At 70.9% G+C, this 55,943-nt stretch carries 54 protein-coding genes (1 of these 54 running past the window's edge); 24 read left to right on the top strand and 30 right to left on the bottom strand.

Going from position 1 to position 55,943, the window contains the following annotated elements:
• The 3 genes from ACWEVP_RS46435 to ACWEVP_RS46425 all read right to left on the bottom strand — a co-directional run.
• Positions 1-2,166: the 5' portion of a beta-L-arabinofuranosidase domain-containing protein gene (locus tag ACWEVP_RS46435; RefSeq protein ID WP_452069008.1), read on the bottom strand. 147 nt of this gene lie to the left of the window's left edge; only the first 2,166 of its 2,313 coding nucleotides appear in the window; its start codon is at positions 2,164-2,166; its stop codon lies beyond the left edge, outside the window.
• Positions 2,167-3,152: 986 nt separating this feature from the next.
• Positions 3,153-4,127 (bottom strand): alpha/beta hydrolase fold domain-containing protein, encoded by a 975-nt coding sequence (locus tag ACWEVP_RS46430; protein WP_452069007.1) that lies wholly within the window; start codon positions 4,125-4,127, stop codon positions 3,153-3,155.
• On the bottom strand, positions 4,124-5,005 hold the full coding sequence (locus ACWEVP_RS46425) for an SDR family oxidoreductase (protein WP_452069006.1): 882 nt from the start codon (positions 5,003-5,005) through the stop codon (positions 4,124-4,126). Before ACWEVP_RS46425 ends, ACWEVP_RS46430 begins: the two co-directional genes overlap by 4 nt.
• A gap of 83 nt (positions 5,006-5,088) precedes the next feature.
• On the opposite strand from ACWEVP_RS46425, the gene ACWEVP_RS46420 reads away from it, so the two are divergent.
• Entirely contained in the window at positions 5,089-5,667 is a 579-nt protein-coding gene (locus ACWEVP_RS46420) for a TetR/AcrR family transcriptional regulator (RefSeq protein WP_452069005.1), read from the top strand.
• Positions 5,668-5,679: 12 nt separating this feature from the next.
• Here the strand turns inward: ACWEVP_RS46420 and ACWEVP_RS46415 are convergent, their stop codons facing one another.
• From ACWEVP_RS46415 to ACWEVP_RS46375, 9 genes are all read right to left on the bottom strand, one after another.
• Positions 5,680-6,615: a LysR family transcriptional regulator gene (locus ACWEVP_RS46415; protein ID WP_452069004.1), complete on the bottom strand. Its 936-nt coding sequence runs from the start codon at positions 6,613-6,615 to the stop codon at positions 5,680-5,682.
• Between the two features lie 39 nt (positions 6,616-6,654).
• Positions 6,655-8,184, bottom strand: coding sequence for an AMP-binding protein (locus ACWEVP_RS46410; RefSeq protein WP_452069003.1), 1,530 nt, complete (start codon positions 8,182-8,184; stop codon positions 6,655-6,657).
• On the bottom strand, positions 8,148-9,035 hold the full coding sequence (locus tag ACWEVP_RS46405) for an amidohydrolase family protein (RefSeq protein ID WP_452069002.1): 888 nt from the start codon (positions 9,033-9,035) through the stop codon (positions 8,148-8,150). The genes ACWEVP_RS46410 and ACWEVP_RS46405 overlap by 37 nt, the downstream gene beginning before the upstream one ends.
• Positions 9,032-9,562, bottom strand: coding sequence for a cupin domain-containing protein (locus ACWEVP_RS46400; RefSeq protein ID WP_452069001.1), 531 nt, complete (start codon positions 9,560-9,562; stop codon positions 9,032-9,034). Before ACWEVP_RS46400 ends, ACWEVP_RS46405 begins: the two co-directional genes overlap by 4 nt.
• Positions 9,559-10,509, bottom strand: coding sequence for a fumarylacetoacetate hydrolase family protein (locus ACWEVP_RS46395; RefSeq protein WP_452069000.1), 951 nt, complete (start codon positions 10,507-10,509; stop codon positions 9,559-9,561). The genes ACWEVP_RS46400 and ACWEVP_RS46395 overlap by 4 nt, the downstream gene beginning before the upstream one ends.
• Positions 10,506-11,855: an MFS transporter gene (locus tag ACWEVP_RS46390; protein ID WP_452068999.1), complete on the bottom strand. Its 1,350-nt coding sequence runs from the start codon at positions 11,853-11,855 to the stop codon at positions 10,506-10,508. Before ACWEVP_RS46390 ends, ACWEVP_RS46395 begins: the two co-directional genes overlap by 4 nt.
• A gap of 30 nt (positions 11,856-11,885) precedes the next feature.
• On the bottom strand, positions 11,886-13,256 hold the full coding sequence (locus ACWEVP_RS46385; RefSeq protein ID WP_452068998.1) for an amidohydrolase family protein: 1,371 nt from the start codon (positions 13,254-13,256) through the stop codon (positions 11,886-11,888).
• A complete protein-coding gene (locus ACWEVP_RS46380; RefSeq protein ID WP_452068997.1) occupies positions 13,253-14,182 on the bottom strand; it encodes an SDR family oxidoreductase in 930 nt (309 codons plus the stop codon). Before ACWEVP_RS46380 ends, ACWEVP_RS46385 begins: the two co-directional genes overlap by 4 nt.
• Before the next feature lie 171 nt (positions 14,183-14,353).
• Positions 14,354-15,175, bottom strand: coding sequence for a helix-turn-helix domain-containing protein (locus ACWEVP_RS46375; protein WP_452068996.1), 822 nt, complete (start codon positions 15,173-15,175; stop codon positions 14,354-14,356).
• 100 nt (positions 15,176-15,275) lie between these two features.
• Between ACWEVP_RS46375 and ACWEVP_RS46370 the strand changes: the two genes are divergently transcribed.
• Complete coding sequence (locus ACWEVP_RS46370; RefSeq protein WP_452068995.1) at positions 15,276-15,932, top strand: Atu4866 domain-containing protein; 657 nt, start codon at positions 15,276-15,278, stop codon at positions 15,930-15,932.
• On the top strand, positions 15,929-17,257 hold the full coding sequence (locus ACWEVP_RS46365; RefSeq protein ID WP_452068994.1) for an amidohydrolase family protein: 1,329 nt from the start codon (positions 15,929-15,931) through the stop codon (positions 17,255-17,257). The genes ACWEVP_RS46370 and ACWEVP_RS46365 overlap by 4 nt, the downstream gene beginning before the upstream one ends.
• A 404-nt stretch (positions 17,258-17,661) precedes the next feature.
• On the opposite strand, the gene ACWEVP_RS46360 is transcribed toward ACWEVP_RS46365, so the two are convergent.
• Both ACWEVP_RS46360 and ACWEVP_RS46355 read right to left on the bottom strand, forming a co-directional pair.
• Positions 17,662-18,483, bottom strand: a complete 822-nt coding sequence (locus ACWEVP_RS46360) for an oxidoreductase (RefSeq protein ID WP_452068993.1) — start codon at positions 18,481-18,483, stop codon at positions 17,662-17,664.
• Complete coding sequence (locus tag ACWEVP_RS46355) at positions 18,432-19,355, bottom strand: helix-turn-helix transcriptional regulator (RefSeq protein ID WP_452068992.1); 924 nt, start codon at positions 19,353-19,355, stop codon at positions 18,432-18,434. Before ACWEVP_RS46355 ends, ACWEVP_RS46360 begins: the two co-directional genes overlap by 52 nt.
• A 251-nt stretch (positions 19,356-19,606) precedes the next feature.
• Between ACWEVP_RS46355 and ACWEVP_RS46350 the strand changes: the two genes are divergently transcribed.
• The 6 genes from ACWEVP_RS46350 (at position 19,607) to ACWEVP_RS46325 (ending at position 23,125) form a co-directional block, all read left to right on the top strand.
• Positions 19,607-20,224 (top strand): RNA polymerase sigma factor, encoded by a 618-nt coding sequence (locus tag ACWEVP_RS46350; RefSeq protein WP_452068991.1) that lies wholly within the window; start codon positions 19,607-19,609, stop codon positions 20,222-20,224.
• On the top strand, positions 20,181-20,906 hold the full coding sequence (locus ACWEVP_RS46345) for an anti-sigma factor domain-containing protein (RefSeq protein WP_452068990.1): 726 nt from the start codon (positions 20,181-20,183) through the stop codon (positions 20,904-20,906). Before ACWEVP_RS46350 ends, ACWEVP_RS46345 begins: the two co-directional genes overlap by 44 nt.
• A gap of 99 nt (positions 20,907-21,005) precedes the next feature.
• Positions 21,006-21,566 carry a hypothetical protein gene (locus tag ACWEVP_RS46340; RefSeq protein ID WP_452068989.1) on the top strand — a complete coding sequence of 187 codons (561 nt, stop codon included), beginning with the start codon at positions 21,006-21,008 and terminating at the stop codon, positions 21,564-21,566.
• A 66-nt stretch (positions 21,567-21,632) separates the two neighbouring features.
• A complete protein-coding gene (locus tag ACWEVP_RS46335) occupies positions 21,633-22,043 on the top strand; it encodes a VOC family protein (RefSeq protein WP_452068988.1) in 411 nt (136 codons plus the stop codon).
• Between the two features lie 44 nt (positions 22,044-22,087).
• Positions 22,088-22,282: a hypothetical protein gene (locus tag ACWEVP_RS46330; protein ID WP_452068987.1), complete on the top strand. Its 195-nt coding sequence runs from the start codon at positions 22,088-22,090 to the stop codon at positions 22,280-22,282.
• Positions 22,283-22,306: 24 nt separating this feature from the next.
• Entirely contained in the window at positions 22,307-23,125 is an 819-nt protein-coding gene (locus tag ACWEVP_RS46325; protein WP_452068986.1) for a GAF and ANTAR domain-containing protein, read from the top strand.
• A 316-nt stretch (positions 23,126-23,441) separates the two neighbouring features.
• Here ACWEVP_RS46325 and ACWEVP_RS46320 read toward each other — a convergent pair whose 3' ends face one another.
• The 4 genes from ACWEVP_RS46320 to ACWEVP_RS46305 form a co-directional block, all read right to left on the bottom strand.
• On the bottom strand, positions 23,442-23,954 hold the full coding sequence (locus ACWEVP_RS46320) for a DinB family protein (protein ID WP_452068985.1): 513 nt from the start codon (positions 23,952-23,954) through the stop codon (positions 23,442-23,444).
• A gap of 75 nt (positions 23,955-24,029) precedes the next feature.
• Positions 24,030-24,194 (bottom strand): hypothetical protein, encoded by a 165-nt coding sequence (locus ACWEVP_RS46315; protein ID WP_452068984.1) that lies wholly within the window; start codon positions 24,192-24,194, stop codon positions 24,030-24,032.
• Between the two features lie 278 nt (positions 24,195-24,472).
• On the bottom strand, positions 24,473-24,865 hold the full coding sequence (locus tag ACWEVP_RS46310) for a hypothetical protein (protein ID WP_452068983.1): 393 nt from the start codon (positions 24,863-24,865) through the stop codon (positions 24,473-24,475).
• Positions 24,866-24,882: 17 nt separating this feature from the next.
• Entirely contained in the window at positions 24,883-28,533 is a 3,651-nt protein-coding gene (locus tag ACWEVP_RS46305) for a CHAT domain-containing protein (protein ID WP_452068982.1), read from the bottom strand.
• Positions 28,534-29,347: 814 nt separating this feature from the next.
• Between ACWEVP_RS46305 and ACWEVP_RS46300 the strand changes: the two genes are divergently transcribed.
• The gene (locus ACWEVP_RS46300; protein WP_452068981.1) at positions 29,348-30,514 is read left to right on the top strand and encodes a hypothetical protein; all 1,167 of its coding nucleotides are present in this window, start codon (positions 29,348-29,350) and stop codon (positions 30,512-30,514) included.
• A gap of 308 nt (positions 30,515-30,822) precedes the next feature.
• On the opposite strand, the gene ACWEVP_RS46295 is transcribed toward ACWEVP_RS46300, so the two are convergent.
• Together ACWEVP_RS46295 and ACWEVP_RS46290 are read right to left on the bottom strand one after the other, a co-directional pair.
• Positions 30,823-31,092, bottom strand: coding sequence for a SpoIIE family protein phosphatase (locus tag ACWEVP_RS46295; RefSeq protein WP_452068980.1), 270 nt, complete (start codon positions 31,090-31,092; stop codon positions 30,823-30,825).
• An 81-nt stretch (positions 31,093-31,173) separates the two neighbouring features.
• Positions 31,174-32,214, bottom strand: a complete 1,041-nt coding sequence (locus tag ACWEVP_RS46290) for an amidohydrolase family protein (protein WP_452068979.1) — start codon at positions 32,212-32,214, stop codon at positions 31,174-31,176.
• A gap of 60 nt (positions 32,215-32,274) precedes the next feature.
• Here ACWEVP_RS46290 and ACWEVP_RS46285 point away from each other — a divergent pair, with 60 nt between their 5' ends.
• Positions 32,275-32,868 (top strand): TetR/AcrR family transcriptional regulator C-terminal ligand-binding domain-containing protein, encoded by a 594-nt coding sequence (locus tag ACWEVP_RS46285; RefSeq protein ID WP_452068978.1) that lies wholly within the window; start codon positions 32,275-32,277, stop codon positions 32,866-32,868.
• Positions 32,869-33,072: 204 nt separating this feature from the next.
• Here the strand turns inward: ACWEVP_RS46285 and ACWEVP_RS46280 are convergent, their stop codons facing one another.
• Together ACWEVP_RS46280 and ACWEVP_RS46275 are read right to left on the bottom strand one after the other, a co-directional pair.
• A complete protein-coding gene (locus ACWEVP_RS46280; RefSeq protein ID WP_452068977.1) occupies positions 33,073-33,405 on the bottom strand; it encodes a hypothetical protein in 333 nt (110 codons plus the stop codon).
• 259 nt (positions 33,406-33,664) lie between these two features.
• Entirely contained in the window at positions 33,665-34,150 is a 486-nt protein-coding gene (locus tag ACWEVP_RS46275) for a hypothetical protein (protein WP_452068976.1), read from the bottom strand.
• A 154-nt stretch (positions 34,151-34,304) separates the two neighbouring features.
• Here ACWEVP_RS46275 and ACWEVP_RS46270 point away from each other — a divergent pair, with 154 nt between their 5' ends.
• From ACWEVP_RS46270 to ACWEVP_RS46255, 4 genes are all read left to right on the top strand, one after another.
• Complete coding sequence (locus ACWEVP_RS46270; protein ID WP_452068975.1) at positions 34,305-34,661, top strand: effector-associated constant component EACC1; 357 nt, start codon at positions 34,305-34,307, stop codon at positions 34,659-34,661.
• Complete coding sequence (locus tag ACWEVP_RS46265) at positions 34,642-35,847, top strand: caspase, EACC1-associated type (RefSeq protein ID WP_452068974.1); 1,206 nt, start codon at positions 34,642-34,644, stop codon at positions 35,845-35,847. Before ACWEVP_RS46270 ends, ACWEVP_RS46265 begins: the two co-directional genes overlap by 20 nt.
• Positions 35,844-36,695 carry a transporter substrate-binding domain-containing protein gene (locus ACWEVP_RS46260; protein ID WP_452068973.1) on the top strand — a complete coding sequence of 284 codons (852 nt, stop codon included), beginning with the start codon at positions 35,844-35,846 and terminating at the stop codon, positions 36,693-36,695. Before ACWEVP_RS46265 ends, ACWEVP_RS46260 begins: the two co-directional genes overlap by 4 nt.
• A gap of 392 nt (positions 36,696-37,087) precedes the next feature.
• Positions 37,088-37,372 carry a hypothetical protein gene (locus ACWEVP_RS46255; RefSeq protein ID WP_452068972.1) on the top strand — a complete coding sequence of 95 codons (285 nt, stop codon included), beginning with the start codon at positions 37,088-37,090 and terminating at the stop codon, positions 37,370-37,372.
• Here the strand turns inward: ACWEVP_RS46255 and ACWEVP_RS46250 are convergent.
• Complete coding sequence (locus ACWEVP_RS46250; RefSeq protein WP_452069040.1) at positions 37,353-37,931, bottom strand: hypothetical protein; 579 nt, start codon at positions 37,929-37,931, stop codon at positions 37,353-37,355. The genes ACWEVP_RS46255 and ACWEVP_RS46250 overlap by 20 nt on opposite strands.
• Positions 37,932-38,149: 218 nt before the next feature.
• On the opposite strand from ACWEVP_RS46250, the gene ACWEVP_RS46245 reads away from it, so the two are divergent.
• The gene (locus ACWEVP_RS46245) at positions 38,150-38,725 is read left to right on the top strand and encodes a dihydrofolate reductase family protein (protein WP_452068971.1); all 576 of its coding nucleotides are present in this window, start codon (positions 38,150-38,152) and stop codon (positions 38,723-38,725) included.
• 34 nt (positions 38,726-38,759) lie between these two features.
• The gene (locus ACWEVP_RS46240) at positions 38,760-39,386 is read left to right on the top strand and encodes an alpha-ketoglutarate-dependent dioxygenase AlkB (RefSeq protein ID WP_452068970.1); all 627 of its coding nucleotides are present in this window, start codon (positions 38,760-38,762) and stop codon (positions 39,384-39,386) included.
• 170 nt (positions 39,387-39,556) lie between these two features.
• Here ACWEVP_RS46240 and ACWEVP_RS46235 read toward each other — a convergent pair whose 3' ends face one another.
• The gene (locus tag ACWEVP_RS46235) at positions 39,557-40,834 is read right to left on the bottom strand and encodes a cytochrome P450 (RefSeq protein ID WP_452068969.1); all 1,278 of its coding nucleotides are present in this window, start codon (positions 40,832-40,834) and stop codon (positions 39,557-39,559) included.
• A 53-nt stretch (positions 40,835-40,887) separates the two neighbouring features.
• Complete coding sequence (locus tag ACWEVP_RS46230) at positions 40,888-42,549, bottom strand: peptide-N4-asparagine amidase (protein ID WP_452068968.1); 1,662 nt, start codon at positions 42,547-42,549, stop codon at positions 40,888-40,890.
• 133 nt (positions 42,550-42,682) lie between these two features.
• Between ACWEVP_RS46230 and ACWEVP_RS46225 the strand changes: the two genes are divergently transcribed.
• Positions 42,683-43,678 carry a LacI family DNA-binding transcriptional regulator gene (locus ACWEVP_RS46225; RefSeq protein ID WP_452068967.1) on the top strand — a complete coding sequence of 332 codons (996 nt, stop codon included), beginning with the start codon at positions 42,683-42,685 and terminating at the stop codon, positions 43,676-43,678.
• A gap of 3 nt (positions 43,679-43,681) precedes the next feature.
• Here the strand turns inward: ACWEVP_RS46225 and ACWEVP_RS46220 are convergent, their stop codons facing one another.
• Positions 43,682-44,545, bottom strand: a complete 864-nt coding sequence (locus ACWEVP_RS46220; RefSeq protein ID WP_452068966.1) for a 1-aminocyclopropane-1-carboxylate deaminase/D-cysteine desulfhydrase — start codon at positions 44,543-44,545, stop codon at positions 43,682-43,684.
• Positions 44,546-44,613: 68 nt separating this feature from the next.
• On the opposite strand from ACWEVP_RS46220, the gene ACWEVP_RS46215 reads away from it, so the two are divergent.
• Positions 44,614-45,825, top strand: a complete 1,212-nt coding sequence (locus ACWEVP_RS46215) for an MFS transporter (RefSeq protein ID WP_452068965.1) — start codon at positions 44,614-44,616, stop codon at positions 45,823-45,825.
• A gap of 47 nt (positions 45,826-45,872) precedes the next feature.
• Here the strand turns inward: ACWEVP_RS46215 and ACWEVP_RS46210 are convergent, their stop codons facing one another.
• Genes ACWEVP_RS46210 through ACWEVP_RS46200 form a run of 3 tightly spaced genes read right to left on the bottom strand, consistent with a single transcriptional unit; the run spans position 45,873 to position 51,006 of the window.
• Positions 45,873-46,763, bottom strand: a complete 891-nt coding sequence (locus tag ACWEVP_RS46210) for an ROK family protein (protein ID WP_452068964.1) — start codon at positions 46,761-46,763, stop codon at positions 45,873-45,875.
• A complete protein-coding gene (locus tag ACWEVP_RS46205; protein WP_452068963.1) occupies positions 46,760-49,579 on the bottom strand; it encodes a glycosyl hydrolase 2 galactose-binding domain-containing protein in 2,820 nt (939 codons plus the stop codon). Before ACWEVP_RS46205 ends, ACWEVP_RS46210 begins: the two co-directional genes overlap by 4 nt.
• Positions 49,576-51,006 (bottom strand): APC family permease, encoded by a 1,431-nt coding sequence (locus ACWEVP_RS46200; RefSeq protein ID WP_452068962.1) that lies wholly within the window; start codon positions 51,004-51,006, stop codon positions 49,576-49,578. Before ACWEVP_RS46200 ends, ACWEVP_RS46205 begins: the two co-directional genes overlap by 4 nt.
• Before the next feature lie 138 nt (positions 51,007-51,144).
• Here ACWEVP_RS46200 and ACWEVP_RS46195 point away from each other — a divergent pair, with 138 nt between their 5' ends.
• The gene (locus ACWEVP_RS46195; protein WP_452068961.1) at positions 51,145-52,314 is read left to right on the top strand and encodes an ROK family protein; all 1,170 of its coding nucleotides are present in this window, start codon (positions 51,145-51,147) and stop codon (positions 52,312-52,314) included.
• Between the two features lie 24 nt (positions 52,315-52,338).
• Here the strand turns inward: ACWEVP_RS46195 and ACWEVP_RS46190 are convergent, their stop codons facing one another.
• On the bottom strand, positions 52,339-52,569 hold the full coding sequence (locus ACWEVP_RS46190; RefSeq protein WP_452068960.1) for a hypothetical protein: 231 nt from the start codon (positions 52,567-52,569) through the stop codon (positions 52,339-52,341).
• Positions 52,570-52,794: 225 nt separating this feature from the next.
• Between ACWEVP_RS46190 and ACWEVP_RS46185 the strand changes: the two genes are divergently transcribed.
• The 4 genes from ACWEVP_RS46185 to ACWEVP_RS46170 all read left to right on the top strand — a co-directional run bounded on the left by ACWEVP_RS46185 (position 52,795) and on the right by ACWEVP_RS46170 (position 55,873).
• Entirely contained in the window at positions 52,795-53,058 is a 264-nt protein-coding gene (locus tag ACWEVP_RS46185; protein ID WP_452068959.1) for a hypothetical protein, read from the top strand.
• 71 nt (positions 53,059-53,129) lie between these two features.
• Entirely contained in the window at positions 53,130-54,623 is a 1,494-nt protein-coding gene (locus ACWEVP_RS46180) for an MFS transporter (RefSeq protein ID WP_452068958.1), read from the top strand.
• A 2-nt stretch (positions 54,624-54,625) separates the two neighbouring features.
• Entirely contained in the window at positions 54,626-55,198 is a 573-nt protein-coding gene (locus ACWEVP_RS46175) for a TetR/AcrR family transcriptional regulator (RefSeq protein WP_452068957.1), read from the top strand.
• A gap of 123 nt (positions 55,199-55,321) precedes the next feature.
• Positions 55,322-55,873: a snapalysin family zinc-dependent metalloprotease gene (locus tag ACWEVP_RS46170; protein ID WP_452068956.1), complete on the top strand. Its 552-nt coding sequence runs from the start codon at positions 55,322-55,324 to the stop codon at positions 55,871-55,873.
• Positions 55,874-55,943: the final 70 nt, after the last annotated feature.

Genomic DNA, 55,943 nt, shown 5'->3' with positions numbered 1-55,943 from the left:
CTGGTCGGCCACCGTCCACCGGTGGTCGGCCGTGCCGTTGTCCGACCACTGCAGGACCTGGGCATTGTCCACAGTGGACATATTTTGCACGCCGAGCACCTTGCCGCTGTTGGCGTTGCGGAACCGGACCGCCGTCCCGTCGGTGATCATCTCCCAGTTGTGGTCCGCGGTGCCGTTGTCGGTCCACTGCAGCGCGCGGCCGCCGTCGGCCGTCGACATGTTCTCGACACCCAGCAGCAGCCCGCTCCCCGCGTTGACCAAGTGGTACGCCGGCCCGCCGGTGTACCAGTACGCCGTGTAGGTGAAGCCCTGAGCGTCGTAGAACGGCACCAGGCCCACCGTCGCGCCGTTGGCCTTGGCGCTGAAGGACAACGTGCTGCTGCTGGTCCGCGTGATCGAGGCCGGGTCGAGCGTGGGCAGCCCGGTGAGCGTGCTGTTCCCGTAGTTGCCGGCCAGGACCACCGGCCCGTAGGTGACCGCCGCGACGTTCGCGTTGTCGTTGGCCGGCCGCAGGACGACCTTCATCGGCAGCCGGACGGTGACCGCGTCGCCGGTGGCCCACGCGCGGGTCACGGTGGCGTAGCTGCCGGGTGTGGTGGCGATGTTCTGGGCCACGCCGTTGACGGCGATGGTCGCCCCGCTCGTCCAGCCCGGGATGCGGATGCGCAGGTCCCACGTCCCGCCGACGTTCCCGGTGATCTGCAGGGTGGTCGTGTCGCCGGCCGGGAAGGACGTCGTCTGGGTGACCGTGATGCCGCGCTCGGTCCAGTTCAGCACCGAGGGCAGGAACTGGTTGACGATCAGCGTCGTGCCGGCGCGGAAGTAGATCGAGTCCGCCAGCTTGGTCTGGGTCTCGAGTCCGGTGCCCTGGCAGCACCAGAAGGAGCTGTAGTCGGTGCTCCACGTGCCGCCGCCCCATGCCGGGCCGAGGCCGCGGCGGCCGCCGGGGTTGAGCGAGCTGAAGTAGGTGACGTGCCCGTGGCTGTCGGCCGGGTTCTGCTGGCCGATCATCTGGTTGAGCAGCGCCCGCTCGTAGTAGTCGGCCAGGTCGGCGCGGTCCGGGTAGAGCGTGATCAGCTCCCGGGTCAGCTTGAGCATGTTGTAGGTGTTGCAGCTTTCGCACGTGTCCTGGTTCAGGTACGCGGCTATGGCGTTCGGCGCGCGGAAGTGCTCGGCCTGGCTGTTGCCGCCGATGGCGTAGGTGTGCGCCCCGACGGTGATGTTCCAGGCGTTGGTGGCGATGTCCCGGTAGCGGGTGGTGCCGGTGGCCTGGTACTCCCGTGCGGCGCCGATCCACTTCGGGACCTGGGTGTTGGCGTGCAGGCCGTTGAGCTGGTCGCTGCCGGCCGCCAGCGGGTCGAACACGGCGGCGTGGTCGAACCGCTGGGCGACGGCCAGCCACCGCGTGTCGCCGGTGGCCTGGGCGAGGTCGGTCAGCACGGCGTTCATCCCGCCGAACTCGGTGCCCAGCACCGACTGCATCTGGCTGTAGCCGAGCCGGCCGGTCCGCCGGTCGACCCACGCCGCCAGGTTCAGCAGTACGTCGCGGGCCTGGGTACTGCCGACGTACCGCCACACGTCGAGCAGGCCGGCCATGGTCTTGTGGACGCAGTAGTACGGCACGTTGCCGTTCGACAGGCGGCCTGCCTCGAGGTTGTCGAAGTCGGCTTCGGGAAAGCCGGACAGATACCCGGCGGTGAACCCGGCCGCGGTGTTGTTGGCCTGGCACTTGGCCAGCTCGGCGACCAGGTACGTGGCCTTGTCCCGGCAGGTGGTGTCGCCGGCGACCGCCCACAGCTGCGCCCACGCCGTCAGGAAGTGGCCCTGCACGTGGCTGCGGAACGGGAAGCTCGGCGCGTCCCAGCCGCCGTTGCTCGCAGCACCGTTGGTGGAGAGCCGGTGGTTGGCCCGGAAGACGTAGAGCAGCCGGTCGACGTCGACGAACCGCAGGTAGTTCTGCGTCCGGTTCTGGTTGTCCAGCCACCGGCTCGCGGTGAGCCGCACCTGGCCGAGGGCGAACGCGGACGCGGGCACCGCGACCGCCGAACGCATCGGATTCGGTGCCGCGTCGGCAAAGGCGCCGCCGAGGGCGGGTCCGGCGGTGGTGGCGACGGCGGTGGCGCCGACGGCTCGAAGCCATTGCCGCCGGGTGTAGGACGAGGTCATCGAGGTTCTCCGTTCGGTGGGGATGGCCGGAAGGGCACCCGATCGCCGGGGCGTTCTCGCGGAGCCGGGAGTCAGCTCCACGGAGTAGCCGTGAGCCGACTGGTGTCCTGGGCTCAGGAGCTGTCGGCCGGTCCGCCCCGGACGATCCCGGTGGCGTCGGCCTGGACCGCGTTTTCCGCTGCACCCGAGGGACAACCGGACGTCATGACACCCTCGTCGAAGCAGTGCCGGGGGTGATCACCCCGGCGAAGAGTCTGCACCGCAGGCACCATGAACTCCTTTGTTCATCGATACGGAACAGCGCGCCGCCCGGCCGTGTTCTCGGTGCGCCGAACAGCGCCGATGACCTCGCCGACGAGGTTCATCGAGGCGAATGTTAGCGCTAACAGTTTTTGGTGGTTCGTTCACGCTCGGGCGTTCGGATTGGGTTATCACTATCGACCACCGGCAGGCCGACGTCAAGACGTCGGTCCGGGTGACCGACGTGAGGCAAAGGGGTGGTCGAGCCACTATCCCTTGCCAGCGAACGAAGTCGGAGGCCGAGGACCAGCGCCGCGGCGGCCTGACCGGATCGACAACTGCTCCACAGCGGGCTAGATCCTGTCCGTCCTGCTTGTGCCCAGAACTTAGGACATCATTTCCCGAGCTGGCATGTTCTGCGGCCAGATAGGGCCTGACCTGCATCTTCGGGCTGGTTGAGGCTGACCAGGGCCGACCCGGACCGGACGTGTGACGGCCTGCAGACGGCCTGCTCTCGATCGGGTCCCTTGAGGAACGGCAGGGCCGCTTCCCGCAGGTCGTTGCGCCGCGGCACCGGCTCGAACAGCGTGCAGCCCAGCCGGTAGCGATCACCCGCGCGCGGCTGCCGGACGAGTGGGTCCGGCGGTTCCATCCGGGAAGCGCCGAGCGCGCTGGCGCGTGCCGCGTCGCGGCCTCGGCGCTCCCGGCGCCGGTACACCACTGATGCGGTGTACCGGCCGCTCCGCTCACCCGCCGTGCAGGTGCCGCGTGAGAAACGCGTGCCAGGTGCGTTCGAACGTCTTCGTGAGCCCGGCCTGCGGGGCGAACCTGTCCCACGCGTGGAAGGCATGGGGGTAGACGTGCAGCTCCACCGGGACGTCCGCCGCCAGCAGGCGGGACGCGAACGCGATGTTCTCGTCGCGGAACACGTCGTACTGAGCCGCGGCGACGAACGTCTCGGGCAGGCCGTGGAGAACCTCCGCGCGACCCGGCGCGGAGTAGGCGTCGACGTCGTCGGTACCTGCCCGTTCGCCCAGCACCGCGCTCCAGGCCAGCAGGTTCTCCCGGCGGTCCCAGACGCCGAGGCCGACGATCCGGTGGCTGGACGGCGTGTCGTTGCGGTCGTCCAGCATCGGGTAGCTCAGCGCCAGCAGACACGGCGTCACGCCGCCGCGGTCCCGGATCATCAGCGCGGTCGCCGCGGCGGGCGCTCCGCCACCGCTCGCGCCGGCAATGCCGATCCGGGCCGGGTCGATGCCGAGCTCGCCGGCGTGCTCCAGCAGGGACGTGTACGCGAGGTAGCCGTCGTCGGCAGCGCCGGGCGCCGGGGTGTCCGGCGCCAGCCGGTAGTCGACGGCCGCGACGACGCAGTTCAGCGCGAGAGCCAGCCTGGCGTGGTACTCGGCGTCCTCGTGCGCGGATCCGATGACCTGGCCGCCGGCGTGGAACCAGGCGAGCGCGGGCGCGGGCTCCGGCACGTCCCGCGGGCGGAACAGGACGACGTCGAGCTTGGTGCCGTCGGACCGGGTCACGACGTGTGTCGTCACGGCGACCCGCGGATCCGTTTCGGGGGCCGGAAGTTCCGCGGCGGCCGCGGCCAAGTTCTTGCGCAACGCCGGAATGTCGGTCAGATCCAGCAGGGAACCGTGGGCCTGCCGGGGAAGGGCGGCGAGGGCGGCGGCCAGTTCGGGATCGAGGTCGGCGGTCATGGGAACGTTCACGGCTGGATGTTCTCCAGGTCCTCGAGGAGGCTCGGACGGGTGGGCTGCCAGCCCAGGACTTCCCGGGTGCGGACGCTGGTAGCGGGCTGGTCCATGGCGAAGATCGGGCCGAACGGGCCGAAGTTCTGCTGCGGGACGGGTTCGACCGGCAAGCCGAGACGCTTGCCGACGACGGCCGCGATGTCACGGACCGCGTCGCCCTCGTCGGCCACGGCGTGCCAGGCCGTTCCGGCCGGTGCCGACTCCAGCGCCAGCCGGAACAAGACCGCCGCGTCGAGCGCGTGCACGGCCGGCCAGCGCTGGGTGCCGTCGCCGGGGTAGCCGGCCACGCCGGTCCGGCGCGCCTGCTCGGTCAGCAGCCCCGCGAACCCACCCTTGCCCTCGTTGTGGACCGTGCGCGGCATGCGGACCGCGGTGGCGCGCACGCCGCGTGAAGCCAGCGCCAGCAGCGCGTTGACCGAGCGGCCGCGGCCGCCCACCGGCCCGTCGGTCGGCAGCGGATCGGCCTCGGTGGCGGCACGGCCGGGGACCCACGGCGTGCCCGAGACGGTGACGATCGGGCGGTCGCTGCCGGCGAGTTCCTCCCCCAGCGCGGCCATGGCGGCGCTCTCTTCGGCGATCGACCGCGCGAGCGCTTCCTCGGTGCTGTAGTCGCTGCCGAACGCCAGGCTGATCACGCCGTCGGACTGCGCGGCGCCGGCCCACAGGACGTCGAGGTCGGCGAGCTGCCCACGGAGTACTTGGGCGCCCGCGCCGGTGAGGGCCTGCGCGGACGTGTCCGAGCGGGCCAGCGCGAGCACGGTGTGCCCGCCGGCGAGCAGCTCGGCGACGACCGCGGAGCCGATGGTGCCCGTACCGCCGGTGACGAAAACCTGCATGAGACTCTCCCGAAGTGATGAGACCTTTGTCCCGTTACCATACACAGTGACGGGACTCTTGTCCCGTCACCTATGATGAGTGCATGGCCCGATGGCAACCGGAGACGACTCAGCGGCTTGTCGTGGCGGCTGTCGACCTGTTCACCGAGCAGGGGTACGACGCCACCACCGTCGCGCAGATCGCCGAGCGTGCGGGCGTCACCAAGAGCACCTTCTTCCGGCACTTCTCCGACAAGCGCGAGCTGCTGGTCGCCGGCCAGGAGACGCTGAGCCGGCTGCTCACCGAGGGGATCGCCGAGGCGCCCGCGGACGCCGGCCCGCTGCAGGCGGTCGCGGCCGGCCTCGAACGCGCGTCCGGCGCCATGGGGCCGGCGAACCGCGAACTCGGCCCCCGCCTGAAAGCCGCGGTGGCGGCCAGCACCGAGCTGCAGGAACGGGACGCGCTCAAGAGCGTCGGCCTCGCGGCCGCCATGACCGCCGCGCTCGTCGCCCGCGGTGTCGCCGACCCGACCGCGCACCTCGCGGCCGAGTTGGGCGTCCTCGCCTTCAAACGGGGCTACACGCAATGGTCCGAAGCCGAGCGCGATGACGAAAAAGGGCTCGCGCACCACGCGCTGGCCGCACTACAGGATCTGCGGGCGGCCACCGCGTCGCTGGATTGAGATCGGAGCTCGCTACGGCGCCAACGCGCGACGATAGCCGGCTCCGCTCACCGACTTGCGGAGTTCGGCGAGCTCGTCGAGCCGGAGCCGGACCAGCTCGACGACGGCGCGCGTGACGGGCGAAGGCCGGCGTCCCGCGCGAGTCACCGCCACGAGCTGCCGCTCCAGCGCCGGCGCGAACGCCACCGCGGTGAGCACTCCCGCGTCCAGATCGTCCCGGACGAACGTGTACGGCAGGACCGAGCAGTACTCGCCCCGCGCCACGAGGTCCCGAACCAGGTGGATGGAGTCGGTCCGGGACCCGATGTCCTCCGGAAACTGCTCCGGCGGCAGGCTCGCGCGGAGCAGATCGCGGAACCCCGGGGTGAGGACCAGCCGAAGGGACGGCAGCGAGCTCGGGGTGACGTGGTCCCCGACGCCGGCGAGCGTGCCCGGCTTCGCGACCAGCAGCAGCTCGTCGGCGCCGACCACGGTGGCGGACAGGTTCGGACCCGGACTGTCCGATCGGGTGAAGACGCCGAGGTCCAGCCGTCCTTCTTCGACCCATTCCGCGAGGAACATCGGCAAGGCTTCGACGATCTCGATCCGCGCTTGCGGGTGCAGCACGGCGAACCTCTCCTGCAGGTAGCCCGCCAGTCCGGACACCAGCGACGGCGACAGGCCGAGCCGCACGGTCCCCACCAGCGACGCCGCCGCCTCGCGGACCGCCGACCTGATGTCGTCCACGTACCCGAGGAGGTGCTGCGCCATCTCCTCCAGACGGGCGCCCGCCGGCGTCGGGCGGACCCCGCCGGGCAGCCGGACCAGGAGCTCGACGCCCAGCTCGCGCTCGAGCGCCCGGATCTGCTTGCTCAGCGCCGGCTGCCCTAAGTGCAGCTTGCGGGCCGCGCGGCTGAAGCTCCCCTCGCGGACGATCGCCGAGAAGTACTCGATCTGCCGGATGTCCACCACCGCGACGGTAACAGACACAGTCCACAAAGGAATGGCTCACTTCAGCAGGAACCGCTGCACCTTCCCGCTCGGCGTCTTCGGCAGGGCGTCGACGAAGTGCACGGTCCGGGGGTAGGCGTGGCGCGAATACGTGTCCCGGACGAGGTCCTGCAGCTCCCGGGCCAGCGCGTCGCGCGCTTCGGCCGCGGCGGTCGTGACGACGAACGCCTCGACGACCTCGCCGCGGATGCCCTCCGGGTCGGGCCGGCCGACCACGGCGACGTCGGCGACCGCGGGGTGCCTGCTCAGCACGCTTTCGACGTCGAACGGGCCGATCCGGTAGCCCGAGGCCAGGATGACGTCGTCGTCGCGGGCGGTGAAGAAGAAGTAGCCGTCCTCGTCGACGCGGCCGGTGTCGCCGGTCAGGTACCACCGCCCGGCCCCGGTGAAGCGCTCGGCCGTCCGCTCCGGCGCGTCCAGGTAGCCGCCGAACCAGAACAGCGGGCTCGCCGACGTGTCGACGGCGAGCCGGCCGTCCACCACCCCGGCGGCGAAGCCGGGCAGCGGGTGCCCCATCGAGCCCGCCCGGATCGGCCGCGCGACGTCGTCGTGCCAGTGGTTGCCGATGACCATGCCCAGCTCGGTCTGGCCGTAGTGGTCCCCGATCGCGACGCCGAACGCCTCCTCGCCCCACGCCACCACGTCCGGGGTGAGCGGCTCGCCGGCGGATGACGCGCGGCGCAGCGGGATCGGCCCGGCCGCCGCCTTGCTCAGCGCCCGGTACATCGTCGGAGCACCGGCGAAGTTGGTGACGCCGAACCGCCGCAGCACCTCCGCGGTCGATTCCGGGGTGAACGGTCCCCGGGACAGCAGGCCGGCCCGCCCGGCCACCAGCGGCGCGACGACGGCGTAGTAGAGCCCGTAGGCCCACCCCGGATCCGCCGCGTTCCAGTAGACGTCCCCAGCTCGCACGTCGAGCCCGAAGTGCAGATAGCTGTGGAAGGCCGCGAGCGCCCGCACCGGCACGGCTACGCCTTTCGGTTTCCCGGTCGTGCCGCTGGTGTAGAGCTGCAGGAACGCCCCGTCCCCGCCGATGGCCGCGGACCGGGCCAGCGGGGCGCTGCCGGTGACGAGCCGGTCGAACTCCGCGCCGGTCTCGAGCACGTCGACGCCGTCGAGGGCGTCGAGTTTCGCCCGCTGCGCGGGCTCGGTGACGATCAACCGCACCCCCGCGCTCTCGACCCGCACGCGAATCGCGCCGTCGGCGAACGCGGTGAACAGCGGCACGTGCACCGCCCCCAGACGCCAGAGCGCCAGCAACGTGACGACCAATTCGGGGCGCTTCGACATGAGGACCGCCACCCGTTCCGCGCGTCCCACGCCGCGTTCCGCGAGCGCCGTCGCGAGGCGCCGGGAGCGATCGGCGAGTTCGCCGTAGGTCAGCACCGACCCCGACAGGTCTTCGTCGGCGAAGCGGAACGCGACGGCTTCCGGGTCGTGGCGATCGCACAAAAGGTTCGCGACGTTCGCTTCGGGCGAGGCGTACTCGCTCAGCCAGCGTTCGACGGTGTCGTCAATGTCCGACACGGGATCCTCCTCTGTTCGGGGTGCTCGGCGAGGCCGAGGAAAGCGAGGGCGTTGCGAGACGCGCCCGGCGGGGCATCGGCGGCCCGCACCGGCAGGAACGGGCTGTCGGTGCCGAGGAGCAGCCGGCCGGTCCCGAATCGGTGCTCGAGCAGGGGCAGCTGCGCGGGGTCGAGGACCAGGGTGTCGACGAACAGCCGCCGGACCAGGGCATCCCAGCGCTCGGCCGGCCCGTCGGCGGCCAGGCGCAGCCTCGGGTAGACCCACGGGAAGGCGCCGCCGCCGTGCGCGAGCAGGACGCGCAGGCCGGGGTGCCGGGCGAGGACCCCGCCGAACACGAGCGCCGTCGCCGCCACGGCCGTGTCCGCCGGCATGCCCAGCCCCACCTCCAGCTGCGGTCCCGACCGGCGCAGGACGCCGCGGCCGTGGTCGACGGGGTGGACGAAGACCGCCGCCCCGGCCTCCGCACACGCTGCCCAGACCCGGGCGAGCTCGGGAGCGTCCGGGCCGGCCCCGGCCATCCGGGTGCCGACCAGCACCCCGCGCAGACCGAGTTCCAGGCACCGGGCCAGTTCCGGCTCCGCGGCGGACCGCGGCAGGCACCCGAGCCCGATCAGCCGGCCGCCGGACTCCCGGCAGGCCCGCGCGATCGAGTCGTTCACCGCCCGGGCGCGGGCGGGCTCGGCCGTCCACGCCCGCGCCATGATCGCCGGGACCGGCGAAATCACCTGGTGGGACAGCCCGGCCGCATCCAGCTCGCGCAGCCGCTCCGGTACGTCCCGGAGCGCGGGTGGGAAAGCGCGTGACTCCGGCAGCTCCGGCCCCAGGAAGTGGGCGTGCGCGTCGACCGTCATTCCGGGCCGCCCGGCCGCGGCATCGGGGACACCGGTCCGCTCAGCCGGGACAGGTCCTCGCCGAGCACGAGGTCCCCGACGCGGGCGGGCAGCGCGTCGATCAGCACGAACAGCACGCGGACCGGCTCGTCGCCCCGGGGTACCCAGGCGTGCATGGTGCCGCGCTGGACCAGGATGTCGCCCGCGGTCAGCCGTTCGACGACCTCGCCGCTGTCGAGCACCATGTCGAGCCGGCCGGACAGCACCACGGCGACGTCCTGGGTCTCGGTGCGGTGCATGTTCGTGTGCTCGGCCGCCGCCGGGTCGAACTCGGCGACGCGGAAGAGCACCCGCGTTCCCGGCGGGCCGGGGACGCCGTCGTCGAACCGGTCTTCGTCGTTGCTCGCGGGGAACTGCCCGGTGCACCACACGACCCGCGCCTCGTAGCCGGGCAGGCGCGGGGCCGAGCCGACCACCTCGTCCGACCGGACGACCGCCTTGCCGTCCGCGGAGTGGCCGGTGACGACCCGCCGGAAGCGGAAGCTCATCGCGCTGGCCCTTCTCGCCGGGCCAGCGGGTGCACGTCGACGCCCCGCGTCACCGTCTGCCGGGTCTCCCCCAGCCCCGTCCCGCGCAGGCTCACCACGTCCCCCGGCCGCAGCCAGCGCTCGAAGTCACCGAGTCCGGGGGTGTCGACGTGTTCCAGCAGGCAGCCGCCGGGCACCGTGCCGGACCCGACCACCGCTCCGGGAGTGAGGTCGGTCCCGCGCGAGACGTAGGCGAGGAGCTCGCCGAAGGTCCAGTCCATCCGGTCGAGGGTTCCGCGGGTAAGCTCCACGCCGTTGACCGTCGCGGACAGCTCGACGTTCAGGCGCCCGTCCCGGCGGTACGGCTCCAGCTCGTCGACGGTGACCAGCGCCGGCCCCAGCGTGATGGCGCTGTCCTTGCTCTTGGCCATCCCCAGGCCCTGGGCCAGGTCCACGAGCTGGTGGTCCCGCGCGGTCCAGTCGTTGTAGAGGGTGAACCCGGCGATGTGCGCTTCGGCCCGGTCCGGGTGCAGGTCGCGGCCGCCGCGCCCGATCACGGCACCCAGTTCGAGCTCGAGGTCGAACATCGCCGACCCCGGCGAGACCGGGACGTCGTCGTACGGCCCGACGATCGCGTCCGCGTTGGCGAAGTAGAAGGCGGGACTGCGCGACCACACCTCGGCCAGCTCGGTGTCCCGGCCGAGCGCGCGGTAGCACCCGCGGAGGTGGTCGAGGAAGCACAGCCCGTCCCGCACCGACGGCGGCCGGCGGAGCGGGGCGAGCAGCCGGACGTCGGCCAGCCGGCGCACTTCCGCGGGCGCGCGCCGCGCGTCCTCGCCCGCCTCGGCGAGCGCACCGCTCGCCAGCAGGCCCTCCATGGTCGTGCCGGCGGCGAGGCCACGGACGGATTCGCCGTCGAGCACGCCGGTGCGGACGCCGTCGCCCGCCTCGTAGGTCACCCACTTCACGCCGAGCGCTCCTTCTCCCGTCGAGGGCTTTCCGCCGGGTGGTTGTCCCGGCCGAGGTAGGTGCGGATCCGCCGGACGGCGACCGCGGCGGCGACCGTGAGGCCGCACGCGGCCAGCACGACGTACATCGGCGCGCCGAGCCCGACGCTCGCCACGAGCCACACCAGGATCAGGTTGAGGAACCCGCCGAGCACCGCGATGACGACGTTGTACGGCAGCGAAAAGCCGGTCTGCCGGACCTCGGTCGGGAAGATCGCCGAAAGCAGGCCGGGGACGGCGGCGGGGATCCCGGCCGCCGCCAGCGCCGCCGGCAGCTGGATCCACACGGCGAGGCCGGAACCCCTCGGGAGCGTGGGAAGAACCACCAGCAGCAGCGTCGTGGTCACCGCGGTCGCCAGCCCCGCCCAGAGCAGCACCCGGCTCCAGCCGTACCGGTCGGCGACGTACCCCCAGCCGGGCATCGCCGCCATCGCGCCCGCGATCGAGATCAGGCTCGCGATCAGCGACGCCGCCGGTGAATAGCCGAGAACCGTCTGCAGGTACGTCGGCCAGTAATTGAAGTAGGTGACGTTCACCAGGGTCAGGGCGACCGCGAGGAGAACCGCGAACAGGACCGGACGGCGGTGGTGGGCGAGCACCTCGCGGACCGGCGCGGCCGGGCGCTTGCCCGCCGCTTCGGTGTCGCGCACGAAGGCAGGTGTCTCGTCGATCTTCCGTCGCAAGTAGAGGGACACGACGCCGAGCACCCCGCCGGCGAGGAACGGCAGCCGCCACGCCAGTGAGGGCACGCCGGGGGTCAGGTGGGTCGCCACCTGGCCGGCCGCGAAGGCCGCGCCCGCGCCGAAGAGGAACCCGCTGTAAGCGGTCAGCTGCTGGAACGCCCCGGCCCGCGCGACGCCGTCCGGGCGGGCGTGCTCGGTGACGAACACCGCGGCGGCGGGAACCTCCCCGCCCACCGCGCAGCCCTGGGCGATCCGCATCAGCACCAGCAGCACGGGCGCGGGCCAGCCGATGTCGGCGTAGGTCGGCAGCAGCCCGGTGACCAGCGTGGCGGTGGACATGACGACCACGGTGAGGATGAACAGCCTCTTGCGGCCCACGCGGTCGGCGACCCGGGCGATGAGGACACCGGCGACCGGCCGGATCAGCAGACCGGTCGAGTAGACCGACAGCGTCTGGACCAGCCGCACGGTCGGCGACGTGTCCGCGGGGAAGAAGGCCTGGCCGATCAGGGTGGCCACGTAGAGGTAGACCACGAAGTCGTAGTACTCGAGGGCGGCACCCAGCGAACCCAGCCGGATGTTGCGCCGCGCTCTGCGGGCGAGGTCGGGTGATGATTGCGTCATTGCAAAACATCCTTCGCGAGAGGGGGACGGCTAGTCGTCGAAGTCGACCGCGGCGTGCGGCCAGTCCACTTCGGACAGCAGGTGGTCGTGGCTTTCCCGCACCCGGCGGCGAACCCGGTCGAGGTCGGCGCCGAGCAGCCGGCCGTCCCACTTGACGACGCGGCCGTTCACCAGCACCGCGGCGACGGACTCGACCCCGGCGCCCTGGACGACCGACGCCAGGACGTTGTTGCGGGGAAACAAGTGCGGGGCGGAAGTGTCGACGAGGATGAGGTCGGCCTTCTTGCCCGGTGTCAGAGACCCGGTGAGGTCTCCGACGCCGCAGTTGTCCGCGCCCTTCTGCGTCGCGGACCGGAGAATCTCCCGCAGCGTCGCCGAAGTGCTTCCGGAACGGTGGTGGTCGATCCGCTGCACCAGGTGCAGCGCCCGCATCTCGGCGAACATGTCGATCGCGTAGGTCATCGGGTTGTCGTTGCTCAGCCCCGGCCGCAGTCCCTGCTCGACCCAGCGGAACTGGGTTTCGATCCGCGGGCAGACGTTCACCTGGGCGCCGTGGTCGATCACGATCCGCCGTTGCTCGGAGGAAAGGAAGTTCGCGTGGTTGATGGCCTCGCGCCCGTCGAAGGACCCGTCCGCGTACAACCGCGCGAGGTCCTGCTTTTCGATCCCGCTGTCGAAGGAGAACCACAGATCGAGGTCTTTCCGGACCGGCAGGAGATCCGTGAGGTCGTCGAACCCGGGCGCGTAGAGCCGCATCGAGCACAGGTCGCCGTCGCCGCGGAAGTACTCCTCGCGCAGCCGCCGGGCGTCCGCCGGGAAGGTGCCCGCCCAGTCACCCGCCCGGGGGCGCCCGATCGCGTGCACACCCCGCACCCCGGACTCCAGCAGCGCCTCGACCGCGGCGTCCGAGTGCTCGGGCGTGCGGGCGTTGTGCATGTTGTCGACGACCGTGGTGATCCCGCCGTTGAGCGCGGCCAGCAGGGTGTTCAAGGTTCCCGCGTGGATGTCCTCGGGCCGGCAAGCCGGGGCGAACGCCCGGTGGGCGGCGTACATGTAGCTGCGGCCCGAGACCGGTGCCCCGCCGATCGCGTCCTCAGTGGACTGCGGGATGTTCTCCGGGATGATCCGGCCGAGCGCGCCTTCCCAGCAGTGGATGTGCGGATCGCAGAAACCCGGCATGACGACGTGGTCCCGCGCGTCGACGACGACCGCGTCGGGTGCGGAGATCGAAGGCCCGACCTCGGCGATCCGGTCGCCGTCGATCAGCACGTCCCCGGCGGCGAAGTCGCCCACCCGCTCGTCCATCGACAGCACCGATCCCCCGCGCACGAGGATCCGCTCGGGACTGGGCTGCCGAGCGGCGTGCTGCGCGAGCAGCGCCGCCAGCCGCGGCTCGGTCATCCCCATTTGCCGCCGCCCGCGCCCGGCTCGAAGTAGTGCCCCTGAGCGAGGTCCTCGAGCAGTCCGGGTTCGCGCGGCGCCCAGCCCGTGAGCTCACGGGTGAGGGCGGCCGACGCCGGGCCGTCGAGGCGGAGGAACATCCCGAGGAACCCGAAGTGCTCGTCCGCCTCCTCCGCCGGGATCGACCGCACGGGGACGTCGAGGTGCCGTCCGATCGCTTCGGCGATGTCGCGCACCGCGATGCTCTCGTCGCCGACGGCGTGCAGCACCGAGCCCGCCGGCGCCTTCTCGATCGCCAGCCGGAGCAGGCGCGCGGCGTCCTTGCGGTGCACGGCGGTCCAGCGGGCCGCCCCGTCACCCGGGTAGGCGGAGAACCCGTGCTTGCGAGCGATTTCGACGAGCGTGGCCATGAACCCGCCGTCGCCTTCGCCGTAAACGGTCGGCGACAAGCGCACGACCGACGACCGCAGCCCACGTCCGGCGAGGGCGAGGGCGGCGTCGCTCGGCGGCCGCCGGGCTTCGCCCACCCCGCCGGGCGTGGCCCCGTCCCGTTCGGTGATGGGGCGTCCGCCCGGGCCGTGCCCGAGCATGCCGGCGGCGACGGTGATCGCCCCGCCGGACGGCAGGCCCGCACCCAGGGCCTCGATCGCCGCGACGTCGGACGCGACTGCCTCGGCGAAGCGCCCGTCGAAGGCGATGTCGTGCCGGAAGGCGAGGTGGACGACGGCGTCGGCGTTCGCGGCCGCGTCCCGCAGCACGCCGAGGTCCTCGACCGACCCGCGGACAACCCCAGCCCCCAGCGATCCGACGACCGCGGCCGAGGCATCCGACCGGGCGAGGCCGGTGACCTCGTGCCCCGCTCCGATGAGCTCGGGGACGACGGCGGAGCCGACCCACCCCGACGCGCCGGTGACGAACACGCGCATGAACGAACCTCCAGCAATGGCGATGGCACCCCCGGGAGAATTCGAATCGCACGAATTCGGGGCAACCTTTGTCGCAACGCTAACAGCACCGGAGACCGTCGGCGAAATATCCTTTTGACATGTCAGGTATTCCCGAAAGGAATATGTTGATTATGCTCGTCTGCCTTTCCGTCAAGATGAGCGGGCCGGTGCGAGCATGCCGAGCAGCCGGACAGCGTCCGCGTCGCGGCTGTTCGGCGCCGCCCGGTAGACGATCAGCTGCTGGCCCGACGCTCCGCGGACGTCGAAAGTCCGGTAGGCCAGCGTCAAATCCCCCACCGCGCTGTGCCGGAACCGTTTGGTCTCGTTCGTCTTGCCGCGTACGTCGTGCCGCGCCCACAACCGCCGGAAGTCATGGTCGGCGGCAGCCAGTTCTTCGGCCAGCGCGAGCGCGCGCGGGTCGTCCGGGCAGTACCCGATGGCCAGCCTCAGGTGCGCCACGCACGCCTCGGCCGCGCGGTCCCACTCGGCGAAAAAAGTACGGCCCGCCGGGTCGAGGAACGTCATGCGAGCCAGGTTGCCCGTCTCGGCGAAGTCGGCGTAGAGCGCGTCCGAGATCGGGTTGCGGGCGAGCAGGTCCAGGCGGCGGTTGACGATGACGGCGGGCAGGTGCGGCCACTCGGCGAGCAGTTGCCACAGATCGTCGTCGACCCGGTCGGCCACCGGGTCCCGCTCGCCGACCGGGACGTCGGCGAGGCGGAACAGGTGCTCGCGAGCCTCCGGGCCGAGATCGAGCGCACGGGCGATCCCGTCCAGCACCGAGGCGGACGGGCCGCGCTCCCGGCCCTGCTCGAGCCGGGTGTAGTAGTCGGCACTCACCCCGGCACGCACGGCGACCTCTTCCCGGCGCAGTCCGGCCACCCGGCGCCGACCGTGCGGGACAAGACCGACGTCATCGGGAGCCACCCGCGCGCGGCGGGCGGTGAGGAACTTGCCAAGGTCGCTCTGGGGCATGGGACCAGGATGAATCCAGGTCCTGCGGGGAACCAGGGTGCGCCGCACCCAGGAGAACCCCACACTGGCTGCGGCCGACCCCGGCATCGATGGTGGGTGCATGGCCTCACCGAAGATCGACAGAACCGCGCTGAACGACGCGGCCGGACCGCTGCTGTTCGTCAACGCGACGATCCACACCCTGGACCCCGTCATCGGAGACATCGAGAACGCCGACCTGATGCTGGCTGGCGACAAGATCGCCGGCGTCGGGCCCGGCTTGCACACCGCGGCCGGGGACGACGGCGCGACCGTGGTCGACTGCGGTGGGCTGAGCATCGTCCCGATCGCCGGGCTCAGCACCCTCGCGCCGGGAAGCCCGGCCACCTTCGCGGTGATCGACACCGACGGCCGCAACGCCTGGGAGCACGTCATCTGGCGCCCGGAGCACGCCGTGCTGGTGGTAATCGACGGGATTCCCCGGGCGACCGGGTCCTCGCCGGCCGTCCCGGCCGCCCGGCAGCGCCCGGCCGACAGCCCGTACGTCGGGATGTGGATCGACGAATCCGGCTTCCTGCACCAGGAACTCACTCCCGACGGCCGCTACGACGAGACCCGCGGTGGTCGCCCGCACGCCTACCAGGGGAAGTTCTGGATCGACGGGGACCGCATCGTCTACCTCGACGACCTGGGGTTCTGGGCGTACGGGGAGTTCCTCGACGGCGTGCTGCACCACGCCGGCTACACCCTTCACCGAGCCTCCGAGGAGCGGTCATGAGCATCCTGTTCACCGGCGGCGCCGTCGTCACCATGGACCCGGAGCTGGGCGACCTGGCACATGGTGACGTGCTGGTCAGCGGCGAGCACATCGTGGCGGTCGGGCCCGATCTGAGCGACCACCCCCAGGCCCGTGCCGCCGAAATCGTCGACACCACCGGCCGGATCGTGAGCCCCGGCTTCGTCGACACCCACCGGCACGCGTGGCAGGCCCAGCTGCGACGCAGCATCCCCGACGTGACCGACCTGGGCGCCTACGTCACCAGCACCCTCGCCCGGATCGCCCCGGCCTACACCGCACACGACGTCTACGTCGGCACCCGCCTCGCGGCCCTGTCGGCGCTGGACGCCGGCATCACCACGATGCTCGACTTCTCGCACAACTCGCGCAGCGCCGCACACTCCGACGCCGCGATCCGGGCACTGGTGGACACCGGAATCCGTGGCGTACACGCCTCGATGGCGCCGCACTTCGGCGACTGGGACAGGCAATGGCCACAGGACGTGCAGCGGCTGCACGCGGCACATTCCTCCGGACTGGTCACGGTCCGGCTCGCGGCGCTGGCGAGTGGCGATTTCGGCGGGCCGCTGCTCGAGTACGGGCCGCAGCTCGCGGCCGTCGCCCGGGAGCTGGGGATCGGGGTCAGCGTCGACGCCGTGTTCGGCACGTCGTCGTCCACGGCGATCCTGGGCTGGGCCCGCGCCGGGCTGCTCGGCCCGGACGTCACGCTGATCCACGCCACCGGGCTCACCGCAGAAGCCTGGCGGGCAATCGGCGACACCGGCACGACCATCTCGCTCGCGCCGACCTCCGACGCCCAGATCGGCCTCGAGACGGCGATACCGGCCGTCGACGAGGCGCTGGCGGCCGGGGTGCGCCCCGGCTTGAGCATCGACGTGGAGGTGGCGCTGGCCGGCGACATGTTCACCCAGATGCGCGCGTTGCACGCGATCCAGCGGATGCGGGCGGTCAACAGCGCGTACGGCACCGACGCCGTGCCGGACCGGATCACCACCCGCGACGTGCTCGATTTCGCCACACTGCAGGGCGCACGCACCAACGGGCTGGACTCGATCACCGGCTCGCTCACCCCCGGCAAGCAGGCGGACCTGCTGGTCGTCAACGCCACCGAGGTCAACACCATGCCGCTCAACGACGCCGTGGGCACGCTCGTGCTGGGCGCCGACCCGCGCAACATCGAGACGGTGCTGGTCGGGGGCGTGCTCCGCAAGTCCGGTGGCCGGCTGGTCGGTGTCGACGTGGCCCAGCTGCACGAGCAGGTCGTCGCGTCCCGGGACGCGATCCTCGCCGCGGCAGCCTCCTGACAACGGCCACCCGCGAGCCGACCGCACCACCCCGACCGGGTCGCCGGGGTGGTGCTGTCGGCCGGCCCAGCCAGCCCGAAGTGCCGGCCACCCTGGAGGCGACCGCATCCATTTCGGACGACGACGCGGAGTTCGCGCCGCCGAGGGCAACCGTCCACCGAGCGCGCAAATCTCCGGGCTGGACGAGCGGCTCGTCCCGGACACCATCGACGGCCGGACGACGCTGGTGCGCTGGCCGTGGTAGTCGGCCGGTTTGCCCCCTCTGACCGGAACGCAACGGTTGTGACGCCAGCATGTCGAAATGGGAGCCAATCAGGACCTGCAGCTTGAGTGAGCGCCGCGGCTCGCGAACCACCTAGGCGTCGGATCCCGCGTGGGCGTCCGCGCAAGGTGCCGTAGCGGACTCAGGTGCCGGCGAACCCGGTCGACAGCGCCAGCTCGCGCCACCGGGCGAGTTCGCCGTCGACCTCGGCGAGCTTGGCTTCGACGAGCTGCACGCAGTCCGCGCCCAGCGGCAGGCGCAGGGGCGGTTGCGCCGACGCCACCACTGCGCGGATCGCGGCCACGGCCTTGGCCGGGTCACCGGGCTGACGACCGTCACCGCGGGCGATCGCGGTCTGCAGAGCGCCGACGGTGCCGGCGTAGGCGGGAAGCGTCGCGGCGGTGCGGCGCCTGCTGGTTTCGGTGAGGAAGCCGGTGCGGAACGAACCGGGCTCCACGATCGTCACGCGGATCCCGTGCGGCGCCAGTTCGGCGCGCAGGGCCTCGCTGAGCCCTTCGACGGCGAACTTGGAGGCGCTGTAGAGCCCGCGGCCGGCGCCGGAGGCGAAGCCGGCGCTGGAGCTGACGTTGAGGACGTACCCCGACTGCCGGGCCCGCATGGCGGGCAACGCGGCGCGGGTGACGTTGAGCAAGCCGAAGACGTTGGTGTCGAACAACGCGCGCACGTCGGCGTCGGAGGCTTCTTCGACGGCGCCGAACAACCCGTACCCGGCGTTGTTGACCAGGACGTCGATCCGGCCGAACCGGTCGATCGCCGCGGTCACGGCTTTCTCGGCTTGCGCGGGATCGGTGACGTCGAGCCGCACGTCCAGCCGCGAACCGTCCCGGACGGCGCCATCCGGATTGCGGGTGGCCGCCACGACCTGGTCGCCTGCGGCGAGTGCGGCTTCGGTCAGTGCGCGCCCGAATCCTCGCGAGGCGCCGGTGATGAACCAAACAGACATGGGTGGACTCCGTGTTCGTGGGCGATGCCTCGGCGTGGCGGCTGCGGTTCGCCGACCGGCAGGCGGGCGTGCTCGGCCAGCAGCGCCAAGCCGCGTTCGGCCGCGCTGCCGGGTTCGGCGTGGTAGACGACGAGGTGCTGGCCCGGGGCGCTGGTGACCGTGAGGTTTTCGAACGCCAGCGCCAGTTCGCCGACGGCCTCGTGGCGGAAGTGCTTGACGGACGCGGTCTTGGCGCGCACGTCGTGCCGTCCCCACCAGCGGGTGAAGGCGGGGCTGCGGACGGCCAGCGACCCGACCAGGTCGGCCAGCCGCGGGTCGTCCGGGTCGGGGTTGGCCGCCCGCAACGCGGCGACGCACCCTTCGGCGATCCGGTCCCAGTCCCGGTAGAACACCCGCGCCTGCGGGTTGAGGAAGATGCCGCGGAGCAGGTTGGTTTCGCCCGCCAGCCAAGAGAACAACGCCTCCCCCAGCGCATTGGCCGCCAGCAGGTCGAAGTAACGGCCGTAGACCAGTGCAGGCGTGGCCGGCCAGGCGTTCAGCAACGACACCAGCCCGGCCGAAGCGCGTTCCGGCTTCGCCCGCCGAGGTTTCCGCGGCGCCGCCAGGCCGCGCAGGTAGGCGGCCGCCTCGTCGTCGAGCAGCAGGGCTTCGGCCAGCGCTTCGATCACCTGGGGCGAGGGGTGGGTGTCCCGGCCCTGTTCCAGCCGGACGTAGTAGTCCGTGCTCACCCCGGCCAGCATCGCGACCTCGTCCCGGCGCAGGCCGGGGGTGCGGCGTTCACCGGACGGCAGGCCGTGCGATTCGGGCCGGGCCAGTGCCCGGCGCGCCCGGAGGAACTCCCCCAGCCGCGGGGTTATCTGCCGACGTGCCACTTCCGCCACCTCCTGTTTCCCTCCGACGCGGTCGACACTAGGTCGGCACGCCCGGCACCGGGTAGCTCTGCCAGGTCCACCCACCATGGCCGGCATCGGCGGGTCCGGATCGGGCTCATCCCTCCGCGCGCATCCGCCGCACGAGCGCAGGACGTATCCCGATCGTGGGCCCATCGACCGCGGACCGGGGAACGACGATGCCGATGACCTGCGCTGTCGCCGCGCCGCGACCCGCGGCTATGGTGTCGTGCGTGTCCGACGATGCCGCCGCGGGCGGCACAGCCGACGACCTCGCGTGGCGCTTCGCCGCCGGCGAGCCCGAGACCTTGCGCGCGGTGTTCGACCGCCACGGCCCCGCCGTCCAGCGGCTGGCCCGGGCCAGCCTGCGCGACCCGGCCGACGTCGACGACGTCGTGCAAGCCACCTTCGTCTCCGCCTGGAACGGCCGACAGACCTACGATCCGGGCAAAGCCGGCCTGCTGGCCTGGCTGTTGGGCATCGCCCGGCGCCGCATCGTCGACCTGCTGCGCGCCCGCGGGCGTCAGCACCGCGACTCCGCGGCCGTCGCCGCCGTGACACCGGCGGAGGAGGCGGTGGTGGCCGAATCACCGGAACGCGTGCTGGACCGGCTGGTCATCGCCGACGAGCTGACCCGGTTGCCCGGCCCGCAACGGGAAGTCCTGCAGCTGGCCTTCTACGCTGACCTCACCCACGCCCAGATCGCCGAGCGCACCGGACTGCCCCTGGGCACGGTCAAGAGCCATCTCCGCCGCGGCATGCAGAGCCTGCGCGCCCAGCTCGACCGCACACCGGAGGAGGTGACCGATGACGCACCCCGATCCCGATCGGCTCGCGCTGCTCGCCCTTGACGAGCAGCCACCCGCCCCGGCCGAAGCCGCCCACCTCGACAGCTGCCCCGGCTGCCGCGACGAAGTCGAGTCCCTGCGCGCGGTCGTGGACCTGGGCCGCGAAAGCTGCGAGGAAACCTCCCTGCCGCCGGTGCCCGAGGCCGTGTGGGACCGCATCGCCGCCGACACCGGCCAGCCGAGCCGGACACCGTCCGACGACCACACTGCCCCGGTAGTGCCGCTGGCTCCGGCCATCGGCCGGCCGGCCCGGCGCCGGTTCGGCCGCGGCGCCCGCTACGCGGCCGTCGCCGCCGCCGCGGCCGCGATCGGGGTGGCCGCCACGGCGATCGTGGTCACCGCCGGCGAGAGCGAACGGGTCGTCGCCGAAGCGCAGCTGAACCGCCAGGCTCCCGCACCCGCCGGCGCGAGCGGCCGGGTCCGGATCGTCGACGCGGGCGAGGGCACGCTCCGGCTGAAGGTCCAGCTGACCGGTATGCCGGCTCCGGCCGGGCTGTACGAGATCTGGCTCTTCGACGGCAGCACCACGATGATCCCGCTCGGCGTCACCGCCGGCAGCGAAGCCGACGTCGCCGTGCCCGCCAACGTCACGTGGAACAGGTTCCCGGTCGTGGACATCTCCGCTCAGCAGCTCGGCCAGCAGGAACACGGCGTCAGCATGCTGCAGGGCACCTTCGGCACCTGAGACGTCCGGACTCCCGGAATTTCCGGCGCCGGCTGCATCCGGCCGTCCGCTTCCCGGCGTATCCCCTCGTGTCCAGGAAGCAACGAGAACGGAGTGATCATGCGCCTTCGCATGCTCGGGGTGTCCATCGCCGCCGCGGCGGCCCTGGCGGGCGTCGCCGCGGCACCGGCCCAGGCGGCCCAGCCGGCCCACGCGTCCTCCTACACCGTCTCGCACCACCACGGTTACCACTTCGGCAAGGGCCGCACCGACCTGACGCTCGACCCGGCCGCGGCGAGCGCGCTGACCTCGCTGGGCGTGAAGGTGTCGCCGGTGCTGGCCCAGGTCCGCCACGTCGGCGGCAAGACCGTGTTCGGCTTCACGATCGTCGGCAACCCGAAGGACGGGACGATCGAGCACGTCGGCGGCCTGCTCCTGCGCGCCGGCGGCAAGTGCCTGTACCTGACCAGCTACACCATCGACCTCAAGCGCGGCGTCCTGAGCGGAAAGATCAACTTCGGTACCAGAGCCGACCTGTTCACCATCGGCGCGGCGACCCCCGCCGGTGTCACGCTCGCCCTCACCGCCCCGGCGGCCGCGTTGCTGAACAAGACGTTCGGCGTCACCGCCTTCACCCCCGGGCTGGTCATCGGCTACGGCAACCCGATGATCCGCAAGTAACCCGCCCGACCAGCCGGCGGAGTGACCAGGAGATTTCCTGGTCACTCCGCCGGGACACGAACGGAGATGACTGTGCCACCGGCGAACCTGCACGCCTACCTCAGCTATCGCAACGCGCCCGCTGCCCTGGACTGGCTCACCGCGACCGGCTTCGAGGTCGTCTCCCGCCAGGACGGCGACGACGGCAGCGTCATCCACGCCGAAGTCCGGCTGGACACGGTCGTGCTCATGATCGCTTCGGCCGACGCCGACTACGACCAGCCCCGGGCGATCGGCCGCAGCACCGGCGACGGCCTCTACCTGTGGCTGGACACCGCCGAGCGAGTCGACGACTGGTTCGGCAAAGGCACCACGGCCGGCGCCACGCCCCTGATCGCCCCCGAAGACACCGAATGGGGGACCCGCCGCGCCCGGGTCCTCGACCCGGGCGGCAAGGAGTGGAGCGCGGGCACCTACCGGCCCGGCTCGACGTGGTGATCCAGCCGGCGGCCGGGCCCGTCACACCCGGTGCCGGATATCGGGTGAGTTTCGTGACCTTGGCTCCGGAACCCGGTTGGCGTAGCGTCACCGGACGGCGAAGTTCACCAAGCAGCTTCCCGACCCTTTCGGCGCTGCGGCTGCTCGGCGTGCCCGATACCGCATCCACCGCCGCCCTGCGCGAACCGTTCTGCGCGGACCGATCCAGCCAGTTCGTCATCGAAGTGCGAGGCTGGTGACCGGGCGATGAAGAGGAGACCGGATTGACCGACGTCGACACGCAGACCGACAGCCACTGGGAGGCGGACCGGGTTGCCTTCCGCGCGGAGCCGGGCACCGACTCGGACCGGTGTGCCGTCTCCTCCGACGGGCCGCTGGCCCAGCGGTTCAGCGCACTCGCCACCGTCCTGCTCGAAGCCGAATCCCTGCACGAGGCGATGGAACGAGTGGTGGCCGCTGCCCTGCGGATCGTTCCCGGCGCCGACCTGGTCAGTATCACCATGCGGTCGCCCGGCGGCGAGTTCCACACCCCGGTGTGGACAGATGAGACGGCCGAAGAACTGGACCGGATCCAGTACCGGACCGGGGAAGGACCGTGCCTGGAGGCCGCGCGGCACAACGGCCCCGGCCACTGCCTCACCGACGACCTCGCGAACTCGGCGGCATTCCCGCAGTTCGGACCGCGCGCAGCAGAACTCGGGTTCGGGTCGCTACTGGCCACGACACTGCTCCCCGACCGCAAGTCCGATCTCCCGCCGGGCGCGATCAACCTCTACAGCCACCGCACCGGCGCCTTCGCCGACGACGCCGTCGACCACGCGCTCGTCCTGTCCTCCCACGCCTCCCTGGCGCTGGCCGGGTCGGCCGCGCACACCGCGCAGGCACTCAAAGAGGAGCACCTGCGACGAGCCATCGACAGCCGGGACGTGATCGGCCAGGCCAAGGGGATCTTGATGCACCGCCGCGGCTTGACCGCGGACGAGGCGTTCGACATCCTGCGCCGCACGTCCCAGGAGCTCAACGTCAAACTGGTCGAACTCGCGCACACACTGACCCAACGCCACCACGAACTCGACCGCTGAACCACGCCGGAGGCGCGCTGGAGACCGGATTCAGGCTCCGCCGGTCCAACCACGGGCGGGCGGAGCCGCCCGTTCGTCGGCCGTACCGCCACGTTCTTCTGGCGGTGATCGACCAGCCAGAACGGGATATGTGCCTATCCAAACAGCAGCAGTGGAAGGGCGCCGGACCCGTCCACGCGATGAACTGTCTCCGCCGTCGCCGGCGTTTACCGAATGCGCAGAACCACCCGGGAAATCGGCTCTCCCGGCCGAGTCGAGAGCCTCCTGGCGGCTACCCGGCTCGTAGCCTCGACGATCCACCTTCTCACCGCTTCGCCTACCGGTTGTGGGTGAGCTGGCTCTCGTGGAAGGCGAAGTGCCGGGCCGGGTAGCGGTAGAGGTCGGCCAAGGTCATGTACTGCTCGAAGAACGGGTCCCAGCGGGTCGGGTAATGCATACCGCGCGTCAGTTCCGCGTCGCCGGCGCGATCGAGGCTCCGATGCAGCGACGCGACGATGCGGTCGAACCAGCGGGCCGCCCAGCGTGGCCCGGCCAGGCCGCCGCCACACGAGCCGAGGTAGTTGACCACGTGGAAGACCGGCGTCGTCGCGTTCAGCGTGGCGGCGAACGCGCGGCTCACCGGATCCGGGAGCCGGCCGAACACGCGCACCAGCACCAGCACCGCTCGCACGATCTGGTAGCCGAACACCAGGTGGAACAACAGCTGCCGGTTCGTCCACCGCGTGCCGTCCGACCGGCGGCGCAGGTCAGTGACCGTCGCACCGGCCACGAGTTCGCGAAAGGTGGCCAGATCGCGGTCCCACTGCTCGTGCACGGCCTGCCGGTCCATGTGCTGCGCCTCCCGGATGCGTCCAGTTCGGCCTGGACAGCTTCCCACCCGCGAGCTGATGCCCGTCTCAGCCGTTCAGCAGCAGTGCTCGCCGCGCCAGGCTTCCCGGCCTTCCTTCACCGCGACCGCGGCGAGCACGATGCCGACCGTCGAGTGCTCCGCCGCCTCCGCCCAGAACAGCGACCGCGCCGACTCGACCGTGACGTAGGCGGCCAGCGCGAAGAAGGACACGGCGATCATCTTCACTGAACCATTCCGCTACGGCGAGCTCCGCTGCCCCTAGAACCTTACGAATAGGAAGAGCCGATCCGGCTGCTCAGTTCTCGATGTGGAGAACCTCGGTCAGATGGGCGACCTCAGCGACGAGGCGAACCGCCAGTGAAGCACGCTCATCGTGATCTCGCCGGCCTCGCACGTGTCTGCTGCCTCGGCCAGGCCCCGCACGCCCGGAGAGCCGCCGCCGCGCTGCCCGCAGTGATCAGAGCTCAAACGAGGTTCCGACGATGAGTACGCCGAACCTACTCGTCGGGAAAGGTGAAGCGGATGCGATGGACCTGGCCGCCGTCCACCCGGTCGCCGATCTCCAGCTCCAGCCGCCGGGCGCCGTCCTGTCCGTCGCCGTGCAGGTCCACCATGGTTTCGGTGCTTCCGTCCTCGCCCAGCACCTCTACGCGAACCGTCGCCGATGAGAAGTCCTTGAGGTCGCGTTCCCGCCGTTTGCGCCAGGCCATCCACAACCCGGTGACACCGGTCGTTATCGCACCTGCCGCGACGTTCTCCGCCACCGCGATGAGCACCTCCACCACCGGGCCACGGTCGCCGGTCCCACGGGAGACCCGCTCGACCGGGCCAGGCAGCACTCCAGCCACGTCCGCCGGAGTCAGCCCGCTGTTCTCCACCTCGAAGTGCACAACACCTCCACGACAGATCACGCGTGCATCACCCACGAGCCGCCGTGCTCCCGGTCCGGTGCGGCCTCGTTCAGCATACGGACGAGGTCGAGAGCCGACCCGCGCCGCGCGCGGGCGCGGCGCGCCGCGGCCACGATCGGCGAGGCCCAGTCCACGTCGCGGATCGGGCGCAGCGGCGACACGACCAGCGCGGCCCCGGCGTCGAGGAACGCCGTCGCCAGCGGTGGCCCGGCGACCGCTCCCAACGACACGCCCAAGCCGCCGGCGCACACCGTCAGCACGACCACCATCCCCGGGCGGACGCGCAGCGCGGCAATTTCCGACGGCAGCACCCAACGGTCGCTCAACAACAGGGCAGGCGTTCCGCCGAGGTCGGCGAACGGTTTGCAGTGCGTGGACACCCACAGCAGGTCCGCTTCCGTCGCGGAGGCGCGCAGCGCCTGCCAGGTCGCCGCGTCCTGAACCAGTGGCGCCACGCCGAACACGTCTGCGACACCCCGCGCTTCTTCCAGCGCGCCCGGCAGCCCCAGTTCCGGTGTGCCGCCGCGCGGATCGCCCAGCACCCGGACCCGGCGGTGCGGCAACCGCGCGCCGGCCGCGCCGAACCGGGGTCGTTCGCTGTGCTTGCGCACCACCACGATGTCGTCGGACAGCGCACGGCCGGCAGTCCCTGGCACGTTCTCGACCGGGACGCCACCCCAGGGCTCTCGCAGCCGAAGCGACACCTCGGCCGCTTTCCCGGCTGCCACGCGCAAGGCGTCGGCCACCGGCACAACGTCCTCGGTACTCGCCGCCAGCCGGACACGGGCGGCCACCGACTGCGCCGGGGCACGCCCGATCGCCACATCGGTGACGTCCACCTCGTCACGCCGGCAGGTGATCAGGTGCGCCGAATCCGTGCCCTGCACGAGGTCCACCACCGCTTGGTGGCGCCGGGTGAACCAGCCGCTCACCTCGGCGCGGTTGCGCTCGGCGGCCGATGGCAGGACGTCCGTGGTGATCCGCATTCGTGAGTCCAGCAGCTGCTGGAGGCGGCGTGCGTCCGGTGTCCCCAGTTCGGCCACGTACTCGCGCTCCAGCGCGGCGATGTCCCGCACCGGACCGGCCGCGATGGCCATCCCCTTGCGCATCTCGATCATGCCCAACGACAGCTGCAGGTGTGCCGGCAGGCGCGCGACGCGCCGTTGGAATTCCTCGGTGCGGCGTGCGACCTTGGCACCGATGTCGTCGTGCTGCTGGTCGTCCACCAGCCGGAATGCGATGTGCCCGCCGTGGTCGGCGAGGAACCGGACCGCCCAGGCGCGCAGTTCGGCGGCATCGTCGGCGCCGCCGAAGTCCGCATTCCCCTCGGGTAGGAAGGTCACGGCCAGGAGCCGGTCGACCTTGGCTGCTACGTCGGCGAGGTCGACGGGCGGTACGTTCGAGGCGAATGGCACCGTGACCGGCGGCGGAGGCGAGGAGACGACCACCTCGAGGCTGATCTGTCGGCGCATGGCGGGTGTGGTTCGCCCGGCCAGGGCCCAGCCCGCTCCCGCCCACGGCGGGACGTGCCACAGCCGGTCGAGTGTGGGGAGCAGGCCGGTGGTGTAGACCTGCTCGAATACGCGGGCCTTGGCGTTGTCGACCGAGGTGTTGCCGAACATCATCGGCATCTCGTCGTCCACAGGCGCCCGCCTGCCCTCCACCACTTGCCGCAGAGTCACCGACCACTGGCCGATATCGCCCTTGGAGAAGCGCAGCAGGCTCTCCCACGTGTGCACGTCGTCCGCCGGCCCGGTGAGCAGCCGGGTCGCGGACCGCCACTGCACGACGTCCAAGTCATCCGACCGGGTTCCGGGGGCCCCGTTCACCGGTGCGCCGACAGGATCGCCGAGCAGCGCAGCGACGAGGTCTCGCTGCACGCGGACAGCCGGCGTGTCCTCGGCGGCCAGCGACGCGTCGTAGCGTCCCTTGGACACCGAAAGCGAGCCGTTGCGGTATGCCACGAACCCGATGTCCGCGTTGATGCCCGAGGTGTACAACGAGACGCGGTCGACGTGCGCCGCCGCCCATCGCGCCAGCGCGAAAGCCGGCAGAACGTCCGTGGAGGACGCCAGCCGGGCTGCCTGACGGGACAGCACTCCGCCCAGCTCGCGGCGACTGCCGCCGAGGATCGCCGCGCACGTCTCCAGGAATCCATGCCAGCGCACGACGTCCCGCCCGCCACCGAAACGCTGCACCAGTTCCGCCGCCTCGTGGTGCAACCAAGTCAGTAGCTCGTAATTCGTCGAAGGCACGACCGAGGCCAACTCACTGAGCGCCTTGTGGGTCGTCCACAGATCACCTTTGGACCGTGCCTGCTGGGCCAGTGTCAACAGCCGTTGCGGGGCCGCGCGCCAGCGCTCCGGGTCGTCGAACACCGAACCAGGCCGGAACGGGTTGGGATCGAACCGGTGCGCTCCGGGCGCGGGCCTGTGATCAGGATCGTCGGAGTACAACGACAGTCGGTCCCGCTGGTGGGCGATCTCTGCCAGCAGGTCGGAGCGATAGGGCTCCGTCGCGTCCTCCGCGGCCTCCTCCGCCTGCGCGTAGCGGCGCGACGACTCGTCGAACCGGCGCACGTCCCGAAAAGTGTTGGCCACATGCAGGTGGATCGTGGCCGACAACGACGGCTCGAGGGTCATACCGTCAAGCGTGAGCAGAAGCTCCAGCGATCGTTGGACGTCGCCGCGCTCCCTGGTGATCGACGCCGCGTAAACGCCGGCCCGAGCCCGAGCCTCCACATCTTCGAACTGCTCGACGAGCTCCCCGTAGTGGTCGAGCGGTTCGGGCGCCAAGTACCACAGCTTGTTGTCCACGACGAACCGCAGCACAACCGCGAAGGACGACAGCAGCACCGGGCGCAGGTCCGAGGGAACTCGGGTCAGCATGTCCGGCTCAGCGCACAAACTCGCCGCATTCAAGGCGGCGGTGCCCAAGGCGTAGTCGGGATCGTCGTGTTCGTCGTCTTCGACGAGCAGGTCAGGCTTCGCGTTCTTCCTCAGCAACTCTTCCAGCGAGCGAAACCGCCGCTCCCCGATCTCCGCCTCGGCGCGCAATACCCGGCCGACGGAGATCGCGGGGTTCCGCTCGATCTGCCGCGTGGTCCGGTTCACGGCATCGGTGATCTCCGGCGCCAGCTTGGCCAGTTCCTGCTCGATTTCCTCCGCGATCGGCGCGAAACCCTCGAAACCCAGCTCCTCGATCAACACCACCGTGATGCCCCACAACGCGCCGGCCAGCAGCGCGCCGTCGGTGAAGCGGCGTAAGACCTGCGGGTATGCGGCGGCCTCGCCAGGCTTCAGGTGAGCGTCACGATGCGTACCCAGGTAGGCCATGAAGTGAGCGAAGGCCGTCAGCTTCCCGGCGCGTTCTTCCTCCGGCAGTTCGTCCAGCCCAGCCGGATCGGCGCAGACGCGGCGAGCGATGAGCGCAGCCAGACCCACGCGGTACTCGCGCCCGGAAGGATCTTCGTCCGCCGGTTCGTCGTCGGCGGTTTCCTCGACCTCGTCTTCCGCAACGCACGATTCGATCAGCGTTTCCAGATCAGGATAACGGCGAGAATCGCCTTCGACGTCCGCCGCCACCGCACGTCCGACTCGAACCGCCAATGCGGCGCCCGGGTCGTCCTCCCCTGCCTCCGGTTCCACGCGAGCCAAGCTACCTCAATTCGGCAGTTACGGAAACTTCCGAACGGTTGTTCAGTAAGGCGAGTTCACACTTGCGGCCGCATCAAAAAGAGTCACCCTTGAGTTCCGGCCCGGCAAAATTTCCCAACCCGCTCCGTTCGGCACGTTTCCTGCCGCCAACCGGTATCGAGTCGAACGCAACCCGGCTCAGTGAGCGGCCGACCACACCAAGCCGCTCAAGCGCCGACCCCCGCAAGCGAAGGCGAAACCTGTGGTCCGGTTCCTCCCAGCCAAGTTCCTCTTCACTCCGATGTGGACAGTCCAGGGCGGCGTGTACGCGAGAGGCTGGACTCGGCTGCCTATTCACCGCCACCGGCCGGGTGGCGCACCAAAGCCGGAACTTCGCCGTGGCGGAGGCGCACCTCGCAGATCCCACGGGCAGATTGCTCGCGAAAGCCACTTCATCCGGGGCGGACAACACGCCGGAATGGCCGAGGCCGCGACGCAAGTTCTCCTCGACGAGCCGCCGAGGGCGTGACGCCCATCGCCCAGGACAGGTCGGAGTAGTCCTGCTTGTCGGCGGCGATGCAGTCGGACAACCGACCGCCGACGAGCTTTACCGACCTCGTCGAGGTCCGGCTCCCCGCCCAGCGCGACGTGCAGCAACCGTGGATGGCACGCGACAGCCCTCCCGGCTCGTGCAGTCCTCGATCTCGCCTGCCTGATCAAGGTACAGCCCACCCCGGAACGCCCCGACGGACGGCAGGCGACGGCCGGGCGCCAAGATGCCCGGGCCGCCGCCTGCCACATCCAGAGCCACAGGGATCATCTGTCCATGCCGACATCATCACCGCGGGCGGGCGTCCAGCGGACCGAACGCTGGTTCCTGCGGCGCGGGACCCCGACGATGATCGCCGGGTACGGCTTCACCGAGCACGTCCTGCCTCGCATGCTGCCCGCGCTCGCCTTCGTCATGCTCGCCAGCCTCGCTTGGCTCGTCCCCCTCAAGACAGCCGGCTCAGGACGATGGGTCCTGCTCGGCGTCGTCGTCGCGGTGACCATCGCGGCCTGGGTGACGACTTCGCTGTTCGTCCGGCGCCTCCCCCATTTCTCCCGCACCGCCACGATCGCCATCCTGGTGACCTACGCCGCAATGCCGATCGCGGTGCCACTGCTACAGCTCGCGTTCGACGGCGCCATCACCCTCCCCGGCGCTCGCGCGCTCGGCGTGCTCGCCTTCCTCGTGTTCTTCGCCGCCGCATTCGCGGCCACCGCCCTCGCCACCACCTACGGCTTCGGCACCCTGCTGCGCCAAGCCATCCGGCAAGCGATCACCGACCTCCGCAACAGCGTCCAAGTCCTCGGCCGGGCGCTACCCGTCCTGCTGTTCGTCACCCTGTTCCTCTTCTTCACCGGCGAGCTCTGGCAGCTGATGAACCAGCTCGCCTGGTGGCGCCTCGCCCTGGTCGTCGCCCTCTTCGGCGCGGTCACCGTCCTCGCCGCGGCCGCCCGCCTCCGCGAGGAGATCGGCCGCGTCGAACAAGACTTCAGCCCGCCCATGCTGACCGCGGCCTGCGCCGGCACGCCGCTGGCCGCCGTCACCCTCGACGCACCCGTCCGCGCGGTCAGCCTCAACGGACGCCAGAAACGCAACCTGCTGCTCATGCTCGCCACCCGCCAGCTCGTCCAAGCCGCCGTCATCGGCCTCGCCCTGTTCGCCTTCTTCGTCCTCCTCGGCGTGATCATCGTGACCCCCGCCGCGGCCGAACAGTGGATCGGCTCGACACCGGCGATCTCGCCACTGCTGCCCGCCGTCCCGGTCGCCCTGCTCCGCAACGCCACCCTGCTCGCCGGCTTCGGAAGCATGTACTTCGCCGTGACATCGATGAGCGACACCGAACACCGCAAGCAGTTCTTCGCCCCCATCATCGACGAGATCGAACGCACTCTGGCGGTCCGCGCTGTCTACCTCACCCTCCACAAGACCCCTGCTTCGCTCTGACAGCCAACTGATGAGACGGCCGGCCGGGTCGCTGGTCAACCCGGCAGGCCTGGCCGGCCGGCGGCGAGCCGGGGGGGGTACCCGCATTGCCGGACGGTCTCCACAGAGAATGGCGATGACGCGCAGCGTCGACCAGGGTCGAACGGCTCTGAACGCAATCACAAACAACAGGCCGCAAACGGCCCCGCTCGTCGACTGTCGACCGGACAGTTGCCCGCCGGCCTCGGTCGGTGAACAGAGCTGCGCCCGGCTCTAGCGTCGCCGCACGACCAGCAAAGCGACGTCGTCCTGCGGCTCGGTGGAACCGATCAACCGGGCCATGGCTCGCGTGCACACCCGCTCGGGGAGTCTGCGGTCACCGCCATTTCCAGCTCACGGACGCCCTCGTCGATTTCCCCGGTGCGACGCTTGACCAGCCCGTCGGTGTAGAAGGCGAGCACGCTGCCGGCAGGAAGATCGACCTGCGTTGCCCGGCGCGGCTTCTCGGCGAAGCCGACCTGGCTGATAGCCGGAGGCGAGCACCGGTGCCGGGTGCCCGGCCGGCGATAACGTCGTTCGCCGAGGTGGGCTCGGAACACGGGTAGTTGCTCCGTACGGAGAAGACCCACGGCGTGCCGTCGTGGTTGCGCTGATCCGTGTGCCCGGCGCCTCGGCCGGAATCAGTGCTCGACCCCTGCGCACCAGACCCGGCTGATCGCGCGGGTGGCGCGGATGTCGGCGACCGGGTCGCCGTCGAGCAGGACCAGGTCCGCGCGCATTCCCGGCCGGATCGCGCCGCGGTCGCTCAGCTTGAAGTGCTTCGCCGGCAACACGGTCGCGGCGCGCAATGCCTCCACTGTGGACAGTCCGGCGGCGACGAGCAGTTCGAGCTCGTCGTGCAGGCTAGCGCCGTGCGCGACAGGGGAAGGGGATCCCGGCGCGGCGTTCGCGTCGGTGCCGGCCAGGACGGCCGCGCCCGCGCGGTGGAGCCGGGTCACCGACGTCGCCGCGCCCGCGTAGAGCTGCGGCCGGCCCGCCGCCGCCGAAATGCCCTTCATCATCGTCAGCGTCGGCACGACGACCTTCGCCCGCGCGAGGTCCGCGTCCGCGATCGGTGGCCCCAGCGGCGCGTGCGTGACGACGTCCACGCCCGCGTCCAGCGCCATCGTGTACGCCCCGGTGGTCGCGGCGTGCGCGACGACCAGCAGCCCGGCCGCGTGCGCGGCTTCGGTGAGGGCGCGGGCCACCGGCAGTTCGGGGCCGCCGCTCCCGGGTGCTTCGAGCACGATTTTGAGGTAGTCCGATCCGGCCGCGGTGCGGGCCGCGACGAAGCCCGCCGCCCGCGCGGGATCGGTGACGACCGCGTCGGCGGGCATGCCGGGCATGCGGGCGTGCATCCCGCCCGGCCCGATCGCGGGCACGCCGGCGCTGCGGATGTCGGGCAGACCCGGCTGGTCCCGCAGGCCGGCCAGCAGCGCCGCCGACGTCGTCGCCATGTCCAGGGCCGTGGTGACGCCGTATCGGGCGAACTGGTCGAGGTTCTCCCGGCCGTGCAGGTGGACGTGGGCGTCGATGAGGCCGGGGAGCAGCACCTGGCCGGTTCCGTCGAGCACTGGGCCTCCGGTGGCTTCACCGGACAGGCGACCGCCGTCGACGAAGACGGTCCGCGGTTCCGTGAGACCGGTGCCGTCGAAGACCCGGACGTTCGTGATGGCTGCCATGACCCACCCCCATAAGGAACGGTATCGTTCACTAACGACCGTACACGAGAGGTGCGTCCGATGGCGGAGACCCGGCGCCGCGGCGACGCGCTGGTCCGCGCGATCCTCGAGGCGGCACTGGCCGAACTGGCCGAAACCTCCTTCGAGGAGCTGAGCTTCGAAAAGGTCGCGGCCCGCGCGCGGACCGGCAAGGCGGCGCTCTACCGGCGGTGGGCGACGCCCGAGGATCTGGTGTTGGCCGCGCTCACCGACCCGGACGCGGGCTTCGGGCAGACCCGGCCACCGGGAACCGGAACCCTGCGCGGCGACCTGCTGGCCCTGCTCGGCGGACTGGCCCGGGTGCTCGACGAACCGCACGGCCGCGCCTTGCGCCCGCTGATCACGCAGCGAGCGCGCCACCCGGAGCTGTTCGCCCGGGTCCGCGACCTGGTGCTGCGCCCCCGCCAGGAGCTGATCCTCGGCGTGCTGGCCGACGCCGCCGAGCGCGAGGAGGCGCGCCCCTCCGCGGTCACCGCCCGGATCGCCGCGGTGGGCCCACGCCTGGTCCTCGTCGAACACATGGAGGCAGGGACGGTGACCGGGGCAGAGGTGACAGCGATCGTCGACGAAGTCCTGCTACCCCTGGTGCGACCCCCGGCCGACGAGCCCACCTAGGGCGGCGCCGAACCCACGTTTCGCGTCGCCGCCAGGATCGGTGTCGCGCTGTTCACGGTGCCGTGGTCAGCCCGCACGAACGCGCTCTCATGCCGCTGGTCGACGGAATGCCGACGAAGGCGCCGGCGGGACAGCCTCCGCCGCCCGGAAGGGTCGCCCGCAACATCCGCGGCGATGGGAGTGACCTGACCAGATGGTTTCCAGTCAGTCCACCGTGGCCGTCATTTCCACCGCGTAGAACTCGACTTCAAGGGTCGTCGTGGACACAGTGAAACCCGAGCGCCCCGTTTCGGCGGCGGTCCAATGACCGATGCCGAAGAGGAGGGCGTGCCCGTAACCCGGATCGACGCCGACGGGCAGGTACGGCTCGATGCGGAGCACCTCGACCCCACTGAACCCCAGCGAGATCATCCGCCGGTCGCCCGGTCGCTCGGACACGAAGTCGAACGCGATCGCCATCTGCCGCTCGCCGGGGATGAACCTGATACCGCCGACGTGCGCTTCGTTGCGCAGGTCGATGCCACCGATGCCGGCCACGGTGAAGTCGATCTGCCCCGAGACGTGACCGAATGGCTCGAGTCCGGTGAATGTCACCGTCATCCGTATTTCCTCATGCTCGTGACCGAACCGTTCTTCCCTCGCCTACCCGGCGCGCGGTGACATTGTGCCTGCATGAACATACTGCCCAGCCTGCCGCACCGCGACGCTCGACGGCGCCTACGTCACCGCCGTACACCGGAGGGACGGCCCAGACCGGCCGCTCGTCGGCACGGTCTCGGGCTCTGGCGCCTGGTGATCAACTCGTGTTCTCCTTTTCGACCCGGGGATCACCGTAGTGGCACACGTATCTATGTTTGCTGGTCGAGAACCTTGGCCATGACGACATTGGTCTCGATGTAGCCGAGCTTCCGATAAAGCGACCGGGCGACTGGGTTATTGCCGAACACTTGGAGCCGCACGGTGCTTCACCGTGCCCCTGGCCACGCCGGTCTGCCTCGACCTTGATGTCGTAGAGGTAGGCGACCCGGTCGGCGCCGTGGGGACATTCAGCGAACCAGATCATGCCGATCTCCCGGTCGCCATTCCGCGCGGTGTAGAGGTGATGGCCGGGGGTGGCGACGCCCTCGGGCAAGAGCTCGGCGTACTCGTCGACGGCTCGCTGTAGCGCGCCATCGGCCGGCCGGCTCTTCGCCGAAACATGGGCCTCGGCACAGGCCAGTACCGCGTCGCGGTGATACGCCGCATATTCCTCGCTGGTCATCGGATCGAGCCGGATCTCCACCCAGGCGTAACGAAGGCCTCATGCAATGCGGCCGTTGTCACCGCACCGGCTGTTTGGTATCGCCGCCACCGCGGTCGCTTGGCCCGAACAAATTCAGCCAGGTGTAACGGAAACCCGACCCGGCGTCGACTACCCACCGACGAGAGGGGATCTGGTGGAGCTGCTGCTGGACGCCGGGAACGAGACCGGGATCGTGTTGTCCTGGCTTCGGAAGGAAGATGATCTGCGCGGCCGGCTCGACGCCCGGCCCGTCGCGGCGCAGCCGGGTCTGATGGCGGTCGACGTGGCCATCGCGGCCGCGATCACCGTCGTCGGCGTGCTAGCGCGGTCGCTGTGCCGGTACCTGGAAGTGCGGGAACGCCACCGTGGTGCGGATCTGGAACTGCACGTCACCAGACCCGGCGGGGAAAAGGTGCGTGTCGTCCTCACGCGAGGTGAGGACGCGACAGCTTTGGTCACACGCCTGCTCGGGACACCGGCTGAGGAGACTGATGCGACTCCCCGTCCCTGACGCCTCCAGGGCTGTCCTCATAGGCACCACGACCTTCTCCGGTGACTTGTCCGCGTCGCCGTTGGAGGGCACCCGGAACAACGTGCTTGATCTGGCAGAAGCGCTGGCGCACCCACAGTTCGGCGGGTTCCGCCGGGAGAACTGCACGCGGTTGCTCGACGAGCGTGACCCACGCGCCATTTTACGTGTGCTGGACGAGAACGCCGACCTGGCGACGGACGTGCTGCTCGTGTACCTGGCGGGGCACGCGCTGCCCAAAGACCCAGCCGGCAACGAGCTCTTCCTGTGCCTGCCGGGCACCAACCCCGCCGAACGGCACTGGTGGCACGACGCGCTGTCGTTCTCCGACGTGAGCGACGTGGTGCGAAACAGCCCAGCCGCCAACCGGATCATCATCGTGGATTCCTGTTTCGCCGGCCTGGTGCTGCCGGACGCGATGAGCCCGGACGCCGTCTATCAGGTGGCTGGAGCCTACACTTTGACGTCCGTGGGACCGAACATGCGCGCCGTCGCGCCGTCGGGTGCCCGGCACACCGCCTTCAGCGGTGCGCTGGTCCGGCTGCTGGCCGAGGGCGTACCCGGGCACCACGACCTGCTGACCCTGCCGCGGATCTTTCCCCTGCTGAAGAGCGAACTCGTGGCCAACGGCTTCCCGGCGCCCCACCAGATCGCGGCCGACACCGCAGACCAGCTCGCGGTCGTGCGCAACCGGGCCGGAACGACCCGTACCACCATTTCGCCACACCTGGTCAAGCTGGCCGACAGTCCCGTCACCACCGACCGCCTGACCGCAGTCGAGGAACTGGCCGGCCTGTCGCTGAACGACGAGCACGTACGCAGCGAGGTCCGGTCCGCCCTGGTGCGCCTGGCGGGAGACGACAGCCGGATGGTGTCGAGCGCGGCCCGGCGGCGCCTCGAGGCGATCGACGGTGTGATGCCCCGCCCGCTGCACCTCACGCTTCGCCCGGCGGTTACCCCTTCAGCTCGACCTATCGACGCGTTCACCAACCGGCGATGGATGGCCGCCGGAGCCACATTCGGCCTCCTGGGCGCGCTGGCGATGCTGCTGCTGGGGGCGACAGCCGGCCAGGTGGCCACGACCGGAGTGGTGACCGCGATCCTGTCCTACGTGACCGCAGCGGTCGTCTCCGTCCTGGCCGCGGCACCCGAGAGGAACCCACGGTGAGACTTCGCAAGGCCATTCCGTTGCTGGCTTCCGCTGTCGTGGCTGCAGCATCCACTCTCGCGGGGTACGCATACTACGAGTTCCCGGCGAAGTACTTCGGCGACGAGTTGGTCATCGGCATCAACGGCACCCTTCCCGGGTGGAGCAGTCCGGAGGAGAACCCGACCGGGTTCGACATCGACATCGCCGAACACCTCGCCGCAGGCCTTGGCTACGGCAGCAACCACCGGTTTGTCGTGCTGACCCCGAGCGAGCGGGTCACCGCCCTCACCGACGGCAAGGTCCAGCTCGTCGTGGCCAACTTCTCCATCGACGGCAAGTCCTGGCCCGACACCCAGAACGCCCGCCGGGACGTGGTGGACTTCGCGGGCCCGTATTTCGTCGACAAGTCCGGCGTGATGTACAGCCCCGAGAAGGTGGACGCCATCGACGGCAGGGACTTGTCCCCGGACAACCTGTGCGTCAGCTTCGGCACCACCGCCATGCAGTACCTGCACGGCAAGGGGACCCAGGAAGAGCAGAACAGATGCTTCGACCGATTCAAAGACAAGGGTGACACCAAGATCGTCGGCGTCGTAACCGATCAGTCGATTCTGACCGCCTACACCGCGGACGCCAAGGTGACCCCGATTCTGCGCAACGACGACGAACGCTACCCGATCTCAGTCGAGCGGTACGGCGTCGCGATGCGCAAAGGGGTCACGGGCCTGTGCGACAGGTTGGAAGATCTCATCAAGGACTACTTCGAAAAGAAGTGGTACAGCGCCTTCGGCCAATACTTGAGCGCGGTGGAGAAGCCCAGTTCACACATGCCACCAGACGGTGTGGACCGGTCACTTTGCCGCTAAGAACTGAACGTCGACAGGCGGCAACGTGCGTCGTTGGAGACGTACCCGAGTGCATCAACCGGCTCCCCAGCCATAGCCGTGGGTTTCCGCCATTGCACGGTCCAGGCGGCAGACCTCACCACGTCCGCTCATGCCGCAAAGCGTGCGCCTCGACAAGCGGCGCTCGGCAGCCCAACGTGGGGAACCGGCCGCGCGTCCGGACGAATGGAGACCAGGTGGTTGCGACGGAACCAACTGAGCTGGCCCCCGACGAACGACGGACGCTGGCCGCCGTCCCGACGCCTTCCTTGGCGTTGACGAGTTCGGGTCTACCCAGGGTCTAATTGACACCGCCCAAGCCCTACCCCCGCGACGCTGCAGCCAACCTTGCCTACACACCGCGACGAGTCGGTATGCACGGCATGCGCCACTTCTACGCCTCGATCGCCCTGGCATCCGGAGTGTCGGTCAAGGAGCTGGCCGAGTACCTCGGTCATCACGACCCGGGCTACACGCTCCGGATCTATACCCACCTGGTCCCGTCGAGTCATCGCCGGGCGCGAGAGGCAGCCGACGGGATTTTCAAACCGCGCCGGACCAGGGCGGCACGGCTTGAAAATCCCGAGACGGCCGGACAACCTCAAAACCTACAGATCCACAGGTCAGACCCTATCTGGCCTACTTGTGCCAGAATCTGATGCCGCTCCACTGCACCGTGATCGGCCCGGCGCCGCTGCTCGTGCGGTAGCTGCCGATCTTGTCGTAGTAACTGCCGCCCGGGCTCGAGATCGTCTGCTTCAGCGATCCGTTGAGGTACACCTTGTGCGAGCTGCCGACCTGGTTGATCGTGTTCACCCGCACCGACGTCCCGACCGTCGCGCCGCTGCCCAGCGTCGCTCCGCCCTCGACCGCGTACAGCCGGCCGCCCTTCTCCACCGCCAGCAGGAAGTAGGGGCCGGCGCTCGAACCGTCGCGGAACGTCTGCTTGAGGCTGATCCGCGAGCCGGACATGCTGGTGATCTTGAACGAACCCTCGAACTGGTGGGTGCCGCCGGTGTAGGTGGTGTAGCGGCGTTCCGCGCGCTGATCACCGCTCGCCGTGGAGCAGGTCAGCTTGAACGTGAGCCCGGAGACGTCGCCACACCCCCGCTCCTGCTCCGAGTAACCCGGCGAGTCCGAAATCCACGGGCCGGTCCCGACCTGGGCGCCGGCGACCGGGGTGAATACCGCCAGCCCCGTCGCGACCGCCGCGAGCACGCCCGCGCCGCGTAGTTTGCGCACCGTCCAACCTCCTGTTGCACTCGAGGCGGCGGTGGCGGACAAAGGTTCAGACCTTTACCCGGCGTGCGCACGACTGTACGAGCCGGAACCGCCGCGGACAAGCCCCCGGAACTTTTCCGCGCGGCGGTGTCGAATCCGGCTCCCGCCGTTCGACAGACTGACGAGAGCACGGAACGACCACCGAGGAGCACCCCATGCGCACCCTGATCTCCACCGCCTTCGTCTCGCTCGACGGCGTCGTCGAAGGCCCCGGCGGGGAGCCCGGCTACCGCAACGCCGGCTGGACCTTCAAGGACATCGAGTTCGACCCGGCCGCCTACGAGCTCAAGGGCCGCGAGCAGGGCGAAGCCGCCGCGATGATGATGGGCCGGGTGAGCTACGAGGCGTTCGCCCCGGTGTGGCCGGGCATGACCGAGGAGTTCCCGGGTTACAACGCGATGCCCAAGTACGTCGTCTCGACGACGTTGTCCGAGCGGGACCTGGTGACGAACTGGGGCGAGATCACCGTCCTGCGTTCGCTCGACGACGTCGCCGCGCTCAAGGAGACCGACGGCGGGCCGATCATCGTCCACGGCAGCGCGACGCTGAACCGCGCGCTGGCCGACGCCAGCCTGATCGACCGCTACCACCTGCTGGTGTTCCCCGTCCTGCTCGGCGCGGGCAAGCGGCTGTTCAGCGCGACCGACAAGGACAAGCAGAGCCTGAAGGTCCTCGAGAGCGAGACCTACGGCAACGGGATCCAGAAGCTCGTCTACGACGTGATTCACTAGAACAGGTGTTCGATCTTGGTGTAGGGTGGAGACCATGAACCCGGGTCTCCAGTCTTCACTGTTCGGCACGCAGGGGTCGATCGCGCTGCGCCCCCTCGCGCCCGAGCGGACCGACCTCGGCTCGGGCGCGTGGGTCGACATCCAGCCGGGCTGGCTGGAGGGCGCCGACGAGCTGTTCGCGGCGCTGGTCGAGGGCGTGCCGTGGCAGGCGGAAAAGCGGAAGATGTACGACCGCGTCGTCGCCGTGCCACGGCTGCTGAGCTACTACCGCGAGAACGCTCCCCTCCCCCACCCGGCGCTGACCGCGGCGCGGGACGCGTTGAGCCGGCACTACCTGAAGGAACTGCGCGAGCCGTTCCGGACGGCGGGGTTGTGCTACTACCGCGACGGTCGCGACAGCGTGGCGTGGCACGGTGACCGGATCGGGCGCGGGGCCCGGGAGGACACCATGATCGCGATCCTCTCCGTGGGGGCGGCCCGGAACCTGGCTCTGCGGCCGCGGGGTGGTGGCGGGAAGACGCTGGCGCGACCGTTGGGGCACGGGGATCTGCTCGTCATGGGCGGGAGTTGCCAGCGGACCTGGGAGCACTCCGTTCCCAAGACCGCCAAGGCTGTCGGGCCTCGGATCTCGGTGCAATTCCGGCCTCGTGGGGTGAACTGAGAGGTTCCCCGACCCCCTTCGCGATCTCCGGAGGCCGAAGACGACTTCGCTGCCGTTGCCCACACCCAGCGCGCCGGCCGGCAGTGAGCTTGTTCGTCAGCCCGCTGATGGGCGTCTACTGCTCCGGCGCCCCACGCCGCCCGCGGCGGGACAGTCCGCACCGATCCCGGTCAGTCCACCAGGACCGGGAGCTCGTCCAGGCCGTACACGATGGACACCTTGCGGAACGACAGCTGCTCCTCCGGCACCGCCAGGCGCAGGTTCGGGAAGCGCCGGACCAGCGCCGGGTACGCCGTGCGCAGCTCCATCCGGGCCAGCTCCGCGCCGATGCAGCGGTGGATGCCGTAGCTGAACGCCAGGTGGGACGTCGGCTCGCGGGTCGCGTCGAACTTCTCCATCTCCGGACCCAGCTTCGGGTCGCGGTCGGCCGCCGACAGCGACACCAGCACGATGTCGCCCTCGCCGATGTGCGCGCCCGCGATCTCCATGTCCTCCTTGGCGAACCGCGGGAACGCCATCTGGACCACCGTCAGGTACCGCAGCAGCTCCTCGACGAACCGGTGCACCGACTGTTCGTCGCCGCGGACCGCCTCGAACGCCTGCTCGTCGCGCAGCAGCACCAGCGCGCCCAGCGCGAGCATGCTCGCCGTCGTCTCCAGGCCGCCGGTGAGCACGCCGTCGGCGAGACCGGCCAGCTCGCGGTCGTCGATCTCGTCGCCGTGCTCCTTGATCAGCATGCCCAGGAGGCCGTCGCCGGGCTCCTCGCGCTGCTTCTTCACGATGTCGAGCAGGTAGGTCAGCGACTCCGACATCGCGCCGAGCGAGGCGCCCGCGCCGCCGAAGAGGTCGAACCGGGCCGTACTGAGCCGCTGGAAGTCCTCGCGGTCCTCATACGACACGCCGAGCAGCTCGCAGATCGTCAGCGACGGGATCGGCAGCGCGAACGCCTGCCACAGGTCGACCGGGCCGTCGGTCTTGGCCATCGCGTCGAGCTGCTCGGCGACGATCTCGTCGATGCGTGGCGTCAGCCGGCTCAGCCGCCGCATCGTGAACTCCGGCGTGAGCAGCTTCCGCAGCCGCGTGTGCACCGGCGGGTCCGCGAAGCCGAGGCCGCCCGGGTTCTGGTCCGCGGTAACCCCGGCGTTGCCGACGAGGTTGCCGAAGTCGCTGGAAAACCCGGTCGCTTTGCCGAGCACCGCCTTCGCTTCGTCGTAACCCGTGACCAGCCACGCGTTCATCCCGAACGGCAGGTCGAGCTTGCTGATCGGGGCTTCGGCGCGGCGCTCGGCCATCGCGGGCACGGGGTCGAGCCCTTCGCGCCGGAGCGGCTCAAGCGCCGAGTCCGGCAGGATGGCCGACATCTTCTCGAGGTCGAAGCCTTTTTTCGACTGGCGCGCGAGGTACCGGCGCCCGACCCAGCCCAGGACCCGTGAGCGGAGACTCCCCATGACCCCGACAGTACCGCACTAGCCCGATCGGGTGACCGACGGCGAGACGGGACTCACCTCCGCGGCGGGACCTCCCGGTTCTCGGTGATCCGCCCGTGCTCGCTCGCGACGTAGTGGAAGTACGGCCGGCCCAGGTCGTCGGTGCCCAGGTAGGACGTGCGGGAGCGGCCGTCGGCCTCCGTGTTGACGCCGTTCGTGCGGGCCAGCACCCCCGACGAGCTCAGCCACTCCGTCGACGCGCGGACCGGCCGCCAGTGCCGGCCGTCACCGGTGAGGTCGCCGAGGACCTGCGTCATCTGCGCCGAGCCCGAGATCCGCAGGTTCTGGTCGTCGGTGATGTTCGCGGTGGCGTCGGTGGTCAGCGGGTAGGACCAGGTGTGCCGGTCCGCCGACCGCACCCGGCCGTCCACAGTGGACGTCGAGGTCTGCTGCCCGGCGTCGCCCTGGACGACGTGCTGGGTGAAGCCGCCGCCGGTGACGTCGTCGCTGTTGCGGTAGTCGCGGGTGCGTTCGACGCGGGTGTACACGCGGCCGGCCGAGGTGTCGACGTAGCCGGCGGTCACGTCGTGGCGCTTCGCCGTGACTGTCACGTTCACGCCGTCCTTGATGTCCTTCACCGTTTCCTGCCGCACCGGGGCCGCGGCGACGTCGTGCTGGACCAGGGCGCCGGTGGTCCGCGCGGCGTTTTTGTCGGTGTAGAGCAGGAGCGTCGGGACGACGGTGAACTCACCGCCGATGTCCGGGAAGGAGAAGGAGAAGTCATGCGCGGCACCGTCCACGAGCCGGCCCGCGAACGGCGTGATGTCGTACGTTTCGGCGTGCAGGCTGAAGGTGTCGATCGCGACGATCGGCCGCCACAGCTGCGGCACGATCCCGCCGGAGTAGATGTGCGGGAAGGTGAACGCGCTGCCCGCGGGCGTTCCGTCGAGCGCGAAGTTCGCCTCGCGGTACGGGCCCTTGCCACAGAGCCCGGCGGCCGGGTACCTGGCGCTCACGGCGTCCGGGACGTCGTCGAACCACTGCTCGTCGCAGGCGTGGCCTTCGAGGGTGACCTCGAGGTAGGCGCGGGTGATGTTGCGCGGCAGGTCCTTCGCGCCGAAGTGGACGGTGGGTGCCGCGGGGGTCGCGTCGGCGTGCTCGAAGCCGGCCACGTGGTCGGCCGTCTCGGGCGCGGGGTGCTTCCGGTCGGCCTGGTAGTAGGTGAGCGTGACCGTCTGGGCGTAGACGCCGGTGTAGACCGGCGAGTTGTAGTTCTCGATGCCGCCGTGGAACGGCTGCGGGGTGCGCAGCAGCGCGGTGTAGGGCGTGAGGTCCTTGTCGAAGTGGTAAGTGATCGGCCGGGTGCCCTCGCCGCTCGGCTCCTCCGTGGTCCCCCACCAGACTTCGGTGCCGCCGATCCGCAGGTCGCCGATCCGGTCGTACTGGCGGCCGCCGACGGTCACGGTCTGGTCCATGACGACCTTCGCCCACGGGCCGGGGCACGCCTTCGGCGGCGCCAGTGTGCCTTCGTAGTACTGGGGTGTGCCGTCGGCGGTGTTGGAGCGGAAGGCGTCGGCGAGCGTGACCGTGCAGTGCGCGGTGTCCGGCCGGGTCACCGCGGGCGCCGCCGTCACCGGGTCGTCGGTGTCGTGTTCGAGCACGGGGTCCGCCGAGGCGACCGCCCCGGAGAGCACCCACGCCAGCACCAGCGACAGGACGATCGTGAAGATCCGCACCCGGACTCCTCCCAGCGGCAGCTCACCGCGGGGAAGCCTAGTACCGCGATCATGCTACTTACGGTGGGAAACCGACACGCTGAAACGTTTCAGTCCCGTGGTAGGCTCACGCCCTTCTCAGCGAGGGGGTGCGGTGGTCGGCATCAAGGACGTCGCGAAGCGGGCGGGCGTCTCGATCGGCACGGTGTCCAATGTGGTCAACCGGCCGCACGTGGTCGCCGCGGCCACCCGGAACCGGGTGCTGTCGGTCATCGAAGAGCTCGGCTACGTCCGCGACGAGTCGGCCCGGCAGCTGCGCGCCGGCCGCAGCCGGATCATGGGGCTGCTGGTGCTCGACCTCGGCAACCCGTTCTTCGTCGACGTCGCCCGCGGCGCCGAGCAGGCCGCGCACGCCGAAGGCCTCAACATCATCACCTGCAACAGCGGCCAGCGCTCCGACCTCGAAGCGTCCTACCTGGCGATGTTCGCCGAGCAACGCGTCCGCGGCGTGCTGCTGAGCCCGGTCGGGACGTCCGGTGAGGCACTGCGCGCGTTCCGCCGCAGCGGCACGCCGTACGTGTTCGTCGACCGCAAGGCGCCGACGTCGGAGGCGAGCTCGGTCGCGGTCGACGACATCGCGGGCGGCGCGCTCGCGGGCCGCCACCTCCTGGAGACCGGCCACCACCGCATCGCGTTCGTCAACGGACCGGCGATCCTCGCCCAGTGCCGCGACCGCGAGCAGGGCCTGCGCACGGCCCTGACGGGCGCGGCGGTCGAGCTGACCGTGCTGGAGGCGATCGGCCTCGACGTGCCCTCGGGCCGCGACGCCGGCGCCCGTCTGCTGGGCACGATCCCCCGCCCGACGGCGGTGTTCTGCGCGAACGACCTCCTCGCCCTCGGCGTGCTGCAGGCGATGGTCGGCGCGGGCGTGCGCGTCCCGGACGAGATGGCGATCGTCGGCTACGACGACATCGAGTTCGCGGGCGCGGCGGCGGTCCCGCTGACGTCGGTCCGCCAGCCGGCCCAGCGCCTCGGCCGCACGGCGGCGGAACTGCTGCTGGCGGAAACCGCCGACACGGCGGTCGAGCACCAGGCGGTGGTGTTCACCCCGGAGCTGGTCGTCCGCGAATCCACCCGCGTGCGCCGCTGACCCCTACCCGGCGATGACGGCGACGACCGTCGTGCCCTCCGGGAACTCCCCGCGGCGGATGCGGTCCCGCAGCCCGGCCATCATCTTGGCTTCGTAGACCCAGTCGAGCCGGACGCCGTGGTGCCGCTCGAACTCGTCGACGAAGCCGTCGAGCTCGCGGGTCCGCCGCGCGAAGCCCCCGAAGTGGGAGCCGGTGTCGATCGACCACTCCCCCCGCTCGCACCCGAACGCCTCGCGCTGGAACCGCGCCACGTCGGATCGCAGGAACCCGCCGCCCTTGAGCACCGAGAACCCGATCGCGCGCTGCCCGGATCCGAGGCCGGCGGCGATCCCGGCGAGCGTCGCGCCCGTGCCGACGGCGCAGGTGACGACGTCGAAAGGCCGGTCGATCTCCGCGACGAGCTCGGCGCAGCCCCGCACGCCCGCCGCGTTCGCGCCGCCTTCCGGGATCGGGAAGAACTCGCCCCACGCGCGGTGCAGGCCGGCAAGGACGGCGGGATCGGTCTTGGCGCGGTAGGCCGTGCGGTCGAGGTAGGTGAGCTTCATGCCGTGGCCGGCCGCCGCGCGCAGCACGTCGTTGAGGGGCAGGTGTTCCTCGCCGCGGACGACGCCGACGGTCTCGAAGCCGAAGTGGTGGCCGGCCGCGGCGGTGGCGAGCAGGTGGTTGGAGTAGGCCCCGCCGAAGGTCAGCAGCCGGGTGGCACCGGCGTCGGCCGCGTCGCGGAGGTTGTGCTTGAGCTTGCGCCACTTGTTGCCGGGCAGCTCGGGGTGGATCAGGTCGTCGCGCTTGAGCAGGACGCGCACCCCGCGTTCGGGACGGCGCAGCTCCACGAGCGGGGAAGGCACGGTGAGCCGCGGCTTCGTCACGGTGTGAGCTTAAATCGTTTGAACTGCGTACGACCTTTGGGCATGATGCCGATCATGGGACTTCGCGCGTGACGAACAGGTGGGTGCGGCTGCAGGCGGTCGCGGTGTCCGGTTCCTCCGCCGAAGGGCTGATGCTCGCCGCGCTGCCGCTGCTCGCGGTCTCGGTCACCACCGATCCGCGCGAGGTGTCGCTGGTCAACGTCGCCGGGCAGGCGCCGTGGCTGCTGCTGTCGCTCTTCGCCGGCGTGCTGATCGACCGGGTGCGGCGGACCGCCGTGCTCGCCTGGGCCTACGCCGTGCAGGTCGCGGCCGCAGTGGTGCTCGCCGCCGTCGCCTCCGCCGGGCTGCTCGGCCTGCCCGTGCTGCTCGCGGTCGCCTTCGTCGTGACGTCGGCGCAGGTGCTCGGCGACGGCGCGAGCGGCGCACTGGTACCCGAACTCGTGCCCGCGGACCGGCTGGCGCACGCCAACGCGCGGCTCACGGTGATCGACCGCGGGGTCGTGCAGTTCGTCGTGCCGCCGCTGACCGGGTTCCTGATCGCCGTCAGCGCCGGGGCACCCGCGTGGCTGGCCGCGGCCTTCGCGCTGCTCGCGCTGGCGCTGGTCCGCCGCATCCACTCGGAGTCCGTCGTCGCCGCGCGGACGCACCCGCTGCGCGATCTGTCGGCGGGGCTGCGGTACCTGGTCCGGACGCCGCTGCTGCGGTCGATCACGGTCAACGTGGCGCTCGGCTCGTTCGCCGCGAGCGCGGGCAACTCGATGTTCGTGCTGTACGCGACGCAGGAGCTGCACGTCGGCTCGGTCGGGTACGGCCTGCTGCTCGCCTGCCTGGCGTTCGGCTGGATCGCGTCGTCGTTCGTCGTGCAGAAGGTGGTCGACCGCATCGGGTACTCGTGGTCGATGCGGTTCGGGCAGAGCTTCGGCGTGGTGACGAACCTGCTGATCGCCTTCGTCCCGCCGTGGCCGCCGCTGGTGGGCGCGGTGCTGGTGCTGCTGACGGCGACGGTGCTGATCTGGAACGTGTGCTCGCAGTCCAGCCGCCAGCGCTTCACCCCGGCGCCCCTGCTCGGCCGGGTGTTGACGAGCCACCGCGCGCTGGCCTGGGGCTTGACGCCGCTGGGCGCGCTGACCGGCGGGTTCGTGGCGGCGCACTGGGGTTTGCGCGCGGTCTGGGTGATGGCGGCGGTGATCCAGGGGGTGAGCGCGGTGCTCGTGTGGTTCACGCTCTCGCCGGCCGCGTTCGAGCGCACCGAGCGCGAGCTGGCCGAAGCGCGGGCTTGATACCGGGTGGTGCGCCGGGTCGGGGCACCGGCACACCACCCGGACGCCTACTCGCCCAGCGCCAGCGCGACCGCGCCCAGCAGCGCCGCGTCCTGGTCGAACCGCGCCGACACCAGCTCGGGCGGGAACGGCACCGCGTGCGCCAGCCGGTCCGCCAGCGCCGGGAGCAGCACGTCCGCCGAGCGCACCAGGCCCCCGCCCACCGCGATTCGCTGCGGGTCCAGGGCGATCGCCAGGTTGGCCACGTGCATCGACAGCTCGTCGAGCGCCGCCGTCACCAGTTCCTTCGCCTCGACGTTCTCCTTGGCCAGCGCGAACAACTCGCCCGCGGTGACCGGGCGGCCGAGCAACTCGCTTGCCCGGCCGCCCAGCCCACGCCCACCGACGGCTTCCTCGAGCGGCGCCGCTCCGCTCGCGAAACCCTCGGTGTCCTGCGGCGAGAGCAGGTTGTACCCGATCTCGCCCGCAGCTCCGTTGGCGCCGGTCAGCAACCGGCCGCCGACCAGCACCGCCGCCGCGATGCCCGTGCCCAGCGACAGGAACACCGCCGGGTCCGCCCCCTCCAGCGCGCCCCAGCGCCACTCCGCCAGCGCCGCCGCCTTCGCGTCCGTGCCCACCGAGATCGGCACGTCCGGGAACTCGGCCGCCACCAGCTCGGCCAGGTGCAGCTGCTCCCAGCCCGGGACGTTCGGCGCGAGCAGGATCTCCTCCGGCAGCACGATCCCCGGGCTGACGACGCCGACGGCGGCCGGCGCCGCGCCGGATTCGGCCAGGAGCGACCGAGCCCCGGCGAGCGCCCGCACCACCACCTGCTCGGCCCCCGCCTGCGCGTCGGTGTCCAGCCGGCGCGTGGCCAGCAGGGTCCCGGCGTGGTCGGCGAGACCCAGCGCCACCTTCGTGCCGCCGAAGTCGATCCCGAGAATTGGTTCGCCGCTCACTCCGCAGCCCCTCCTGTCCCCCGGACCACGATCCGGCCGGTGTTGAGCCCGTCCACGCTGATCACCGGCACCGCGCCCCGCAGGTCGGCCGCCTGGTAGGTGACGGTCAGCGTCTGCGACTGGCCCGGCCACAGCGTGATGTCGTTGTCGTCCCAGGTCGCGTTCGCGAGCTGGTTGTCGCCCGGTCCCTCGTGCCCGTCCGGCGTGCCGCGGCGGACGTCGGCCCGCAGGAAGAACGCCGCCCCCGGCGTCTTCGACGTGTTGGTCACGGTCACCGTGGTGACGAGGCCGCCGCCGTTCGCGCGCGTCGACGCGACGGCGCCGACCTGCGACTTCGGCAGGTTCTGCAGCGCCTGCAGGTTGCTGTACTGCGACAGCGTCGCCTGCGGGTTGCCCAGCGTCTTGCCCCAGTCGACGACGTCCTTCTGCGTCGAGAGCCAGTAGACGTTCCGGTCCACGACCTTCCCGCCCTGCTTCACCTGCAGCTCGACGAAGTAGACCTGCGCGGGCGCCGGTGCCTTCGTCTCGGCGGGGACCTTCGGCTTCAGCACCCCGGTGCGCACGCCCTGGCTGCCCAGGGAGATCCCGGCCGCGGTCCGGTCGTCGAGGACCTTGCCCGCGGTGTCGAGCACGCGGGCCTGCACCGAAAGCCCGGACTGCGTCGTCGCGCCGAGGTTGTCGAGGGTCACGGAACCGTTGTCGTAGCCGTAGATCGCGTGCAGCGGCTTGTTCGCCTTCTGGGCGCCGAAGAACGCGCCGGCCTGGTCGCCGTCGTCGTTGTAGAGCGACCACAGCAGCGTCGGCCAGCCCTTGTTCAGCTGCCAGTAGACGACACCGGTCGACGGGTTGTCCTTGTCCGTCGAGTGGTGCAGGAACGCCTCGAACTGCGAGCGGGTGTTCTCGTAGTTCGCGATGTTCGCCAGGTCCACATAGGACTTCAGCGAGTTCCACCTGCCGTACCGCTGCTGGATCGACTGGTCCAATGTGTACAGCGTGCCGAACGCGTAGCCGCCGTGGTCCGGCTCGAAGTTGGCGTGGTACTGGTTGTACGCCGGGTCCTGCCACAGCTTCGCCTGCTCTGTGGGCGAAAGGAACCGCTTGATCGAGTCCAGCGTCGGGACGGTGTGCCCGGCGCTCTGCTCGCTCGCGAAGCCCCACGACCCGCCCGCGTTGGTACGGCTGTCGTCGGAGGCGTCGAAGTGCGAGGTGTCGTACCAGTACGACGGCGGGACCCAGTCGTACGGGCCTTCCTTCTCCCCCGAGTTGCCCAGCGTCGGCGTGCTCTTGTACTCCGCCGAAGCGATCACCGGCACCTGGAAGTCGGCTTCCGCGAACGCCTTCAGCGTCTCGGACTCCTGGCGCGGCACCGGCTCGTTGTCGCTCCAGCCGTAGTTGAAGACGCTCGGGTGGTTCCGCTCCTGCTGCGCGATGGTGTACGCCGAGTCGTGCATGATCCGGTAGTCGCGCTCGGTCAGCTTCGCGGCGTCCTCGGGCTGCCAGGCGTCGCAGCACAGGAACCCGCCGATGACCAGGAGGCCGGCGCGGTCGGCCTGGTCGTAGAAGTCCTGCGGCATGTCGTGGCCTTCCAGGCGGACGCCGGAGAGGCCCAGGTTCTTGATCAGGGCGATCTGGTGCGCGGTGTCGGCCTTGTCGTAGCGCAGGAACAGGTCCGGCGCGAAGCCGCCGCCGCGGAACACGAAGTCCTTGCCGTTGATCGTGAACTGCCGCGCGCCCTCGGGCAGCGGCGCGGACTTCCCGACCAGGCGCGAGGTCACCGTGCGGATGCCGAAGGTGCTCTTCGACGACGTCGAGAGCACGCCGTCCTGCGAGACCGCGGTGCTGAGGGTGTACAGCGGCTGGTCGCCCATCGAGTACGGCCACCAGACCTTCGGCTTGGCGATCTTCACCGGCGCGAACGCGACCGTCCGCTTGGTGTTCGCCGGGATCGTCACGCGCTGCTTGACGACGATCGGCGCGCCCGACGGCGGGGTGATCGTCGCGGCGACGTCGCCGGTCTGCGGGCTCGCGGCGTCGTTGGTGACGTCGACCTTCACCGTCAGCTTCGAGCTGGACAGGTCGGGCGCGTTGTCCTGCACGACGTGCGCGTTGTCGCCGGTGAGCGCGTTCCCCACCTGCAGCGTCGGCGGGAACTGGATGCCGGTGTCGTTGTCCGGCGGGATCTGGCCCCAGTCGACCTGGTCGAGCGTGTACATCGTCAGCGGGTCGTTGGGGTAGACCTTGATCGCCAGGGTGTTCTTGCCCGGCTTGACCAGCTTCGAGACGTCGAAGGTGTGCCCGGCGAAGGCGCCGCTCACGACGTCCTTGGTGGCGACGAGCTTGCCGTTCACCCAGACGTCGCCCTCTCCGACGATCCCGGGGATGGTCAGCTTCGCGTGCTGGCCGGTCTTGAAGTCCGGGGTGAAGTCGGTGCGGTACCACCAGGGGTCGGAGAACGGCTTGGTGACGACGGGCCCGAGCTTGTCGACGTACCCGAAGCACTTGCGCATGGTGTCGGAGTAGAAGACGTTCGGGCACTTGCCGTTCTGCACCAGGGCGTTGATCTCGGTGCCGGGCGCGCCCGCGTCGTCCGCCTTCACCGGAAGCCAGCCGCGGGTGGCGTATCCGGGCGTGGAAACCTGGTCGCCGCCGTCCTTGACGTTCGCGGTGGTCAGGACCTGCCAGCCCTGCACACCGATCGTGGTGAGGCCGTGCGGTTTCGCGACGGCCTGGGTGTCCTGCGCGGCGGCGGGTCCGGCCACGCTCAGCACGCCGGGCACGAGCAGCAGCGCGGCGAGCGCCGCGAGCTTCTTCGTCATGCCTGAGCCCCTTCGGTCTCGGTGGAGGCGAAGGCCTCCTTGATCTCCTTGGGTCCGAACGGCCACGTGTTCTCGGCCTTGGCGTAGACCAGGTACGCGAGCGCGCCGAGGACGATCCAGCCCACCGACAGCCCGATCGAGAGCCAGTCGGCCGAGATGTAGATGTAGACCCAGCCGACGAGCGCGATGAGCGTCGGCACCGGGTAGAGCCACTGGCGGTACGGCCGCCGCAGCTCCGGCTGCCGTCGCCGCAGCACCACGATCGCCGCGACCTGGGCCAGCGACTGGATGATGACCAGCGTCGCGACCGCCGCGTTGATCACCGTGGTCAGGGTGAACAGGGAGCCGAGGATCGTGATGGCGCCCATCGTGAGCACGCCGGCGGTGGGCAGGTGCAGTTTGGGGTGCAGCTTGCCGAACATCGGCAGGAAGACCTTGTCGCGCGCGGCTTCGAACGGCACGCGCGAGCCGCCGAGCAGGCCGGCGAAGACCGACCCGATGGCGGCGATCACGATCAGCACCGTGATGGCCTTCGCCGTGCCGGTGCCCCACACCTGTTCCAGCACCGACGAAGCGACCGACTTCGCCTCTTTCAGCTGCTCCAGCGGGATCGAGCCGAGCACGCCGACCTGCAGCAGGAAGTACAGGCCCATGATGCCGAGGATCGAGAAGATGATCGAGCGGGGCAGCGTGCGGCCCGGCGTGCGCACCTCGCCGCCGAGGTAGGCGGTCGTGTTGTAGCCGAGGTAGTCGTAGATGGCGATGATCAGGCCGGCGCCGAGACCGCCCCAGAACGTGCCCTCGCCGGCCGAGCTGAACGCGCCCGGGGTGAACGCGAACGCCTGCGCCGCGCTGAAGTGCGAGAACGCCGCGACGATCGTCGTCAGCACGGCGGCGAGCATCACCACGAACAGCACCGTCGTGAGTTTGGAGATCTGGCCGATCTTGCGGAACAGCGCCAGGATGATCACGAGCGTGATGCCGACGCCGATGATCTTGCCGAGCGGCGTGGTGCCCGCGTCGTCGGTGACACCGGGGATCAGGTAGCCGAGGTACTGGACGAGCCCGATGATGCCGGTGGACATGATCAGCGGGATGAACAGCACCGCGCTCCACACGAACAGGAACGGCATCAGGCGGCCGGTGCGGTACTGGAACGCCTCGCGCAGGTAGAGGTAGGTGCCGCCGGCACCCGGCATGGCGGCGCCGAGCTCGGCCCAGATGAGCCCGTCGGCCAGCGCGACGATCGCCCCGATGATCCAGCCGAACATCGCCTGCGGGCCGCCCATCGTGGCGACCATGGCCGGGATCGTGACGAACGGGCCGATACCGCACATTTGCGTCATGTTGATCGCGGTGGCCTGCAGGGGGCCGATCTTGCGCTCAAGGGCGGGCTGCGGCTCCCCTGAACGAGTGGGTGAACTCACGACATGCCTCCGGCTAGTAGTTAGTAAAGTTTCTTAACATAGAACGGGCGGGGTCGAAAGAGTTCCGTCGATAAACTTGCGGCAACACAGGAGGAGTACGTGGGGCAAATCGGGCCGCGGGTCGGAACTCCGGCGAGCATGCGGGCACTGAACCAGCGTCTCGTCCTCGACCGGCTGCGCACCCGGGGCGAGGCGACGCGACCGCAGATCGCCGCGGGCACGGGGCTGTCGAAACCCACGGTGGGACAGGCGCTCCTCGACCTCGAGCAGCACGGACTGGTCCGGACCACCGGCCGCAGCCTGGCGGGACCGGGCCGCGCGGCGGTGGTCTACCGGGCGGCTCCGGACGCGGGACACGTCGTCGGCGTCGACATCGGCCGCCGGGCGATCCGGATCGCGGTGGCGGACCTGGAGGGCAGCATCGTCGCGCGGCTCGACGAGCCCAACCGGTGCCGCTCCGCGAGCGCTTTGGTGCGCACCGTCGGCGAATCCGTCGAACGCGCGGTGGCTTCGGCCGGGCTGGTGCCGCACGACGTCGTCGCGACGGTGGTCGGCACGCCGGGCGTCCCCGACCCGGCCACCGGGACGGTCCACCGCGCCCCGAACCTCCCGGGCTGGGAGCGACGCGGGGTGCTACACGAGCTGGTGGCGGCCTTGGCGGGCGAGGGGTCGGACGTCGTGGTGGAGAACGACGCGAACCTGTGCGCGGTGGGCGAGCACGCGCTCGGGGCGGCGCTGGGCGTGGACGTGCTGGTGTGCCTGACGGTCGGGACGGGCATCGGGATGGGGCTGCTGGTGGAGGGCCGCCTGTTCCGCGGCGCCCACGGCGCGGCGGGCGAGATCGCGGATCTGCCGTTCGGTCCGCTGCCCGCGGCCGCGGGGGCGCGCCGGCCGGGCCCGGTGGAGACGGCGGCGGCGGGACAGGCCGTGGTGGACGCGGCCCGGGCGGCGGGGCTGCCGGTGCGGTCGGCCAAGGACGTCTTCCGGCTGGCGCGGGCCGGGGACGTGACGGCGCTGGGAGTGGTCGAGGAGGAAGCGGAAAGGCTGGCCTACGTGGTCGCGGCGGTGACCGCGGTACTCGACCCCCGGCTGGTCGTGCTGGGCGGCGGGATCGGCGGCAACGCGGACCTGCTGGCCGCCCCGATGCGGCGGGCGCTCGCGGCGACGGTGCCGGTGGTGCCCGAGATCGTCGCGGGCCAGCTGGGCGAGGACGCGGTGCTGGCCGGGGCGATCGCCACCGCGCTGGAAACGGCGCGGGAGCTGGTGTTCGACCGGCGTGGCCTGCGCCGGGCGGCCGGTGCAGGCTAGCGGGAACGAACCCGCCGGCCGGGATCAGTCCGAAGGCCCCCGCAGGGTGAGCACCACCCGCAGCACGTGCTCGACCGCCGTCGGGAACGGCGCGCCCCGCAGTTCCCCGCGCTCCGCGAGGTTCTCCGCGGCGAACTCCAGCACCCGCTCCGGCCCGCCCCGCCGCACGACCAGCGCCGCGAGGTCCTCGAGGTCCAGGTCCGGGTGGTCCAGGCGCGTCAAGGCGAACTCGACCAGCAGCTCTTCCGCCGTCATGGTCACCTCCCCTGCCATCTTAGGGCGCCGCCGGCTAACACTTGATCGACCGGATCGCGAGCCCCGATGCGGTGATCTCCACACCCGAGCCCACCACCCTCAGCAGGCGAACGCTGCGCCAACCGGCGGATATTCCGGGCGATCGTGTACGGACCGCGAATACCCGGTAACCCGGACGAGCCGGTCGGTCATGATGCATAACCCACCGGCGGACGGAGGCGCCCCATGGCGATGCACCGGCAGCGCACCCGACCCGTCGTGCGGCGATCGCGGCACGCCCTCCCCGCGCGGTGGTGGCCGCCCATGCTGCTCGCCGCCTCCATCGCCGCCGTCATCCCGGGCGACACCGTCGGCGGCCTGCTCGTCGGGACCTGCGTGCTCGTCGCCCTGACCGCGCTCGCCGCCGCGCGCCGGGTGCTCGGGCACGCCGCCGTGCACGTCGACCTCATCCTCGCCGAAGAACTGGACGAAGCCTCGCGACGCGGCTGAAACCCGTCCGACCGGCACGGTGACCGACTTCACCCGCTTTACTGTACCGTCCAGACGGTATAGTAAGGCGCATGACCCTCACCGCGCCCACCTCGGACCACCGCACCCTGAGCCCTCGCCGCCGCTGGGCCGCGCTGGGCGTGCTGGTCGGCGCGGTCCTCCTCCTCGCGGTCGACGGCACGGTGCTCTACCTCGCCGTCCCGTCGCTCACGCGCGAACTCGCGCCGACCGCCGTCGAGGTCCTCTGGATCGGCGACGTCTACTCGCTCGCGCTGGCCGGCTTGCTCGTCACCGCCGGCACCCTGGCCGACCGCTTCGGCCGCAAGAAGGTGCTGCTCCTGGGCACCGCGGCCTTCGGGCTGGCCTCCGCGCTCGCGGCCTTCTCCCCCACCGCCGGGGTGCTCGTCGCCGCCCGGCTGCTGCTCGGCGTCGCGGGGGCGACGATCATGCCGTCGACGCTGTCGCTCATCCGCACCCTGTTCACCGACCCGCGCGAGCGCACCCGCGCCATCGCCATCTGGTCGGCCGGCTCCGGTGGCGGCATCGCGCTGGGCCCACTCGTCGGCGGGACGCTGCTCGAGCACTTCTGGTGGGGCTCGGTGTTCCTGATCAACGTGCCGATCGTCGTCGTCTTCCTCATCGCGGGCGCCGTCCTGCTGCCGGAGTCGCGCGACCCGGCCCCCGGCCGTTTCGACGCGCTCTCGGCCGTCTTGTCGATGGCCGCGATCGTCCCGCTGGTCTACGCGGTCAAGCACGCCGTCAGCACCGGCGTCGACGGGCAGGTGGCCGTGGCCGCCGCCATCGGGCTCGCCGCCGGCGTCCTGTTCGTGCGCCGGCAGAAGCGCGCGGCCGACCCGCTGATCGACGTCACGCTGTTCCGCAACGGGGCTTTCAGCGGTGCCGTCCTCGCCAGCTTCGTCGCGGTCTTCGCGTTGATGGGCCTGCTGTTCTTCTTCTCCCAGTACCTGCAGCTCGTCCGCGGCTTCTCACCGCTGCAGGCCGGCTTCGCGGAGATGCCGGCGACGCTCGCGTCGATCGTCGTCGTGGCCGCGGTCGGGGTGGTCGTCGGCCGGCTCGGCCGGGGACGGGCCGTCGCCGCGGCCCTGGCCGTCGCCTCGCTCGGCCTGGCGCTGGTCGCCGTCGCCGAGCGGCTCCCGCAGTACTGGTGGCTCGGCCTGACACTCGTCCCGGTCGGGCTCGGGGTAGGCCTCGCGCTGACGCTCACCGTCGACTCGGTGCTGTCGGCCGTGCCGCGGGACAAGGCCGGGTCGGCGTCGGCGATCTCGGAGACCGCGTACGAACTCGGTGCGGCGCTGGGCATCGCGATCCTCGGTTCGCTCGTCACGGTGGTCTACCGCGCCTTCCTGCTGGCCGGCCCGGTCCCGGCCGAGGTCCGCGATTCCCTCGCGGCCGCGGCGAACGCACTCGACCCGGCCTCGGACCTCGCGCACGCCGCGCGCGAGGCGTTCACCGGCGCGATGCAGGTGACGTCGCTCGCGGCCGCCGCGGTCACCGCCGTCGCCGCGGTGATCGCCTGGCGTACGATTCCGTCCGGAAAGGACTGAGCATGCCTCGCAAAGCCGGGCGCGGCCCGGAAGAAACGCGCCGGGCTCTGCTGGACGCGGCCGGGACGGTCATCCGCACGCGCGGGATCGCCGCGTCGCTCGACGAGATCGCGAAGGCGGCCGGCGTGTCGAAAGGCGGGCTGCTGTACCACTTCCCCGCCAAGGACGCGCTCGTCCGCACCCTGGCCCGGGACCTCCTGGACACCTTCCGCGCCGAGGTCCACGCGGCACTGGACCCGGCCGACACCGCCCCGGGCAGGCTGACGCGCGCGTACGTCCGGGCGTCGCTGGACACGTCGTACGACGAAGTCGCGATCCGCGAGACCATCGCCCTGATCGCCCAGCTGATCTCGATCCCGGAGGTCGCCGAGCTGGCCCGCGCGGACGCCGAGCGCTGGGACCGCGACCTGCGCGCCGACGGCCTGCCGGGCCCGGTGGTCACCCTGGTGATCGCGGCGGCGGACGGCGCGAGCACGGCCCCGCTGTGGGGCGCGGGCATCGACGTCACCGCGGCACGCGAGCTCGAACAGCAGCTCCTCGACCTGACGACCGGGGCTTTGTCAACCCGCGAATAGTGTTGGTAAATCACCACTCGCACCGCCCTACGGAAGTCGGCTCCGGGCCGGGCAAACTGCCGGTAAATTTTCGACAGCGCGCGCAAATCCGGCAAATCCCCGTCCCCCACGAGGAGTCTTCCGATGTCGAGGAAGTTCGCTCTGGCCGGCGCCGTCGCGCTCGCCCTGACCATGACCCCGCTGGCCGCGGGAACCGCGTCGGCCGCCACCGAGCAGGAAGCGGCGGTCACCACGGTCTACTACAGCACCGCCAGCGCGCCGACGTTCCGGTCGGTCATCAACGCCGGTGCCGCCAACTGGAACAACAGCGTCACCAACGTCAGACTGGTCGAGCGCAACTCCGGCGCCAGCCTGCGCTACACCGAGGGCAACGACCCCCGCGGCTCCTACGCCTCGACCAACGGGCACGGCAGCGGCACCATCTTCATCGACTACACCCAGGCCCGCCAGTACAACCCGACCCGCATCGCGGCGCACGAGACCGGCCACGCCCTCGGGCTGCCGGACCACTACTCGGGCCCGTGCTCGGAGCTGATGTCGGGTGGCGGCCCCGGCCCGTCGTGCACCAACGCGTTCCCGAACTCGACCGAGCGCAGCCGGGTGAACTCGCTGTGGGCCAACGGCCTCGTGGCGACGAACCAGCGGCAGGTCTACGAAACGATCTACGGCTTCTGATCCGCCACGTCGTGGGACGAGATGCGCGGCCCGTTCATGCCCACGCTGTGGTCCGGTGTGGAGGAAGGCC

This window comes from Amycolatopsis sp. NPDC003865 (assembly GCF_053605345.1).
This window is presented reverse-complemented; position numbering and strand designations above follow the sequence as displayed.

Excerpts from the sequence above, each read along its gene's own strand:
- ACWEVP_RS46195 (WP_452068961.1), top strand. The coding sequence starts at position 51,145 with ATGCGGGCACTGAACCAGCGTCTCGTCCTCGACCGGCTGCGCACCCGG.
- ACWEVP_RS46185 (WP_452068959.1), top strand. The coding sequence starts at position 52,795 with ATGGCGATGCACCGGCAGCGCACCCGACCCGTCGTGCGGCGATCGCGG.
- ACWEVP_RS46245 (WP_452068971.1), top strand. The coding sequence starts at position 38,150 with ATGCGCACCCTGATCTCCACCGCCTTCGTCTCGCTCGACGGCGTCGTC.
- ACWEVP_RS46360 (WP_452068993.1), bottom strand. The coding sequence starts at position 18,483 with ATGTCTGTTTGGTTCATCACCGGCGCCTCGCGAGGATTCGGGCGCGCA.
- ACWEVP_RS46320 (WP_452068985.1), bottom strand. The coding sequence starts at position 23,954 with ATGGACCGGCAGGCCGTGCACGAGCAGTGGGACCGCGATCTGGCCACC.
- ACWEVP_RS46390 (WP_452068999.1), bottom strand. The coding sequence starts at position 11,855 with ATGACGCAATCATCACCCGACCTCGCCCGCAGAGCGCGGCGCAACATC.
- ACWEVP_RS46175 (WP_452068957.1), top strand. The coding sequence starts at position 54,626 with ATGCCTCGCAAAGCCGGGCGCGGCCCGGAAGAAACGCGCCGGGCTCTG.
- ACWEVP_RS46400 (WP_452069001.1), bottom strand. The coding sequence starts at position 9,562 with ATGAGCTTCCGCTTCCGGCGGGTCGTCACCGGCCACTCCGCGGACGGC.
- ACWEVP_RS46265 (WP_452068974.1), top strand. The coding sequence starts at position 34,642 with ATGCGACTCCCCGTCCCTGACGCCTCCAGGGCTGTCCTCATAGGCACC.
- ACWEVP_RS46235 (WP_452068969.1), bottom strand. The coding sequence starts at position 40,834 with ATGGGGAGTCTCCGCTCACGGGTCCTGGGCTGGGTCGGGCGCCGGTAC.
- ACWEVP_RS46285 (WP_452068978.1), top strand. The coding sequence starts at position 32,275 with ATGGCGGAGACCCGGCGCCGCGGCGACGCGCTGGTCCGCGCGATCCTC.
- ACWEVP_RS46340 (WP_452068989.1), top strand. The coding sequence starts at position 21,006 with ATGCGCCTTCGCATGCTCGGGGTGTCCATCGCCGCCGCGGCGGCCCTG.
- ACWEVP_RS46290 (WP_452068979.1), bottom strand. The coding sequence starts at position 32,214 with ATGGCAGCCATCACGAACGTCCGGGTCTTCGACGGCACCGGTCTCACG.
- ACWEVP_RS46190 (WP_452068960.1), bottom strand. The coding sequence starts at position 52,569 with ATGACGGCGGAAGAGCTGCTGGTCGAGTTCGCCTTGACGCGCCTGGAC.
- ACWEVP_RS46380 (WP_452068997.1), bottom strand. The coding sequence starts at position 14,182 with ATGCGCGTGTTCGTCACCGGCGCGTCGGGGTGGGTCGGCTCCGCCGTC.
- ACWEVP_RS46370 (WP_452068995.1), top strand. The coding sequence starts at position 15,276 with ATGGCCTCACCGAAGATCGACAGAACCGCGCTGAACGACGCGGCCGGA.
- ACWEVP_RS46170 (WP_452068956.1), top strand. The coding sequence starts at position 55,322 with ATGTCGAGGAAGTTCGCTCTGGCCGGCGCCGTCGCGCTCGCCCTGACC.
- ACWEVP_RS46205 (WP_452068963.1), bottom strand. The coding sequence starts at position 49,579 with ATGACGAAGAAGCTCGCGGCGCTCGCCGCGCTGCTGCTCGTGCCCGGC.
- ACWEVP_RS46240 (WP_452068970.1), top strand. The coding sequence starts at position 38,760 with ATGAACCCGGGTCTCCAGTCTTCACTGTTCGGCACGCAGGGGTCGATC.
- ACWEVP_RS46335 (WP_452068988.1), top strand. The coding sequence starts at position 21,633 with ATGACTGTGCCACCGGCGAACCTGCACGCCTACCTCAGCTATCGCAAC.
- ACWEVP_RS46420 (WP_452069005.1), top strand. The coding sequence starts at position 5,089 with ATGGCCCGATGGCAACCGGAGACGACTCAGCGGCTTGTCGTGGCGGCT.
- ACWEVP_RS46255 (WP_452068972.1), top strand. The coding sequence starts at position 37,088 with ATGCACGGCATGCGCCACTTCTACGCCTCGATCGCCCTGGCATCCGGA.
- ACWEVP_RS46385 (WP_452068998.1), bottom strand. The coding sequence starts at position 13,256 with ATGACCGAGCCGCGGCTGGCGGCGCTGCTCGCGCAGCACGCCGCTCGG.
- ACWEVP_RS46345 (WP_452068990.1), top strand. The coding sequence starts at position 20,181 with ATGACGCACCCCGATCCCGATCGGCTCGCGCTGCTCGCCCTTGACGAG.
- ACWEVP_RS46405 (WP_452069002.1), bottom strand. The coding sequence starts at position 9,035 with ATGACGGTCGACGCGCACGCCCACTTCCTGGGGCCGGAGCTGCCGGAG.
- ACWEVP_RS46425 (WP_452069006.1), bottom strand. The coding sequence starts at position 5,005 with ATGCAGGTTTTCGTCACCGGCGGTACGGGCACCATCGGCTCCGCGGTC.
- ACWEVP_RS46365 (WP_452068994.1), top strand. The coding sequence starts at position 15,929 with ATGAGCATCCTGTTCACCGGCGGCGCCGTCGTCACCATGGACCCGGAG.
- ACWEVP_RS46300 (WP_452068981.1), top strand. The coding sequence starts at position 29,348 with ATGCCGACATCATCACCGCGGGCGGGCGTCCAGCGGACCGAACGCTGG.
- ACWEVP_RS46315 (WP_452068984.1), bottom strand. The coding sequence starts at position 24,194 with ATGATCGCCGTGTCCTTCTTCGCGCTGGCCGCCTACGTCACGGTCGAG.
- ACWEVP_RS46180 (WP_452068958.1), top strand. The coding sequence starts at position 53,130 with ATGACCCTCACCGCGCCCACCTCGGACCACCGCACCCTGAGCCCTCGC.
- ACWEVP_RS46375 (WP_452068996.1), bottom strand. The coding sequence starts at position 15,175 with ATGCCCCAGAGCGACCTTGGCAAGTTCCTCACCGCCCGCCGCGCGCGG.